General features: G+C 46.5%; 57 protein-coding genes (1 of these 57 cut by a window edge). 25 read left to right on the forward strand and 32 right to left on the reverse strand.

Translation table 11 applies throughout. The features are described 5' to 3' along the window. Positions 1–119 precede the first annotated feature (119 nt). Together OU814_RS25725 and OU814_RS25730 are read right to left on the reverse strand one after the other, a co-directional pair. A complete protein-coding gene (locus tag OU814_RS25725) occupies positions 120–755 on the reverse strand; it encodes a lysophospholipid acyltransferase family protein (protein WP_268242553.1) in 636 nt (211 codons plus the stop codon). Positions 756–758: 3 nt separating this feature from the next. Continuing rightward, positions 759–2,183 carry a DUF3370 domain-containing protein gene (locus OU814_RS25730; RefSeq protein WP_017289156.1) on the reverse strand — a complete coding sequence of 475 codons (1,425 nt, stop codon included), beginning with the start codon at positions 2,181–2,183 and terminating at the stop codon, positions 759–761. A 125-nt stretch (positions 2,184–2,308) separates the two neighbouring features. Between OU814_RS25730 and OU814_RS25735 the strand changes: the two genes are divergently transcribed. The 3 genes from OU814_RS25735 (at position 2,309) to sir (ending at position 5,603) form a co-directional block, all read left to right on the forward strand. Further along, complete coding sequence (locus OU814_RS25735; protein WP_268242554.1) at positions 2,309–3,142, forward strand: MORN repeat-containing protein; 834 nt, start codon at positions 2,309–2,311, stop codon at positions 3,140–3,142. A gap of 83 nt (positions 3,143–3,225) precedes the next feature. Further along, positions 3,226–3,723 carry a low molecular weight protein-tyrosine-phosphatase gene (locus OU814_RS25740; RefSeq protein WP_268242555.1) on the forward strand — a complete coding sequence of 166 codons (498 nt, stop codon included), beginning with the start codon at positions 3,226–3,228 and terminating at the stop codon, positions 3,721–3,723. 128 nt (positions 3,724–3,851) lie between these two features. After that, entirely contained in the window at positions 3,852–5,603 is a 1,752-nt protein-coding gene (sir, locus tag OU814_RS25745) for a sulfite reductase, ferredoxin dependent (RefSeq protein WP_268242556.1), read from the forward strand. A gap of 69 nt (positions 5,604–5,672) precedes the next feature. Here the strand turns inward: sir and OU814_RS25750 are convergent, their stop codons facing one another. After that, entirely contained in the window at positions 5,673–6,326 is a 654-nt protein-coding gene (locus tag OU814_RS25750; protein WP_197693252.1) for a DNA-3-methyladenine glycosylase family protein, read from the reverse strand. Further along, entirely contained in the window at positions 6,274–7,200 is a 927-nt protein-coding gene (locus tag OU814_RS25755) for a phosphodiester glycosidase family protein (protein WP_268242557.1), read from the reverse strand. Before OU814_RS25755 ends, OU814_RS25750 begins: the two co-directional genes overlap by 53 nt. A 313-nt stretch (positions 7,201–7,513) precedes the next feature. On the opposite strand from OU814_RS25755, the gene OU814_RS25760 reads away from it, so the two are divergent. Beyond that, positions 7,514–8,209 (forward strand): response regulator, encoded by a 696-nt coding sequence (locus tag OU814_RS25760; protein ID WP_017289150.1) that lies wholly within the window; start codon positions 7,514–7,516, stop codon positions 8,207–8,209. A gap of 44 nt (positions 8,210–8,253) precedes the next feature. Here OU814_RS25760 and OU814_RS25765 read toward each other — a convergent pair whose 3' ends face one another. Next, on the reverse strand, positions 8,254–9,159 hold the full coding sequence (locus OU814_RS25765; protein WP_017289149.1) for a YihY/virulence factor BrkB family protein: 906 nt from the start codon (positions 9,157–9,159) through the stop codon (positions 8,254–8,256). Positions 9,160–9,368: 209 nt separating this feature from the next. Here OU814_RS25765 and OU814_RS25770 point away from each other — a divergent pair, with 209 nt between their 5' ends. After that, positions 9,369–9,638 (forward strand): GlsB/YeaQ/YmgE family stress response membrane protein, encoded by a 270-nt coding sequence (locus tag OU814_RS25770; RefSeq protein WP_017289148.1) that lies wholly within the window; start codon positions 9,369–9,371, stop codon positions 9,636–9,638. A 57-nt stretch (positions 9,639–9,695) separates the two neighbouring features. After that, positions 9,696–10,100, forward strand: coding sequence for a hypothetical protein (locus OU814_RS25775; protein WP_017289147.1), 405 nt, complete (start codon positions 9,696–9,698; stop codon positions 10,098–10,100). A gap of 171 nt (positions 10,101–10,271) precedes the next feature. On the opposite strand, the gene OU814_RS25780 is transcribed toward OU814_RS25775, so the two are convergent. The 3 genes from OU814_RS25780 to OU814_RS25790 all read right to left on the reverse strand — a co-directional run bounded on the left by OU814_RS25780 (position 10,272) and on the right by OU814_RS25790 (position 14,111). Next, positions 10,272–11,456, reverse strand: coding sequence for a putative N-acetylmannosamine-6-phosphate 2-epimerase (locus OU814_RS25780; protein WP_190653319.1), 1,185 nt, complete (start codon positions 11,454–11,456; stop codon positions 10,272–10,274). Between the two features lie 238 nt (positions 11,457–11,694). Then, positions 11,695–12,840 carry a GNAT family N-acetyltransferase gene (locus tag OU814_RS25785; protein WP_268242558.1) on the reverse strand — a complete coding sequence of 382 codons (1,146 nt, stop codon included), beginning with the start codon at positions 12,838–12,840 and terminating at the stop codon, positions 11,695–11,697. Between the two features lie 89 nt (positions 12,841–12,929). Then, positions 12,930–14,111 (reverse strand): DNA double-strand break repair nuclease NurA, encoded by a 1,182-nt coding sequence (locus OU814_RS25790; RefSeq protein ID WP_268242559.1) that lies wholly within the window; start codon positions 14,109–14,111, stop codon positions 12,930–12,932. 132 nt (positions 14,112–14,243) lie between these two features. On the opposite strand from OU814_RS25790, the gene OU814_RS25795 reads away from it, so the two are divergent. After that, complete coding sequence (locus tag OU814_RS25795; RefSeq protein ID WP_268242560.1) at positions 14,244–14,876, forward strand: Vat family streptogramin A O-acetyltransferase; 633 nt, start codon at positions 14,244–14,246, stop codon at positions 14,874–14,876. Positions 14,877–14,911: 35 nt separating this feature from the next. Next, the gene (locus OU814_RS25800) at positions 14,912–15,292 is read left to right on the forward strand and encodes a hypothetical protein (RefSeq protein WP_190653316.1); all 381 of its coding nucleotides are present in this window, start codon (positions 14,912–14,914) and stop codon (positions 15,290–15,292) included. Here OU814_RS25800 and xseB read toward each other — a convergent pair. Further along, positions 15,289–15,546, reverse strand: a complete 258-nt coding sequence (gene xseB, locus OU814_RS25805; protein ID WP_017289141.1) for an exodeoxyribonuclease VII small subunit — start codon at positions 15,544–15,546, stop codon at positions 15,289–15,291. The genes OU814_RS25800 and xseB overlap by 4 nt on opposite strands. 28 nt (positions 15,547–15,574) lie before the next feature. Continuing rightward, positions 15,575–16,834, reverse strand: a complete 1,260-nt coding sequence (gene xseA / locus OU814_RS25810; protein ID WP_268242561.1) for an exodeoxyribonuclease VII large subunit — start codon at positions 16,832–16,834, stop codon at positions 15,575–15,577. A gap of 164 nt (positions 16,835–16,998) precedes the next feature. On the opposite strand from xseA, the gene recA reads away from it, so the two are divergent. Beyond that, the gene (recA, locus tag OU814_RS25815; RefSeq protein ID WP_017289139.1) at positions 16,999–18,087 is read left to right on the forward strand and encodes a recombinase RecA; all 1,089 of its coding nucleotides are present in this window, start codon (positions 16,999–17,001) and stop codon (positions 18,085–18,087) included. Between the two features lie 130 nt (positions 18,088–18,217). Here recA and OU814_RS25820 read toward each other — a convergent pair whose 3' ends face one another. After that, positions 18,218–19,603 carry an NAD(P)/FAD-dependent oxidoreductase gene (locus OU814_RS25820; RefSeq protein ID WP_268242562.1) on the reverse strand — a complete coding sequence of 462 codons (1,386 nt, stop codon included), beginning with the start codon at positions 19,601–19,603 and terminating at the stop codon, positions 18,218–18,220. 272 nt (positions 19,604–19,875) lie between these two features. Between OU814_RS25820 and thiL the strand changes: the two genes are divergently transcribed. Then, a complete protein-coding gene (gene thiL / locus OU814_RS25825) occupies positions 19,876–20,838 on the forward strand; it encodes a thiamine-phosphate kinase (RefSeq protein ID WP_268242563.1) in 963 nt (320 codons plus the stop codon). A gap of 84 nt (positions 20,839–20,922) precedes the next feature. On the opposite strand, the gene OU814_RS25830 is transcribed toward thiL, so the two are convergent. The 4 genes from OU814_RS25830 to OU814_RS25845 form a co-directional block, all read right to left on the reverse strand. Beyond that, positions 20,923–22,932 (reverse strand): hybrid sensor histidine kinase/response regulator, encoded by a 2,010-nt coding sequence (locus OU814_RS25830; RefSeq protein ID WP_026148760.1) that lies wholly within the window; start codon positions 22,930–22,932, stop codon positions 20,923–20,925. Continuing rightward, positions 22,893–23,315: a response regulator gene (locus OU814_RS25835; RefSeq protein WP_017289135.1), complete on the reverse strand. Its 423-nt coding sequence runs from the start codon at positions 23,313–23,315 to the stop codon at positions 22,893–22,895. The genes OU814_RS25830 and OU814_RS25835 overlap by 40 nt, the downstream gene beginning before the upstream one ends. Next, entirely contained in the window at positions 23,278–25,566 is a 2,289-nt protein-coding gene (locus tag OU814_RS25840) for a sensor histidine kinase (protein ID WP_017289134.1), read from the reverse strand. The genes OU814_RS25835 and OU814_RS25840 overlap by 38 nt, the downstream gene beginning before the upstream one ends. 170 nt (positions 25,567–25,736) lie before the next feature. Further along, complete coding sequence (locus OU814_RS25845) at positions 25,737–26,162, reverse strand: response regulator (RefSeq protein WP_197693253.1); 426 nt, start codon at positions 26,160–26,162, stop codon at positions 25,737–25,739. A gap of 179 nt (positions 26,163–26,341) precedes the next feature. Here OU814_RS25845 and OU814_RS25850 point away from each other — a divergent pair, with 179 nt between their 5' ends. Together OU814_RS25850 and OU814_RS25855 are read left to right on the forward strand one after the other, a co-directional pair. Further along, positions 26,342–26,869 carry a hypothetical protein gene (locus tag OU814_RS25850; protein ID WP_268242564.1) on the forward strand — a complete coding sequence of 176 codons (528 nt, stop codon included), beginning with the start codon at positions 26,342–26,344 and terminating at the stop codon, positions 26,867–26,869. Between the two features lie 62 nt (positions 26,870–26,931). Further along, a complete protein-coding gene (locus tag OU814_RS25855; RefSeq protein WP_190653310.1) occupies positions 26,932–27,591 on the forward strand; it encodes a YbaY family lipoprotein in 660 nt (219 codons plus the stop codon). A 5-nt stretch (positions 27,592–27,596) separates the two neighbouring features. Here OU814_RS25855 and OU814_RS25860 read toward each other — a convergent pair whose 3' ends face one another. Continuing rightward, on the reverse strand, positions 27,597–28,520 hold the full coding sequence (locus OU814_RS25860; protein ID WP_051077807.1) for an SMP-30/gluconolactonase/LRE family protein: 924 nt from the start codon (positions 28,518–28,520) through the stop codon (positions 27,597–27,599). A 339-nt stretch (positions 28,521–28,859) separates the two neighbouring features. Here OU814_RS25860 and OU814_RS25865 point away from each other — a divergent pair, with 339 nt between their 5' ends. From OU814_RS25865 to OU814_RS25885, 5 genes are read left to right on the forward strand one after another with little or no spacing between them, the layout of a single operon-like run. After that, positions 28,860–29,303 carry a PqqD family protein gene (locus OU814_RS25865; RefSeq protein ID WP_268242565.1) on the forward strand — a complete coding sequence of 148 codons (444 nt, stop codon included), beginning with the start codon at positions 28,860–28,862 and terminating at the stop codon, positions 29,301–29,303. A gap of 5 nt (positions 29,304–29,308) precedes the next feature. Next, positions 29,309–30,361, forward strand: a complete 1,053-nt coding sequence (locus OU814_RS25870) for a nucleotidyltransferase family protein (RefSeq protein WP_268242566.1) — start codon at positions 29,309–29,311, stop codon at positions 30,359–30,361. Between the two features lie 9 nt (positions 30,362–30,370). Next, positions 30,371–31,474, forward strand: coding sequence for a serine kinase (locus tag OU814_RS25875; protein ID WP_268242567.1), 1,104 nt, complete (start codon positions 30,371–30,373; stop codon positions 31,472–31,474). A gap of 13 nt (positions 31,475–31,487) precedes the next feature. Continuing rightward, positions 31,488–31,934, forward strand: a complete 447-nt coding sequence (locus OU814_RS25880) for a hypothetical protein (protein WP_268242568.1) — start codon at positions 31,488–31,490, stop codon at positions 31,932–31,934. Next, positions 31,931–32,626: a glycosyltransferase family 2 protein gene (locus OU814_RS25885; protein ID WP_268242569.1), complete on the forward strand. Its 696-nt coding sequence runs from the start codon at positions 31,931–31,933 to the stop codon at positions 32,624–32,626. The genes OU814_RS25880 and OU814_RS25885 overlap by 4 nt, the downstream gene beginning before the upstream one ends. A gap of 16 nt (positions 32,627–32,642) precedes the next feature. On the opposite strand, the gene OU814_RS25890 is transcribed toward OU814_RS25885, so the two are convergent. The 6 genes from OU814_RS25890 to lepB all read right to left on the reverse strand — a co-directional run bounded on the left by OU814_RS25890 (position 32,643) and on the right by lepB (position 39,057). Continuing rightward, positions 32,643–33,110: an NAD-dependent epimerase/dehydratase family protein gene (locus OU814_RS25890; protein ID WP_268242570.1), complete on the reverse strand. Its 468-nt coding sequence runs from the start codon at positions 33,108–33,110 to the stop codon at positions 32,643–32,645. A 2-nt stretch (positions 33,111–33,112) separates the two neighbouring features. Continuing rightward, entirely contained in the window at positions 33,113–33,829 is a 717-nt protein-coding gene (locus OU814_RS25895; protein ID WP_268242571.1) for a glycosyltransferase family 2 protein, read from the reverse strand. 16 nt (positions 33,830–33,845) lie between these two features. Beyond that, entirely contained in the window at positions 33,846–35,255 is a 1,410-nt protein-coding gene (locus OU814_RS25900) for a tetratricopeptide repeat protein (RefSeq protein ID WP_268242572.1), read from the reverse strand. Between the two features lie 5 nt (positions 35,256–35,260). Next, positions 35,261–36,511 (reverse strand): nucleotidyltransferase domain-containing protein, encoded by a 1,251-nt coding sequence (locus OU814_RS25905; protein ID WP_268242573.1) that lies wholly within the window; start codon positions 36,509–36,511, stop codon positions 35,261–35,263. Further along, positions 36,508–38,286, reverse strand: coding sequence for an ABC transporter ATP-binding protein (locus tag OU814_RS25910; RefSeq protein ID WP_268242574.1), 1,779 nt, complete (start codon positions 38,284–38,286; stop codon positions 36,508–36,510). The genes OU814_RS25905 and OU814_RS25910 overlap by 4 nt, the downstream gene beginning before the upstream one ends. A gap of 144 nt (positions 38,287–38,430) precedes the next feature. After that, complete coding sequence (gene lepB, locus OU814_RS25915) at positions 38,431–39,057, reverse strand: signal peptidase I (RefSeq protein ID WP_268242575.1); 627 nt, start codon at positions 39,055–39,057, stop codon at positions 38,431–38,433. Positions 39,058–39,161: 104 nt separating this feature from the next. On the opposite strand from lepB, the gene OU814_RS25920 reads away from it, so the two are divergent. Further along, a complete protein-coding gene (locus tag OU814_RS25920) occupies positions 39,162–39,755 on the forward strand; it encodes a peptidoglycan-binding domain-containing protein (protein ID WP_026148756.1) in 594 nt (197 codons plus the stop codon). Between the two features lie 112 nt (positions 39,756–39,867). Here OU814_RS25920 and mscL read toward each other — a convergent pair whose 3' ends face one another. The 3 genes from mscL to rimI all read right to left on the reverse strand — a co-directional run bounded on the left by mscL (position 39,868) and on the right by rimI (position 43,760). After that, positions 39,868–40,278, reverse strand: coding sequence for a large conductance mechanosensitive channel protein MscL (gene mscL, locus OU814_RS25925; protein WP_268242576.1), 411 nt, complete (start codon positions 40,276–40,278; stop codon positions 39,868–39,870). Between the two features lie 195 nt (positions 40,279–40,473). Further along, on the reverse strand, positions 40,474–42,942 hold the full coding sequence (locus tag OU814_RS25930; protein WP_017289117.1) for an ATP-dependent Clp protease ATP-binding subunit: 2,469 nt from the start codon (positions 42,940–42,942) through the stop codon (positions 40,474–40,476). Positions 42,943–43,109: 167 nt separating this feature from the next. Continuing rightward, positions 43,110–43,760, reverse strand: a complete 651-nt coding sequence (gene rimI / locus OU814_RS25935; RefSeq protein WP_268242577.1) for a ribosomal protein S18-alanine N-acetyltransferase — start codon at positions 43,758–43,760, stop codon at positions 43,110–43,112. Positions 43,761–44,134: 374 nt separating this feature from the next. On the opposite strand from rimI, the gene OU814_RS25940 reads away from it, so the two are divergent. Then, the gene (locus OU814_RS25940; RefSeq protein ID WP_268242578.1) at positions 44,135–44,881 is read left to right on the forward strand and encodes a DUF6683 family protein; all 747 of its coding nucleotides are present in this window, start codon (positions 44,135–44,137) and stop codon (positions 44,879–44,881) included. On the opposite strand, the gene OU814_RS25945 is transcribed toward OU814_RS25940, so the two are convergent. Beyond that, a complete protein-coding gene (locus OU814_RS25945) occupies positions 44,867–45,082 on the reverse strand; it encodes a hypothetical protein (RefSeq protein WP_268242579.1) in 216 nt (71 codons plus the stop codon). The two genes, OU814_RS25940 and OU814_RS25945, sit on opposite strands and share 15 nt — an antisense overlap. A gap of 213 nt (positions 45,083–45,295) precedes the next feature. Between OU814_RS25945 and OU814_RS25950 the strand changes: the two genes are divergently transcribed. Next, the gene (locus OU814_RS25950; RefSeq protein WP_268242580.1) at positions 45,296–45,739 is read left to right on the forward strand and encodes a GNAT family N-acetyltransferase; all 444 of its coding nucleotides are present in this window, start codon (positions 45,296–45,298) and stop codon (positions 45,737–45,739) included. A 105-nt stretch (positions 45,740–45,844) separates the two neighbouring features. Here the strand turns inward: OU814_RS25950 and OU814_RS25955 are convergent, their stop codons facing one another. Next, positions 45,845–46,063, reverse strand: coding sequence for a DUF2281 domain-containing protein (locus tag OU814_RS25955; protein ID WP_242044781.1), 219 nt, complete (start codon positions 46,061–46,063; stop codon positions 45,845–45,847). A gap of 240 nt (positions 46,064–46,303) precedes the next feature. Between OU814_RS25955 and lysA the strand changes: the two genes are divergently transcribed. The 5 genes from lysA (at position 46,304) to OU814_RS25980 (ending at position 51,120) form a co-directional block, all read left to right on the forward strand. Then, positions 46,304–47,683: a diaminopimelate decarboxylase gene (gene lysA / locus OU814_RS25960; protein WP_268242581.1), complete on the forward strand. Its 1,380-nt coding sequence runs from the start codon at positions 46,304–46,306 to the stop codon at positions 47,681–47,683. A gap of 78 nt (positions 47,684–47,761) precedes the next feature. After that, the gene (gene cdaA / locus OU814_RS25965) at positions 47,762–48,733 is read left to right on the forward strand and encodes a diadenylate cyclase CdaA (protein WP_268242582.1); all 972 of its coding nucleotides are present in this window, start codon (positions 47,762–47,764) and stop codon (positions 48,731–48,733) included. Positions 48,734–48,790: 57 nt separating this feature from the next. Continuing rightward, positions 48,791–49,552: an isoprenyl transferase gene (locus OU814_RS25970; protein ID WP_268242583.1), complete on the forward strand. Its 762-nt coding sequence runs from the start codon at positions 48,791–48,793 to the stop codon at positions 49,550–49,552. Between the two features lie 26 nt (positions 49,553–49,578). After that, the gene (locus tag OU814_RS25975; RefSeq protein ID WP_268242584.1) at positions 49,579–50,319 is read left to right on the forward strand and encodes a Uma2 family endonuclease; all 741 of its coding nucleotides are present in this window, start codon (positions 49,579–49,581) and stop codon (positions 50,317–50,319) included. Between the two features lie 156 nt (positions 50,320–50,475). Further along, the gene (locus tag OU814_RS25980; RefSeq protein ID WP_026148755.1) at positions 50,476–51,120 is read left to right on the forward strand and encodes a hypothetical protein; all 645 of its coding nucleotides are present in this window, start codon (positions 50,476–50,478) and stop codon (positions 51,118–51,120) included. 121 nt (positions 51,121–51,241) lie between these two features. On the opposite strand, the gene OU814_RS25985 is transcribed toward OU814_RS25980, so the two are convergent. The 5 genes from OU814_RS25985 to OU814_RS26005 all read right to left on the reverse strand — a co-directional run. Beyond that, positions 51,242–52,528, reverse strand: coding sequence for a glutamyl-tRNA reductase (locus OU814_RS25985; RefSeq protein WP_268242585.1), 1,287 nt, complete (start codon positions 52,526–52,528; stop codon positions 51,242–51,244). Between the two features lie 117 nt (positions 52,529–52,645). After that, positions 52,646–53,683: a class II fructose-bisphosphatase gene (gene glpX / locus OU814_RS25990; protein ID WP_017289104.1), complete on the reverse strand. Its 1,038-nt coding sequence runs from the start codon at positions 53,681–53,683 to the stop codon at positions 52,646–52,648. A 223-nt stretch (positions 53,684–53,906) separates the two neighbouring features. Next, on the reverse strand, positions 53,907–55,772 hold the full coding sequence (locus tag OU814_RS25995) for a CheR family methyltransferase (RefSeq protein WP_268242586.1): 1,866 nt from the start codon (positions 55,770–55,772) through the stop codon (positions 53,907–53,909). 283 nt (positions 55,773–56,055) lie between these two features. Further along, positions 56,056–57,066 (reverse strand): chemotaxis protein CheB, encoded by a 1,011-nt coding sequence (locus OU814_RS26000; protein WP_268242587.1) that lies wholly within the window; start codon positions 57,064–57,066, stop codon positions 56,056–56,058. Positions 57,067–57,298: 232 nt separating this feature from the next. Then, a protein-coding gene (locus tag OU814_RS26005) for a PAS domain-containing sensor histidine kinase (RefSeq protein ID WP_268242588.1) crosses the window boundary here: on the reverse strand, positions 57,299–57,493 show its end. It continues 1,137 nt past the right edge of the window; the window shows 195 of its 1,332 coding nt (coding positions 1,138–1,332); its start codon lies beyond the right edge, outside the window — the gene reads right to left on this strand; it ends in the stop codon at positions 57,299–57,301.

Below are 57,493 nucleotides of genomic sequence, written 5' to 3' on the forward strand. Positions count from 1 at the left end.
CTGCGGTTCGGAGCCTCGCTTCAGCGCGCTTCCCTCACCGCTTTATTAATGTATCAAGCCTAATTGGGTTTGTCAACAAAGTCTTGCAAGTTTTTTGAGAGATTGGGAAAAATAGGGGATTAGCCTGAATTTGATAGACTTTCTAGAATTTTTGAGTAAAGGGTTTGGGTGAAAATTCGAGCAGTTTGTTTGTCGTTCTCTTGGCGATAGTCGTTTATGTAGAGAGGCGGATTGATTCGGATCGAAGCTTTTGCACCTGCTGAGGCGGTTGGGGAATAAAAAAGAGCGATCGGTAAAATTGGTACCCTTATTTCTCCGCTTGCCTCTGCTTGAAGGACTAATCGCGCTAATCCAGTCTTAAACTCGCGCAGGGGCTGGTCTCGCACAATTCCGCCTTCTGGGAAAATGACAAGTTTGTGTTTGGCTTGAAGAAGTTCGATCGCACATCGCAAACTGGAAACGCTAGGACGAGCAAGATTGACTGGGAAAGCTCCGAGGCGTTCGATCGCCCAGCCTTGGATTCCTGTAAATTGATTCGCGTTTGTCATGAATCGCAGGGGTTCTTGACTCAAGAGCGATAGAACTAAAGGATCCCATCGGCTGAAATGCTTAGAGGCAAGAATACAAGGTCCTTGCTGAGGAAGATTCTCTCGCCCTTGAATTTCGATCGAACTAAAGTACAGTCTGAGAAAAGTCCGATGAATTGGGAAGAGTGACCAGTAAAGCCAGGGTTTGACAGTAGCGGTGGTGGACACAATTTATCGATTTAGGGTGCGAACAGTGAGCAATTGGGGGGGCGTTGCATCGGGAGGATAGAGAAAATCGACTTCGACAGAGCGACGTTCCCCAGGCGAGAGCGTCAAAGTCAGAAGCGGATCACCTTTTTGACCTCGGCGTTGAACGAGATGGATAAATCGGGTTTGAGGGGTTGAGCGATCGTCTAAATAACGCAGCCGAATTGTACCGCGAAAGAAAATTTGAGGCGCAGGAGCCGTGAGGAAGACAACTTCATTCCTACTTCTATCTTGTTTGAGCGGAGTTTCGATCGAGACTTGAATCGTTTGAGCTTGACGCGTAGAATTTCGCAGGGGAAGGGTCAAACTGTAATGAATTCCGTAATTTCCATTTGCAAGGTAGGCAGTATCGGGATAGCGCACCAGCATCGGAGCACTTTGAATCTGACCTGTTCCAAATGTGCCTCGTTCCAGCGTACTTAAACCATAAGAAAAGGCGCGACCGGGTTTGGGGATATTGAGAGAGTTCGAACGAGAATCATCTGTTATGTTGGTGCGCCATTCTGAACCTTTGGCAACACCAGCGACCCGACCATAGGTAATGTTAGTTGTTTTGGCGTTAGGAGGAGTGGGAGGAATATCTCTAGGTCCTGCGACTCCAGCATTCACTAGAAGATTTAGCCATTCTTCGATCGTCGGAACTCGCTCAGTTCGATTGGCGTTTAATGGCGCGAACATTGCTAGGGTGGCAACATAGACTGGTGCATTACTATTGAGACGCATTAACGTAGAGCGTCCGTTTGAAGTTGGAGTGACTGTACCTGCTGGAATTGGGAGATTCATCAGCATTTGTGCCTGTTTCGGTGGGATCATCATTCCCGTTGGAATACTGCCATTCCTGCGCCCACGAAGAATATCATTTACAACTCGGCTGCCCGGCCCGGCAAAGACTGTGCCTAGCGGATCTTCAACAGAGGCAGGGAGATCAACAAACAGAGCATCGGGGCGAGTGAGATAGCTGGCAGCTTGAGAGATATCAATTTGAACTGGGCGATCGTTGGGATTGTAGACCACGATGCCTTGGAAGAGCGATCGTGTTTGACTGGGATTGCTGGCTCTAGAAATATGATGGGCGAAGATATCAAATCTGCCGTTGAATGCGTAATTTAGATGAGCCGAGGGAACCCGCATTCCTGCAGATGGAAAAGTTGAAAGGAGAATCCCTTCTGTGAGAACAACTTCAGGACTATTGCTATTGAAAACCGGAACATCATCAAGTTTGCCAGGCAGGGGACGAATCTCTTGAGATTCAATGAATTCTTGATTGGGAATTCCCTCCTGAAATGGGAGAATTTCTTGGTTAGTCGGTTGTGGGGCAATCATCGGGGCGGGAGTGGGAACCCGTGGGGGAAGTTGGGCGAAGGAGGAGAAAAGCAGGCTCGAAAACATGGACTTGCTACCGACGAACTTAGAAACGTCAAAAATGCTACCCCTATATAGCCCCATTTCCGACAATCTTTGCCTTAATAAAGCATAGAAATTATCGCAGCCTTACAAAAGAACCTCCCAAAAGTATGGTGAAGCTTACCTCTAAAACGCGATCGCAGTCACAATCACAATCTCTAAAACTGTCATTAGGATTTTTTGTATTCGTGACTAGCGCTGATTTTGTCAGTACAGAAGTTTTTGCCCAACCGATCTTGCCGTTCAGTGCAGCCAAGAGTTTGGCACTTCCAAAAAACAGCGATTATTGTGAAGGGCGGCTCAAAGATGGTTGGCTCCAGGGCACGCATGTTTGCCAATTTCCCAGCGGAAATCGATTTCAGGGAAATTTTCAGCGGCACGATCGAGAAGGACAGGGGGTGTTTACCTATGCAGATGGCACGCGCTGTGAGGGAAATTTTCAGAACAATCTGCTGAATGGTCGTGGGATGTGCCAATTTGCGAGCGGAAATCGCTATGAAGGCGAGTTTCGACAGAACATTCGAGAGGGACAGGGGGTGTTTACCTATGCAGATGGCACGCGCTGTGAGGGAAATTTTCGCTCGAATTCGCTGAATGGGTTTGGACGGTGTACGTTCTCCAGTGGAAATCGCTACGAAGGAGCATTTCGTGACAATGTGCGGCAAGGGCGTGGCGTTTTTATTTATGCAAATGGCACACGCTGCGAGGGGGAATTTCGGCAGAATGCGATGACTGGATTTGGAGTCTGTTTGTACCCAAATGGCGATCGCTATGAAGGCGAGTTTCAGAATAATCAGCGCAATGGACGTGGGGTTTATATTTTCTCAACTGGAGCGCGATCGCAAGGAGTTTGGCGAAATGGAAATTTACCACAGGTCAGACCATCTCAGCCTAGACCACAACCCCGACCCCAAGCGCGACCAAACCGCCGCCCAACTCGATAAATATTGATTTTGCGGCGATCAATGTTCCAACATTTGGCGAAAGTAAGCGAAAATTTGAGAGGTTTTCACTTGAGGCAATCCCAATGGCATATCGCTTACTATTTGTGTGCTTAGGCAATATTTGTCGATCGCCCTCTGCCGAAAACATCATGAATCATCTGATCCGCCAAGCTGGATTAGAGTGTGAAATTACCTGTGATTCGGCAGGAACATCGAGTTATCACATTGGCAGCCCACCTGATCGCAGAATGAATGCTGCGGCGAAACTCAGAGGCATCGAACTTGTTGGACGTGCAAGACAATTTGAACGCGCGGATTTTGAAGAATTCAATTTGATTCTGGCAATGGACATCGATAATTTTGAAGCGATTCAGTCGATCGATCCTGCTGGAACCTATCAAGACAAAGTTCGCTTGATGTGCGACTTCTGTACCGAGCATTCCTTAAGAGAAGTCCCTGATCCTTATTATGGTGGGACGGAAGGATTTAACTTTGTGATTGACCTGCTTTTAGATGCGTGTCAGGGATTGTTAGATTTTGTGATTCAAGAACAGAACTTAACACCTACGTCTGCACGGTAGATGAAGCGATCGTGATAGACTGAGAGCATTCAACACAATTCCGACCGAAATACCGGGAATAAATGCTTACGGCAGCTTGATTTGATTCAAGTGCCGAATTATTGTCTTTAGCCGATCCACCAATTGCAATGGTCATTTCTTCTACACCTCCCTCCGTCCGCAAACCCTCCAAAGTTGAAGGCATCAAAGAGCGTAGTAACTTCTTACGCGAACCCGTCGCTTCAGAATTGTTGCTGGACACGAACGCTTTTTCCGAAGACGGCATTCAACTGCTGAAATTTCACGGGTCTTATCAGCAAGATAATCGTGATAATCGCGTCAGAGGACAAGAAAAAGATTACTCGATGATGCTGAGAACTCGCTCTCCTGGCGGGTTTGTTCCCCCTGAGTTGTATTTGACCATCGATCGGTTATCAGATGAATATGGCAATCACACGATTCGGGTCACGACTCGCCAAGCGTTTCAACTACACGGCGTTTTGAAGAAGAATCTGAAAGCAACGATTAGCGCGATCGTCAAAAGTATGGGATCAACGCTGAGTGCTTGTGGTGACGTGAATCGAAACGTCATGTCTCCGCCTGCACCGTTTAAAAATCGCCCAGAGTATGAATATGCTCGGACGTATGCGAATAACATCGCTGATTTTCTCACGCCGCAATCAGGTGCGTATTACGAAGTTTGGTTAGATGGGGAAAAGGCGATTACGGGTGAAGAAGATCCGGAAGTCGTCGCAGCGCGGAAGCGGAACATTAACGGCTCCAATATTGAAAATTCGCCTGAGCCGATTTATGGAACGTACTATCTGCCTCGGAAGTTCAAAATTGCAGTGACAGTTCCCGGTGACAATTCTGTTGATTTGTTCTCGCAGGACATTTCTTTGGTTGTTTTGACGAATGATCAAGGTGAGTTAGAAGGCTTTAATGTCTATGCGGGAGGCGGGCTTGGGCGGACTCATGGCAAAGAAGAAACTTTTCCTCGCATCGCTGATCCCATTGGATATGTTGCCAAAGCAGATGTTTACGATTTGGTAAAAGCGATCGTTGCGACTCAGCGGGATTATGGCGATCGCTCTGATCGGCGTCATTCTCGGATGAAATACCTCGTTGAAGAATGGGGCGTTGAGAAATTCCGTTCTAAAGTTGAAGAATACTTTGGTAAAGCGATCGAGCCGTTCAAGCCTTTACCTGAATTCAAGTTTCTCAACTATCTGGGCTGGAATGAGCAAGGCGATGGAAAACTGTTCTATGGCATCTCGATTCAGAATGGTCGGATCAAAGATGAAAACGGTTTCCGGCTGAAAGCAGCGCTCAAAAAGATTGTGACAAAGTTCAATCTGCCGATGTTACTGACACCGAGCCAGAATGTTCTGTTATATGACATTGAAAAGAGCGATCGCCAAAGAATCAATCGCATTCTGCGCGAACATGGGATCGAACGTCCTGATCAGATTGATCCTTTAGTTCGTGATTCTATGGCATGTCCTGCATTACCGACGTGTGGACTGGCAACCACGGAAGCTGAACGAGCGAGTTTACCAATTTTGACTCGAATTCGGTTATTGCTCGAAAAAGTAGGCTTACCGAATGAGTCATTTATCTTCCGCATGACAGGCTGCCCGAATGGCTGTGCGCGTCCGTATCTCGCAGAATTGGCACTGGTGGGAACGGGTCCAAATATGTACCAAGTTTGGCTAGGTGCGGCTCCCAATCAAACGAGATTGGCAAAGGTCTTCATCGAGAAGATGAATTTGGATGATTTAGAAGCGGTATTCGAGCCTGTGTTTACGTACTTTAAGAAAGAGCGGCAGGCAGGGGAAAGCTTTGGAGATTTCTGCGATCGTGTTGGTCTAGATGCGATTCATCAATTCACCGGAGTATAGCTTCAACGAGTGACTTCAACTCGGAAGACAAAAGGGGCGTTCATTACGCCCTTTTTTACTGACCTGAATCTAGGGCAATTCTAAACTCCGCCAAATATACCAACTCGCGATCGTACAATACGGGTTCCAAGCCTGTCCGACTTGCAAAACTGTCTTTTTATCTGGTAATTCTTCTAGCTGATAAATCCGCCGAATTCCCGCTCGAATCCCCAGATCATCAACAGGCAAGACATTCCAGCGATGCAGTCGAAAAATCAGAAGCATCTGAACAGTCCAACGTCCAATCCCTTTGACTTTAATCAGTGTTTGGATAATCGCTTCGTCTTCTAATTCTTCTAATTCTTCTAGCGTCGGCAATCCGGTTTGAATATTTTGTGCCAGATCCTTGAGATAAACAATTTTTTGGCGTGAAAATCCAACTCCTCGTAGCGTTTCATCTGGCGTTTCTAGAATTGCTTCTGCTGTGATGGCGCGATCGCGGTAAAGCTCAAGAAACCGATGATAAATTGCCGTTGCAGCTTTTGTTGATAGCTGTTGATAAACAATCGATCGCGCAAGTGAGTGCAACAAATCTCCTGATTGCTGAGTCAGTTTGCACTCTCCCACTTGATCAATGACTGTTCCCAGTCTCGGATCAGCAAGCTTTAAAGTTTGAATTGCGATCGCATAATCATTCATGCACGACAATGGCAGACTTAATCGCTCTGGAAACGGCTTTTCCATCTTTATCTACTTTGCCATAGAACGTTTGATCTTTGTAGATCAGCGATGACGATGAACCCCCATCTAAGTTCAAGGCTTGTTCAACACCCAACCGTTGCAAAAATCCAGTCATGGCTTGTACAGACATCCCGGAATTCTGCGGTGCATCTGGCTTTTGGGCTGCCATAACTAAAATGACTGAACCATCTTTTAAGATCCCGATCGCACTTCTCGCATTGCGCTGCGTGACCCCAATCGAATCTCTTCCGACCATCTCATCGACAAAGCCCTCTTGTTTCGCGGTCAATTTGGGTAACAGTTGAGGACCAGCGCCAATGGCATCGATCAACTGACACCCCGACGGTGCAACTGCCGAACGAGCCGCGATCGCATATTGAATCTTCTCGCCGCATTTGTACTGTCGAAACTCCGATCGCTCTAGGATTTGAGGCAAATACGGCTGGAGATCGGGATTCTTCATTAAGCGATCATTGGTGTTGGGATCTGAAACAACTTTGCCGTTTTTCGTAATATAGGAAGTCGTTTTTTCATTTTTCGGGTCAAAGAACCCACCATTTAGGGCTGCGATCGCATTCATCGATTTGCCAAATTGCTCGATCGGTTCCAACTTTGGAGAAAGCGCGATCGACACTTTAAATTGACTTTGAGGTGCGATCGTCACCGTATGAATTTCGCTATTAGGCAAAGAATAAACCTGATATTTAGGTACACCCTGAGTAACGCTTGCCGATGGAGATGCAAAGACGGTTGGTTGCTGGGTGGGAGCCACTTGAGAAGAAACAGAAACCTGAGAAGAAACGAGAGAGTGAACAAACCACAATCCTAAGCTACCGCAGCCAAATATTGCCAGACTTGCAAGCCACAGCCTTTTCACGATCGAACTCCTGATGATGTTGATGACCGAATAACACAAGCAATCTCTCTATTAGAACGCGAATTGGCAAAGACGAGCGAGAAACAGGTCATGACTCGCTCAAGATAGTACAAACATCCAAGAAACTACGGAAATGAATTGCGCCAAGTTTAACGAAGTTCAATCTTTGGATAGAGTTAGTCCGAGATTTTACGGCTCTAAAGCTATGACTGTAGGTAGACCGCTTTGCATATGCTCTCGATCTAGAATTATTTCACTATAAGTAAATCTGCAATTGAACTGAAAAGTTTATACGTCTGTAGGAGCAGCCAAAATGGAGAAGATTCGAGTTGTATTGATTGAAGATCATGATTTGACTCGCTTTGGGATTCGAGCACTTTTGAGAGAGCAAGGTATTGAACTTGTTGGCGAAGCGCGGGATGCTCGATCAGGGTTGAATCTGATTCGCTCAACTCAACCGGACGTTGCGATCGTCGATATTGGTTTGCCGGATATGACCGGGATCGAACTGACGCAGCAATTTAGAACCGATGGAGAAGCTCCAAACACCAAAATCTTGATCATGACGATGCACGATGATGAAGAGATGGTACTCGCTGCATTTGCGGCAGGCGCAGATTCTTATTGCATGAAAGATATTACAGGCTCACGGTTATCTGAAGCGATTCACACAACTGCCTCTGGAAACGCCTGGATCGATCCCGCGATCGCGCGAATTGTCCTAGGTCAAGTCAAGCTGGCTCGACCGACTGAAGCGACCACGACAGTTACCATTAACAAACTTTCTTTTGAAGATAGCGGCATGATTTCTGAATATCCGCTAACGACTCGGGAGCTAGATGTACTGGAACTGATCGTAGATGGGCGAAGTAACGCTGAGATTGCAGAGAAGCTTTACATCACAATTGGAACGGTCAAAACTCACGTTCGCAACATTCTCAATAAACTCTGTGTGAATGATCGGACTCAGATTGCAGTTCGCGCACTGCGAGCAGGATTAGTGAAATAAAGCCTCAGAACTCCAAGCTTTTGCTAAGCTCGGAGTTCTCGTCATTAGGGAGCATCTCGATCGACAACTTCATCTTTGAGCGAAACGGCATGACTCGAAGGCGTAATCGGTCTACCTCGATACTTAGAATATACTTGCGTAAACTCAGCTCCAAACAGCAAAATCTGTGCTGAATAAAATACCCAAATCAATATCACAACCAGCGATCCAGCCGCTCCATAGGTCGAGCTAACACCGCTATTACCCAGGTAAAGACCGAGTAAGAACTTACCTAGATTGAACAATAAAGCTGTCACTGCCGCACCAACCCAAAGGTTCTTCCAAGGCACATGCACATCGGGCAAGAATCGATAGATTGAAGCAAAGAGCAGTGTAATAATCCCAAACGAAATCACAAAATTGAGGATTTGCCCAATCGCGATCGACCCCGGTAGAAATGCTCCAAAGTACGCGCTAATCCCGGCTAGAATTGCAGACAAGACTAACGAAACCAGCAATAAAAATCCAATCACTAAGACCATTGCAAACGAGAGAAACCGCGCTTGTAGAAAGCTTTTTACTGCCCGCCCTGGCTTCGGTTTTACTTCCCAAATTGTATTGAGTGCCGTTTGCAACTGTCCGAACACTCCAGAGGCTCCAAAAATTAGAACTACAATCCCGATAAAGGTTGCAACTCCTCCTCCTGCTCCAGGCTTACTGGCATTTTCGATCATCGATTGAATGAACTCTGCGCCATCTCTGCCCACTAAACCTTGAATCTGCCCAACAATTTCGCCTTGGGCTGCCTCTTGTCCATAAATTGCACCTGCAATTGCGATCGCAATGATCAACAGAGGCGCGATCGAAAACATCGTATAGTAAGCCAACGCCGCCGCTAACAAAGGAACATTATCTTCATTCCACTCTGTCACCGTATCTCGCAGCAAGCGCACAATCGTTTTGAATCGCATAGGAATAGACGTTTAGATATATCTATGTGCCAACTTATAGTAAGACAAAGATTCATTTCATCGCCCACAAGTACGAGTTTTGCGCAAATCCACCTTGAGACTGAGGAAGTTCTGTCAGCGCTCCTAACCTCAGAAAGGTACGACTGAATCTCCAGCCTGTTAAGTTAATCACATGGTTTTCAAAGAGTTAAATTACACGGAAGATAACTATGAATATTCTAGCTTGGATCATTTTGGGACTGTTGGCAGGTGCAATTGCAAAAGCAATTTATCCCGGTCGTCAAGGCGGTGGAATTCTGGGAACTTTGATTCTCGGTATCGTTGGTGCCTTTATTGGTGGAACGATCGCAACGCTGCTTGAAACTGGAACATTTGCTTTCGCTGCAACTAGCTTGAGCTTGACGGGCGTTTTCTTGGCAGTTTTGGGTGCAATTATTGCGCTCTTTATCTACTACAAGTTCGCAGGCCGCGCTTACTAAATCTCACTGACTAAATCTAAGGAGAAATCTGCTACCAAATATAAGGAGAAATTTGCTATGAGTCAGGATAGAACGATCTCAACCGATAGCCACGATCGCGCTCAAAGCGATGCCTATGATCCGCATATTATTCCAGCTGAAACGGCTGCTCGCAAGGAGCGCGAAGGTTCTCAGTTCAAGACCGTTCCAACCGAAGAACGTGAAGCTTCTGCTTCAACGGATGATCAAACAGATTCAAAAAGCATTGAAACAACAGGAGGTTACACTGTTGATCAAGAAGGCTTACTGAACAACTATGCGATCGAACCTGAGATGTACTATGAAGTTCCTGGTGATGCCCGTCAGGCTGAAGAGGAGCAACATCAGCAGCGAGTCGAAGAATATCGCGAAATCAATCAGGATGAAGAAGGTAAGCTGACGATGGAACACGATCAGCGTGGGCGAGGAACAGGGGCGATTTAGTCCAGCAAACGCTTTCTCTATAATTCCTAGCGATCGCGATCCTGTTTGAGTCGTCACTGCTAGAAAGGGTGGAGAGTAGGGAATTAGAGCATCACTCTAAACTCCCTACTCTCCACTCCTTACTTCACAACTGATTTGAAGCTGCTGAAGGCGTAATGATCACGCCTTTTTTCATAGCTCTTTTTTCAATTGAAAAAAGCTATATCCAGAAGGATAATCATCAACTTGAGCAAACATTTCATAGCCAAGCTTTTCATAAAACTCCTTGGCTTGAAAACTAAACGTATCGAGTAGCGCTTCGGTGCAGCCCCTGCGTTTCGCTTCCTGCTCTGCTAAATGCATCAATTGGCTTGCAAACCCTTGTCTCCGAATTGATTCTTCAACCCATAGCGCCTCAATCAATAGCCAATTCCAGCGAGTTAAACTCACTAAGCCTGCTTTGACTTTATCGCGATCGTCTAACAAGAAAATTTCAATTGGCAATCCTCGTAATGCACTTTGATCAAAGTAGCCATTCGCTGATGTCGTTTCAGGATTATATTGCCGTAACTTAGATCGCACATAGTTACGGTAGGAAGGATGCTCCTGAGTAAACAGTGCAAAATGATACGTGTCATTTCGCTCGATTAAAAGCGCTGGAATCTTCTTTCGCAGCGCAGCATCAAACGCTTGCACATGAGCTTCAATCCCCGTAATTGCCGTTCCCACAACAACTGCATATGCACCTAAATCGATCGCTTGTCTTGCAAGTTCCGGCGAATTGACTTTGCCCTCACAAATAACAGGTACATTTGATTTCTCAAGAATCTCAGCTAACAGATCAAAAGCTGGCGGTGAACAGCCTTCTGTCGCTGGCGTAAATCCGTACATGGTCGTGGCAATCATGTCTGCCCCAGCTTGAATCGCTGCGATCGCAGATTCCAAGCTATCAATATCCGCGACCACAAGCTTACCGAGTTCCTGATGAATCCTCTGGATCAAGATTTCAATGGGTTCAGGTCGATCGCGCAAGGTCGCATCGATCGCAATAAAATCGGCTCCAGCTTCTGCTAGTGCTTGAGCCTGTTCAAACCTAGGCGTGATATAAACTTCATATCCTGGAATCTTCTGCTTCCAGAGACCCAAGATTGGAGCCGAAATCCGCTGCCGGACAGCAGTAACTCGTTCTGGCGTATCAATCCGAACGGCAACTGCATTTTGGGCAACCACAGATTCTGCGATCGCAGCAATGATCGTCGGGTGATTTAAGGGTGAATCTGCGGGTGCTTGGCAAGATACGATTAGCCCAGATTCAAGGGGTTTTAGAAGTTGGGCGATATCGCGAGGCATAAATTGAATGACCACCTGTGAAGACATTACATCAATGTGAAGACATTACATCAAGACGTGGATATGGTTTTGTTATTACCCTGATTACAAACTACCTTGCATTGTGGAGGTATAATCGAAAACCGTCAACAAAGATAGACACTAGCGTATTAAACACCAAATTCATCTATCTTTGTGATGAAATCTGCGGTATTTAATCGGCTCTCCATTAAAATCGGCAAGCAGAATTCTAATTTGCGACTCCGGCTTACAGCTTGACTGAGAATTAAAATGCATCAGGCATCCAGGGAAGCGGACTCGAAAAGAGAGAGGTTGCAGTCTCGATCGCAGTTGCAGTTCCGTTCAGTTGGTATGAGCAAGCGAGTTGCTCTGCGGTTAACAATCCTGTATACAGGGGAGAAAGTGCATTAATGCTGAGCTGTAGCTCACCTTTGCCCCCTGGGGCCAAGGTTCCTTTCCCTTTGGCAATACTCAGCGTAAATAAGCCATGATTGCTTGAAAATAGGGAATCGTGAACATTGAGATGGAGTTCAGTTTCGATTGAATTCGGATAGCTCCGCTGTTCTAGTGCTTGTTTAAGGTGCACAATCCGTAGCATCCACCGACTCAAGGATTTGATTTTAGCAGTTTGATCCGGCAGACATAAACTAAGAACATCAATGGGTGAGCTTTTCCATTCAATGCGATCGATTTGCGATCGATGATGAGATAAAAACGCCCAGAACTGCCGCATCGCAGCAGGTGACAGTAAAACCCAATCTTTGACAATCAACCGCCCTTGGTTTTGCTGAAAGGTAATATAGCCTTCTTCTCCGATTTGATAAGCATACGTTGGAGATTTTGCATCAAAGCTATAGAGATTCGACCAAATGACAGAATTGCGATCGAGAAACCCTTGATTTCGTTGGGCTTGCTGATTGTATAGTGTAGCAAACAGAGGAGAATCTAAACTTAACGATCGAACTGGCAAGTCTTGTGAGTGAAGTTGAATGCTCGCCGTATCCACTTCCCAAATACAGAAAGCTCCTGCTTGCTCATATCCTACTTTTCGATACAAAGGTTGAGCCGCAGAAAATAAGACAGAGAGAGGCACTTCTCGATCATGCAGTTCTTGCAACGTCGATTTTAACAGCACGATCGCACTACCCTGTCCTCGCCATTCTGGAGCGATGCCCACGGCTGCGACTCCAACCATCGGCAGGTTCACTCGGTTGTACCATTGCCCTAAATTGAGCAATCCCAATCCTCCGATCACTTCTTGGTCTGCCCATAAAAGCCGAGTATTCTCTACTCCAATTCGACTGAGATAAGTAGGCTCATCTGAAAGTGGCGCATCAAAGCACTGCGACAAAATTCTGCCAAACCGTTTGAGATCGCTGAAATCTTCAGCAGGATGAAAAGTGAATTGCATTCGCTCAACCAAACAGGATGCAACCTTACTTTACCAATTTCAAGTTTCAGGGAAAATCAAACGACACTTGGCTTCAAGAAAAAACACACTCAAGCGATACTGCCCCGCTTTCGAGTTTCTTTGTAGGACGTGCCGACATTGCGCAATCCAGCTTTGATCATCTGCTGTTCGAGAAGTGCAAAGAATCGAGCGCGATCGCCGCCGCGTACAACAGCTTGATTATGCGCCTCTGCCAGCGCCACGGGATATCCATATCCTTTCTGCACCTGACCCAATACTAAACTCAATGCAGATTGCAACATATCCTCATCGGCTGCAACCCAAGCCGGAACTTCCACCCGCGCAATTTCACTACCAACATTCACATAGCAGAAATGAATCGCATGATCGCCATAAAATTCCTGAATTCGAGCCGAACTCTTCCATAAGGGACTACGCTGTCCCGGTTCTAGCCTAATTGCCCACAAAGCTGCATCTTTAAGTGGGTCGAGAACTTGGCAAGGAGCACGATCGACAACTTCACTACAATGCGTCATACAATCCGGTGCTAAGTAAGGACAGCTTTGCAGCCTTAAGAAATTCAAAGCTTCTCCGCTGCGAGAAGCACTGATATAACCAACTAGCGGCACGGAAATCGCTCTTAATTGATCCCATGCGGCTAGGATGGGAGCCAGAATACGATCGCGTGCTTCAGCAGGTAACTGTTCTAAAAACCAGTAAATCAATGAGCCATCTGTAAGCGCGAGTGTTGGAGCTTCCATTTCATCAGTTAGAGCTTGTGCTAACTCTGCTAGAATTTGCGCTTCTAAAGCAGTTCTTTGGTAGCCCATCCACTCCTCGGTGCGAATTCCCCATTGCCTAGAAACATAGAGATCTTCAGGGCGATAAAAGACTTCAGGCAAGCTATCGAGTAAAGGTAACTTGCTTTGCCCATAGTGCAAAATGATCCGTCCCACATTGATCAAATAGCAATAAGCAATTTCATGATGACTGGGTGCGATTTGAGAACCATCGGTGGCAATCACCGTATGAGCCGCCGGAGGTGCGGCAATGTCAATGCGAGTGTCGAGGGATTCGAGCGGCATTGCTGCAGTGAAACTTAAGCGATCGCGCCATAATTCTTGCATTTGCACGAGATCTGCTTGTCGCTCATTTGCTTGCGCCATTAGCAATTGTGCTCGATCGAGGCGTTGTCGAGTTGCCGTTGCTTCGAGGGTCAACTGTTGGCTAATGCCTTGCATTTGTTGAGCGAGTTTTGTCAGATCTAACATCTCAAAAAACAGATCACTTGCACTAGAAGCATAGCGTTTTTTTGAGATGCTGCATCCTACTGATTCAGACCAGCGATCGCTTCTAGAATAGAAACCAAGAACAGTTTGACTCAATTCATAGGAAGATCGCCGATGTACGGAGCCGATCCGAAAGACAAGCACCCGATGAAGGGATTTCCCCAAATCTGCTTCATTCAAAATACCGTTCAGAATCCAAATATCATCATTGGCGATTACACCTACTACGATGATCCAGAAGACTCTGAAAACTTTGAGCGCAATGTTCTCTACCACTTTGACTTTATTGGCGATCGCTTAATCATCGGTAAGTTCTGCGCCATTGCAACAGGAGTCAAGTTCATCATGAATGGCGCAAATCATAAGCTCTCTGGCTTCTCAACTTATCCGTTTAACATCTTTGGCAATGGATGGGAGACAGTCACACCAGTTCCTCAAGAGCTTCCATATAAAGGCGATACGGTGATTGGCAATGATGTTTGGTTGGGTTATGAAGCGATGATTATGCCAGGAGTTCAGATTGGAGATGGCGCGATCGTGGCTGCGAAATCGGTCGTCACGAAAGACGTTCCTGCTTATACGATCGTTGGAGGCAATCCCGCAAAACCAATTCGACAGCGATTCTCAGATGAAGTCGTGCAAGCGCTACTCACGATCGCTTGGTGGAATTGGGATATCCAAAAAATTACCCGCAATCTAGACAAAATCGTTTCAGCCGATTTAGATGCCTTGAGAGCTTGTGAATAAGCTAACATCGGAATTGAGTTTTTCAGGACTAGCCCATGTCGATTATTGTTTCGCCAGCAGATCTTGAGTTTTTCCGCGAACAGCTTTCAGATCACCCGACTGCTTTAGCAGCTTTAGACGTGATTGAAGATTGCGACGGAGATCTTGAAGATGCAGCAATTGCTCTGGCGATCAAATCAGGACAGCTTCCTGAAGAAAATGAGCGCTGGATCGATGGATTGGCAAAGCGCTGGCGGCATATTCTCTGTGAGGCAGATATTAAAGAAAAGTTAGAAGATGGTTTGTCCGGCGAGTTGGTGGATACAATCGTGTCTCAAACTCAGCTACCCATGCGGCTTGCGGTTCCAGTTGCAATTTACGTCCTGAAAACAGGGGTTCAACCGTTTTGCCAGCCGATGGGAGAGAAGATTTTTTAAAACTCAGCTTCGTCAGTCAAGGTTTCGATGAGCAAATCTACCTGACGCTGACGCTCTGCCAGAAATGTTTCACACTGCCGCAAATACTCTACAGCCGTCGAAAACTCTTCAAACACAGCCGCTAATTCCAATTCGCCGGATTCAATTCGCGTCAAAATCTCCTCAACTCGTGCCACGGTCTGCTCATAGTTCCAAGTGTCCGTAGAGAGTTGATTCAATGTTTTAGAAGGGTTGAAGCGAGAAGAATTAGCCATTCGTCATTTGCAAGTGGGCTTTCCTTATTTATAGTTGTTCTGGATTCGGTTGGGCTGATGTATTCAATACACTATTGACGTACACCTCAATTTCTCCTTGTCCTAGCTGAATTGTCAAGTTATCCCCGATCGACACATCCTTCGCCGATCGCACAATTCCTTTCTCAGACCGGACGACAGCATATCCTCGCTGCAAAACCGCTTGTGGATCGAGCGTGGCTAATTTCTCTTGCAACATCTGACAATGCTGCGATGCAGATTGGAATCGTCTTTGCGTCGAATGAATTAATCGCTGCTGCAACCAGGATACGACTTGCATTTCCTGTTTTAATGCCCGATCGAGCTTCAAGCGCGACATACGATCGCGCAATCCCACCAATCGATCCTGAGCGATCATCATGTACCTCGCCATGGCTGAGCTTAATGCCTCAGATCGCTCTAAATGAATCTCATACAAATCCGCCAAACAAGGCACTGCCTGTTCTGCCGCCGCAGTTGGCGTATGTGCAAAAACATCGGCTGCTAAATCCGCCAACGACTCGTCTCTTTGATGTCCGATGCCCGCAATTACTGGAATTGAGCAGTTTGCGATCGCTCTCACCACATTTTCGTCATTAAAACAAGCCATATCTTCGATCGCACCGCCTCCTCGTGATAGAATTAGTACATCCGCTCTGCCATCTCGCTCCACTCGCCTGATCGCATTGACGATCGCGCTGGGAGCCTGATCGCCCTGCACTAATGCAGGGGAAAACAGCACCCGAAGACCTGGATACCGTCGTTTGAGCGTTCTTTGAATGTCTCCCCAAGCGGCGGCTTGCGGTGAAGTCACCACCGCCACAGTTTGAGGATGAGATGGAATTGGGCGTTTGCGATCGACATCAAACAGCCCTTCTGCTTCTAGACGGTCTTTGAGTTGACGCGATCGCAAAGCACGCAGACCTTCCCCACCCGGAAGTGCCTGCCAGACCACCAACTGATAACTGCCCCGGTGCGGCTGTACATGCACCCGACCGAGCACAATCAACTGTTCTCCCGGCGCTGGGATCGTCGTCAACTTATGCAATTGACTACTCCAAACCACACACTGAATCACCGCCTTGGCCGCTGGATCTTGCAGCGTAAAAAACAAACCGCTGCGATATCGAGTTGCACTCGAAACCTCTCCGGTTAACCAAACCTGACGCAGTTGATCATCCTGCTCGATCAGCGATTGAATGTAAGCCGTTAAATCCGCCACAGATAGGGCGGAATCCGGAACCAATAAATTCGGCAGTTTCGAGGTCATACTCGTTACCCTAGAGAGAGCAATTCCAGATCTCCATGCTACAAATTTTGGGAATAAGATGATAGATCAAAGCGCATCGGGTACAATTGCCCCCTTGATCAAGTTTGGATTCATTCCCTCCCGTTTGCCCCACATATTTTTCACACCTACTTTCTGAGGCGCTAATGGCAAGTAAAACAACAACAACAGAAACGACCGATAAGCAAAAAGCCCTAAATCTCGTGCTCACCCAGATCGAGCGCAACTTCGGGAAAGGCAGTATTATGCGCCTAGGCGATGCCACCCGGATGAAAGTAGAAACGATTCCAACGGGAGCCTTGACGCTGGATTTGGCGCTCGGTGGCGGCTTGCCGAAAGGTCGAGTAATCGAGATTTACGGCCCTGAAAGTTCGGGTAAAACGACGCTGGCGCTTCATGCGGTCGCAGAAGTACAAAAATCGGGTGGAATTGCAGCCTATGTGGATGCTGAACACGCGCTTGATCCAAGCTATTCAGCCGCTTTGGGTGTCGATATTGCAAATCTTTTGATCTCTCAGCCAGATACGGGTGAATCGGCATTGGAAATTGTGGATCAGCTTGTCCGATCGACTGCCGTTGATGTGGTCGTCGTGGACTCGGTTGCAGCGTTGGTTCCTCGGGCTGAAATTGAAGGCGAGATGGGTGATTCGCACATGGGTCTGCAAGCCCGTTTGATGAGCCAAGCCTTACGGAAAATCACCGGAAACATCGGCAAATCGGGCTGTACGGTGATTTTTATTAACCAGTTGCGGCAAAAGATTGGCGTGACCTACGGTAGCCCAGAAACGACCACAGGCGGTCAAGCTCTGAAGTATTACGCTTCGGTACGACTGGATATTCGTCGAATTCAAACACTGAAGAAGGGAACCGAAGAGTTTGGAACCCGTGCGAAAGTGAAGGTGGCAAAAAACAAGGTTGCGCCTCCGTTCCGAATTGCAGAATTTGACATCATTTTTGGTAAGGGAATCTCTACGCTTGGATGTTTGGTCGATTTGGCGGAAGAGACCAATGTGATTGTCCGTAAAGGCGCATGGTATAGCTACAAGGGCGAGAATATCAGCCAAGGTCGAGATAATGCCATTAAGTATCTCGAAGAGCGTCCAGAGATTGCCAAAGAAGTTGAAGTGCAGGTGCGTGAGAAGCTAGAGATGGGCGCACAGGTGTCAGCGAATTCAGTGGGTCAAGTGGATGAGCATGAGCTAATGGATGATGACGAAACCTTAGATGAAGAATAGGAATTTGGGCGATCGAGCCTAAAAGAGTGGTTGAAAAGTATCGACAGTTTCTTCGCTCCAGTCTATCTCGCCCCGGAATTCCATTCCGGGGCGGATAGAGGCGACGAATGATCCTTTTATCAAACATCCCCTAAGCATTATTAGAGACAGTTGAAGGTTCAATTGTCTCTTTTTTATTTGTTTCTCTCGCTGCTGTCGATCGCAGTGCTTGTCCTAGCACTTGAATTGCAATCCCTGGTTGAAACAGACTTGAAGCAGGTTTAAGCATGTGCATGACTTCTAAAAACGCTTGATAAATCTCTTTTTTCTGCGTCATCAATTGACCGAGATGATCGAAATACAGATCGAGCAATCGATTCAGTCCTTGGGACTTTAGCCCTTCAGCACTGCTGTAGCGATAATCCTGATTAATCGCAAACGTCCAAGGCTGATTTTGTACCTTCGCGACCTCTTTCTGAATTTTTCGAGCCAGACCTTTTAGTGAACTCGATCGATGTTGTGTGAAACACCGATCCAAAGTCTGAGCGCTGAGTGCTGCAACCGTCATGCCCTGTCCATAAATTGGATTGAACGTACAGGCGGCATGTCCGAGCACGACAAAATTCTCAGGCTGGCGCTGCATTTTCTCATACCGTCGCAATCGATTTTCAGTTTTCCGAAACCCGTAAATGGGCGTTAAGGGTTCTGCATCTTTGATTGCCTCATAGATCTCAGGACTGACCAAAGTTTTTGCAAACTCTAGAAACTCCGCTTCGGTCGTGGGCGGATAATCTCGTTCTGCACCAGCCAATCCGACTGACCAGCGATCGCCTTCGATCGGGAACAGTGCGCCTCCTCTCGTTGCACCTTGAGGCGCACAGGTAATAAAGATACCTTTCCAATCAGCTTGAAAGTCCGTAGGCAGGCGGTAGATGCGACTCGAATACCCAATGAAGGCATTGACAAACAGTTCTAATGGAGGTTCATATCCTAAAGCTTTTAGCCATTGCGGCGTTTTGGAAGTTTGTCCACTCGCATCTACAATCCAATCGGCAGATAGAGATTGATCTTGAATTTTAACGCCGGCGATGCCTTGTCCATCTTCAGCTGCAATCAGCCCTGTGACCTGAGACTCCGGTAGAAATTGCACATTCTCGACTTGCTCTAATCGTTGCCGAATTGTCCAATCCAGTAAGTCTCGGCTCATTGAGATTTGGACTAAGTTCGATTCGTACCGGGGGAGCCACCCAAACGCACCAAACAATGCCACATCGCCTGAAGGATTTAAGGACACTGCGCCAGCTTGAATCAACTGATCGCGTAATCCTGGAAACAATGCTTCGAGAATTAACTGTCCGCGCATTAACAGAACGTGTAAGTGCCGAGATTGAGGCATACCATTTCGGGGCTGAGGTGCATCGGGAAACCGATCTCGTTCCACGATCGTCACTTGCTCGAAGTGATTTGCTAAAACTCTGCCTGCTAACAATCCTGCCATTCCACTGCCAATCACGATCGCATGTTGAAATCTGCTCATTTTAGAACTCCAGCCTTATTTTTAGCGATCTGCGTATATGTCGTTTTTCACCGGGATAGAATTAATTCTAAAAGTACAGAGGAGCGATCGTGTCAGATCACATTGGTTTTCTAGAAAATTGGCAGGATGCTTTAGTGTTTTGGTCTTTCGTTGCGGTGACAGTGTTTGTAACTTGGCGGATTCTCGTGAGTAAGCCGAGAGATTAGGACTGACAAAGGCGTTTGCGATCGTGAGTTCTTTTGATATCATCATCGCGGGATTAATTCGACACTATGACGCTTACCGTTCAAGATATTGGCGAACAAGGATTATTAAAACGAGTTCAAGCTTTTTGTCCTCGTGCGATCGTAGGAGATGATGCTGCGGTTCTGCCGACTGAACCTGGAAAATCGATTGTGATTACTTCCGATGTTTTGGTCGATGGCGTGCATTTTAGCGATCGTACAACTCCGCCCGAAGCCGCAGGTTGGAGAGCGATCGCGGCAAATCTCTCTGATTTGGCTGCTATGGGAGCTACACCGCTCGGCATCACGGTTGGATTAGGTCTCCCAAAAACAACCCCCGTAGAATGGGTAGAAAAGCTTTATCAAGGCATGGCGGATTGTCTAAATCAATACGGGGGAGCCTTGGTCGGTGGAGATTTATGCCGATCGCCTGTGATTACTGTCGCGATTACTGCATTTGGTCAGGTTGATCCGAATCGTGTGATTCAGCGATCGACCGCTCAGCCCGGAGATGCCATCTTTGTGACTGGATTTCATGGTTCATCTCGTGCAGGATTAGAAATGCTCCTGAATTCTGACCCTGCACCAAAGAGAGCCTCATTAATTCGCGCCCATCAATATCCAATTCCGCGATTTGATATTCCTCAACTGACGAGCCGCGTGTCTGGAATGGATAGTAGCGATGGCTTAGCAGATGCAGTCCTACAAATCTGTCGGATGAGTGGAGTCGGAGCGAAGCTCGATCGTGCTTTAATCCCAATTGATCCAGCTTTGAAACAGTGGGTGACTGCTGAAAAAGCAATAGAATGGGCATTGTATGGCGGCGAGGATTTTCAGCTTGTTTTATGTTTGCCGTTTGAAGAAGCGAAGCTTTGGGTCGAGCAAGTCAGCGGCTCAGCGATCGTGGGTCAAATTACTTCTGATTTAGCAGTGCGATTGATTGATAGTTCCGGGGAATTTAGCGATCGCACTTTGAGCTTAGACCAAGGATTTCAACATTTCCAAAAGTAAGCGATTAACAAGAGTAGGGAGCTAGCAAAGAAACAACTCCCCACTCCCTACTCCCACCTAATTCAGCACTACTCTAGCTTCGGACTACACCAAAAACGACAATTGCTGTTGTTGTTGAGCGAGTACTTTCAGCAGATCTTGAGTCGTAAATGGTTTTTGTAAGAATCCTTGAAAGCCACGTCTTTCAGCTTGAGTCACAATTTCAGTGGATGCAAGTCCGCTCATCGCGATCGCATAAATTTCTCCGTTCACTCGCCGTAGTAAAGGTAACGTTGCCCATCCATCTAATGTCGGCATCATCAGATCCATGATCACAGTTTGAATCTCTGAATGTTCGGTCAACAGTGAGATCGCTTCTGTCCCCCCTTTTGCGACAACAACCTGATACTCATGAGCCAATAGCATCGCTTGTAAAGTATCACAGACTGCCTGCTCATCATCCACGACTAGTACCCAAGCTTGCTGACCTGATAGAGACTGTAGTGTCTCCTCTGAAGGACATTCTTTTGAGCAATCCGCAGGCAGATAAATTTTGAACTGACTCCCTTGATTAAACTGACTTTGAACATCAACAAATCCATGATGGCTTCTAACAATGCCTAGTAAAGCAGAAAGTCCTAAACCTGTACCTTTTCCGATCTCTTTCGTCGTGAAGAATGGATCAAAGATCCGATTGAGATTTTCTGGCGAAATGCCCGTTCCGGTATCTGTGACAGTGATGACCACATAAGAACCCACGTGAGCATCAAGATGTAACCGCGCGATCGCATGATCAATTTCAATGTTCTCAGCCTGCAGCGTTAGAGTTCCACCTTCAGGCATGGCATCCCGCGCATTCACACAGAGATTCATTAGAATCTGATGGATCTGGGTTGCATCACCTGTAATCGTGCAAAGGTCAGAAGCAATATTGGTATGAATGTCGATCGATTTAGGTAAAGTCTGCTGAATGATTTGCTGCACCTCACGCAGAACATGACTCAATTGCAAACTGACGCGATGTCCTTCGACTCCTCTTGCAAACGAGAGAATTTGCTTCACCAAGTCCGCGCCGCGCCGCGCGCTCGTTTCAGCCGTCTTTAAGAGGTAGCGATTGCGATCGTCGAGATTGGGAAGCTTCAGCGGCAGAATCTGAGTGACTGCCAAAATGGGCGTGAGAATATTGTTGAGATCATGCGCCACTCCACCTGCTAGAGTACCTAAACTTTCGAGTCTTTGTGCTCTGAGAAATTGGGCTTCGAGCTGCTTTTTCTCGGTAATGTCCATTTGAATGCCAAGCATTCGCAGCGGTTGAGCCACAAGGCTACTTTGTACCGCAATCCAGCGCAGACTTCCGTCAGGGTGCAGAATTCGGAATTCAGTATCGAGAGCTTGCTGATCTTCAATCTCAATCTTAGTTCGATCGTCAGGATGAAGTAGCTCAATCCAATGCTCATAGCTCCCAGCAAAACTTCCCGGAGCTAGACCATAAAGTGCTTCAGCCTCGGCTGTCCAATTAATCTCGTTCGTTTGTAGATTCCATTCAAAGGTTCCAGTTTTCGCAGCTTTTTGAGCGAGTTCTAATCGGGCTTGGATTTTTTGACATCGTTCAATCTCTTGCTTGAGTTCTGCGGTACGTTCTTGAACGCGTTGCTCTAAGATTTCATTTGCCTCCCGCAATGCTTCTGCGGCTTGTTTTCGCTCGATCGCATATCGCATCGAGCGAATCAATGTATCCGGATTGAGTTGACGCTTCATCAAATAGTCTTGAGCGCCATGTCGAACTGCATTGATTGCTAGATCATCATCATTGGTATTCGTCAGAACAACAATCGCAACACTGGGAAACTGAGAGGTTAAATTACTCACAGAATCGAGTCCAGTGCTATCAGGTAAAGTCAAATCAAGTAAAACAATATCAAAATGAGTCGATTTTAACTGTGCGATCGCATCTGACATGCGCTGTACTGGGACAAGCTCAAATCGAGTCAGAATCGTGCTTTTGAGAATTTCTTGGAGCAGGCGCACTTCTGGAGCACTATCCTCTACAAGCAGCACCTGCACAGAAGGCTTCTCTAACCAGTTCTGATAGGTAATGTCGCAGTCTCTAACCAAAATTCCTCAATCCCCTGAATAATCTTAAATAGTTGGGGTAAATTTCGAGATTTAGCAATGTAGCAATTGACATGCAAATCGTAGCTTTTATGAATGTCTTCTTCATTGCGCGAAGTGGTCAGAACAACCACGGGAATATGCTTGAGCAAAGGATCAGCTTTGATCTCTGCTAGCACTTCCCGCCCATCTTTTTTTGGTAAGTTCAGATCCAACAGAATCAAATCCGGGTAAGGATCTTGAGCCTGAAGGATCTGCATCGCTTCCATGCCATCGCGAGCAACAATCACATCACATTCTGTCGCTGTGCTTTTCAGCGCTTCTTGGATGAGCCGAATGTCGCCTCGATTATCTTCGATGAGAAAGATGCGTTTTCTTTCCGGCATCTCGTCCTCCGACGGGAATGGTGAAGTAGAAGGTTGCGCCTTGATTGACATTGGATTCGACCCAAATCCGACCTCGATGGCATTCGACAATCTTCTTACAGATTGCGAGTCCCATTCCAGAGCCAGGATATTCATCGCGGGTGTGCAAGCGTTGGAAGATCACAAAGATGCGATCGCTAAATTGCGGATCGATGCCAATGCCATTGTCGCGCACTGAGAACAGCCAAGTATCTTCTTGCCGTTGCGCGCCGATATGAACCTTCGGTGGTTCTGTGCCTCTAAATTTAATCGCATTCCCAATGAGATTCTGGAAGAGCTGCATCAACTGAGTTCCATCTGCCACAATTTGAGGCATCGGATCATACGTTACAGTCGCTTCCGTCTCGGCAATGCGTCCTCTGAGGTTACTGAGTGCATGAGTCAGCGCCGCTTCAGAATGAGTCAGTTGCCATTCAATGCCTTTGAGATCAACCTTCGAGTAAACCAAGACATCATCAATCAACGTCTGCATTAAGCTCACACCTTCGACAGCAAAATCGATGAACTCAGTGGCATCTTGATCCAGCGCATCGTGGTAACGCATTTCGAGAAGCTGCACATAGTTCGCGACTTGATTGAGTGGCTCTTGCAAGTCATGCGAAGCAACATAGGCGAACTTCTTCAATTCAGCATTCGATCGCTCTAAATCCTGAGCTAGGAGTGCGAGTTCTTCAGCTTGCTTGAGGACAATGTTGACGATCGCTTTTCGCAATTCCAATGTAGCTTGAATCTCGACAGGCTTCCATGACAAGGAATTGAGCCGAACTGTCTCTTTCCAAAGCTCAAAGGATTTGCGGGGGCATAAACGACGATCGTCTCCGGATTCTTTAAGCTCATACGCATGATTTGGATCGCCTCCCCAGTTCACAGTTTGAATCACTTCTGGACGGAACCAGAGGACATAGCTCCGCTTAGAAATTGGAATCGCGAGTAATCCACTCGCCACATGCTTAAATCGCTCCGCATCAGAGTAAATCAGCGGCAGAGATTGAGTGTAAAACACCTCGTCATCATTGTTCTTCGCAAGCCATTGAACCAGATAATTCAGTTCTTCTTCAGAGGGGGTTTGCCCTAAAGTCGTCCAGCGTCCACCAAAACAAATTGCTGCACCTGTTGCATCTGCGAGATCGAGTAAATTCGGCTCGGATTGTGTCAGACCCTCAATAAAGTTACTTGCTTCAGACATCGCTTCAACCAAGGCAGATTGTACCTGTGCAAGGCGCATTCGATAGGTATAGTCTGCCGTTTCTTCGCGAGTCGAGATTTCTGCAAAGATCACACGCCCTAAAAATTCGCAGGCTTTCCGCAATTCATACGGCACAGGTTTGGGAGTGCGATGATGACAAGCAATCAAGCCCCAAAGCTTTTGGTCTTTCATCAAGGAGATGGTCAACGATGCTCCAACTCCCATATTGTGCAGATATTCAGTGTGGCACGCGTAAGGACTGCGAAGAATGGACAGGGTTAAATCGGTTGGCTGGTAGGTCAGTGGATTATTTGCCGGATAGAGGGCAACAGGTTCGGCGTGAGCATCTGGAATCACGCGAATCCAGTTAGACAAGAACATTTTCCGAGCGGGTTGCGGGATATCGGATTCAGGGAAATGTAGCCCAAAGTAGGATTCAAGTTCTGCAATTTTTTCTTCTGCAACCACTTCGCCATGTCCATCATGGTCAAAGCGATAAAGCATCACTCGATCGAATCCGGTGACTTTGCGAACTTCGCGGACAATAATTTGACAAAAATCCTGAAGATTAGACGTTGCTTCGAGCTGGCTAATCGAAGCTTTTGCAAGATGATAAAAGCTCAGAAATGGAATGTTTTCCTCTGTCAAAGCAGGTTCTAACTCTAGAACTAAAAAGCCGTCTGCGCTGCGATGGAATACGGCATCAAATACAGCATAGTCATCGCCATTTCGTTTGATCCAAATTCTCGTTGGATTAATAAAGTCAAGATTGTCTGCGGATAATCCAGCTCGGATTCGTTCAACTTGGAAAGAGTCGAGAATTTCATCGATCGCTTTTCCGAGCAATGATTCAGCATCCATTTTTAACAGAGAAGTCGTATTGCGGCTTGCCTGCAAAATAATTAACTCTGGCTCCTTTAACACGAGCAGGATGCCATGAGGTTGAACCTGGGTAAGGCGATGAATGGAAGGTTGCTTCAAGCTGATTAAACTGCTTGATTGAGTATCTAAATTTAAGTCAGTCATAATCTTTTCCTGCCTCTGTGAATTGCCACATCTACCCCTACGTTCCACGTCCGAGCATAGCGCAGGAATTTCAGCAAGATCGTTAATTAAAATCGCCAGTTTTTTTAATTAGATTTCTGAGCTTATAAAATTTAGGACTCTGCAATCAAAGCACAAACAATCCTGAGCGCTCACTCTCCTGGTAAGGTTACAATTCCTAACCAAAAATCTTTAATTCGCTGAATAATTTCAGTCAATCGATCGCGTTCCGAAGATTCGATCACATAGCTATTGCCTTGCAAAACATAGCTTTGAAAGATGTCTTCTTTCTTCTCAGAAAAGGTCAGCACGATCACGGGTATTCTTCTAAACTGCGGATCGGATTTGAGTTCTTTCAAGACTTCATGACCTGTTTTTCCAGGCAAGTCCAAATCCAGCAAAATTAAGTCAGGGCGAGGAGCATTTTCGTAAATGCCTCGGCGATACAAGAAATCGATCGCGCTTGCACCATCGGCGATCGCTTCGACTCGACAAGGAACTTCATCCTGTTGAAAGACATTTTGAATCAGGATCGCCTGCTCTGGGTTTTCTTCTAGCACTAAAATCAAGCGTTCCAACAGATCTTCCTCCAAGGCTGTGTGATCACTTTTAGTATGAAAAGTGCGATCGACGAAAAACTCTCTTGATTTTGTTAATCTTTCAGTCTCGACCTGATTTGTCGAAATCACTCGAAAAAATTGAGGAATGATGGCTTTAGGCTTGAAGCAGAAATTAAGCCCCTTCAGAAATTTTGATTATGCTGACTCATTCTCGATCGCTGTTTACAATTCTTCTTCTGACCACGACGTTCGTTGCAGTTCCGCTCGCTTCAGTTTCTCTCACGGCTCCAGTGCAATCACCGCCAAAAGAGATGTCTATTGCTCGCATGGGTCTTGCAGGCATCAAACTGGGTATGAAAGCGTCTCAGGTTGAACGCAAACTCGGCAAGCCACCCCAAATGGCATCTCAAGCTTCAACCTGTTGTGGAACCTTGCTCTACTGGAAATATCCAGAACTGGAAGTGCATTTTGAAGTCCCAATGGGCGTTCGTCAAGAACCGAATGCTACAGTTTATTCGATTACAACGCGTAGTTCAAAGTTCGCAACATTAGAAGGAGTGCGCGTCGGCGATCGCCGAAACAAAGTCTTACGAATTTACGGAACGCCCAGTGCCGACGAAGACAATGCAGTGTTTTATGCCAACGATCAGTACGCTTCGTCCTTAGTGTTTCGATTTGAAAACGATCGCGTAGTGGAGATCAGCGCCGCCTCACAGTTAAATTAACTTTGCTTGGAACTATTGTGATGAAGAGTATTCATCAATCAATATCGTTCACCTTTAGGACAATGAAATTTTTTAACCAGGGTATAGGACTTGCAACATTTTTGTTCCTCACAACAGCGATCGCGGCTCAAGCACAACAGCCTGCACAAGCTCGGATCTATGAGTTTCAGTGTCGCGAGGGCAAGCAGTTTCGAGCAAGATTTATTGGCAATCGTGCGATCGTGACTTTCGAGAATCAATCTCTGAACCTGCGCCAAGTTCGCACAGGTTCTGGAATTCGATATCAAGCTGGCAAGTACACCTTTTCTGGCAAAGGAGATCAAGCTGAACTGACGCACAACAATCGACCATTTTATCAAGCTTGCACCGGAACAATGATCTCTCCAGCCTCTACAACCGTCTCTGGCAACGTCACTTATCGAGAGCGGATTGCTTTGCCGCCTGATGCGATCGTGCAAGTCACTTTAGAATCGGTTGACGCACCAATCGAAGTTCTTGCAGAACAAACTATCGAAACGAAAGGCAAACAAGTCCCGATCCCGTTTTCGCTCAATTACAATACTTCTAGCATTCGTGAAGACATATCTTATGTCATTCGTGCCCGGATTTTAGTCGATCAGCAGCTTCGTTTTGCTGGAGATGTCGCTTACCCAACTACACCGCATCAGAAGCCTGAAAAAGTTGAAGTAATTGTCCGTTCAGTAACGCCCACTCCAAGATAGGTAACTTAAGGAACTGGAATCCCTGGAATATTCACACGAATCCGATATACAGAGCTACAAGCCGTAACATAGAGACTGCACCAATCAGCATCACCCCAGGCACAGTTAGAAGGCTGCTCTGGAAATACGATCGTGCCCAGATGAGTTCCATCCGGTTCAAACACCCAAACTCCCCCAGGTCCAGTCGCATAGAGATGCCCGGCTTGATCAACCTTCATGCCATCTGGATTCCCAGATACTCCCGGAGTACTCATCGCGCAAAAAACTCGATCGCCTGTTAGAGAACCATCCGCTTGCACATCAAATGCACGAATATGACAGCGTTCCGACGAATCATCAATATACAGCGTCCTTTCATCTGGAGATAATGCTAAACCATTCGGTGCAATGAAATCTTGAACAACCAGTTTCAGCATTCCATCAATTGATAGATAGTAAACTCCTTGAACAGGTTGTTCTTGCTGCTCAGGTTGAATTCCATAAGGTGGATCAGTAAAGTAGATTGAGCCATCTTGTTTCACAATCACATCATTAGGACTGTTGAGTTTCTGGTTACCAAAGCGATCGCATAACACAGTAATCGTTCCATCTAGCTCTGTCCGCGTCAAACGACGGCTTCCTTCCTCACAAGTGATCAATCGTCTTTGTCGATCGCGCGTCAAGCCATTCGCGTTACCACTAGGCTCCCGAAAAACCGTTAATTGTCCATCTGCAAATTTGTAGATCCGATTAGCAGGAATATCGCTAAATAGTAAACATTGTGAATCTGCAGACCACAGCGGACCTTCTGTAAATTTCAACCCGGATGCAATGCAAGTAACACGAAAATTCTTAGGAAACAGGGTTTTGAACGATTGTGTTGTTGCCTGTAAGCAATTTCCTGGCAAGTATTTTGCGATCTGCTGTTTGATCTTTAATTTTATTGTCATCACTTTAACTGCATGAGGTTTGTACACAGCATTATCAACGATTCGATTCCTAAATTAAAAACTCGTCATAGTTAAAAAAAGAACAAAGCATGTTCCGAGTACTATTTAAAGAAATGTCTTAGAAATGTGCATCAAGAGATTGCATCAGTCTCTGAATATCACAAGATGCCAACAATAAAAGTATCTATACTGCTGATTATGTCTAGCTTTCATAATCGACAATCCACTAGCAGCGCTTGATGAAGTTTCGATGAAGCCTTGCAAAGATTTCCCTGACGCTCGATTGTGACGCTGTAAAAACTGCAACAAGTCACCTGTGTAATTCATATCAGCCTCAAAATGAACATAAGCTTTCAGGTCAATACACCGCAAGTCGTTTGTGAAACGATTGATGGAGAAGTCGTCATTGTTAATTTAGAGAAAGGATACTACTACAGCTTGCTTAAGACAGGCGCAGAAGTTTGGAGTGGTCTTGAGCAAGGCAGAGATCGTCTTCACCTCATTGATCAACTCACGCAAACCTATGCAGCAAGCTACGAGGATATTGCAACAGCCGTCGATGAGTTTCTAGACCATCTAATCCGTGAAGAACTGATCTTGAAAGTCGAAGGCACGACGCTTGATTCGCCAAATCCCACCACAACGATTGCACCTTCTGCCTCCAAACCTCAATTTGAAAAACCGATATTGGAAAAGTTCACCGACATGGAAGACTTACTCCTACTTGATCCAATTCATGAAGTCGATGTAGAAGTAGGCTGGCCTAACGCCAAGTCTGCCTAACGCTCATGAACAATTCACCAGAGAAGCACAAAAAACACATCTTCCAGTTTGGATTCTATCGTCTCACTTTCACACAAGAGCTTCTGTTAAAAGCAGCCCTTTTGAAGGGTCAATCTGCACTCACCGCTTGGGAGCAGTGGAAATCTCGCGTCGATATTGAAACCTTAGACTCAACATCCTTTACACTCCTGCCGCAACTATACCAAACTCTATTGGCGCACGGTGTCGAAGACCCTCACATGGCAAGGCTGAAAGGGATTTATCGGCGCACTTGGTATGCTAATCAACTTCAGATCCGATCGCTTCATACCATTTTGGCAGCCTTGGCAGAAGCTGGAATTGATGCGATCGTTCTCGGAGATGCTGCCCTCAATTTTCACGGCAGCAATTTACCTGTCTCCAGTTTCCATTTGCTGCTCCGCCAAGAGCAGCTAGACCCTACCTTCAAGACGCTTACAGCTCTTGATTGGGAAGCCCCTGCACCGACTCCGGGACAGTTGTCAATCCAATTCAAGGCGCAACAGCAGAGCCTCTATATTCAGACGCGTCTATTTTGGGCATTCCCTCAAGATGAGACAGATGAGCAGGTTTGGCGGCGAGCCATCTCGCTTCCTAACGCTGGATTCTTACTCGATCCAACCGATCAGCTTTTAGAAATCTGTGCAAGAACATTCTTGAAGGCAAGAGGACAAACCATTCAGGGTCTCGCAGATGCATTTTTACTGATCCAGAGATTTGGCGACGATCTGGACTGGCAACGATTGATCACTCAAGCACAACGCTATCGTATGATCTTGCCCCTGCGAAACACGCTGACGCTGTTGCACCAAATCCTTGAGTTAGATGTACCGAACTGGGTACTGCCTACGCTGGTGCAGATGCCGCTCCTATCTGAGGAATTGTCCACCTATCAAGTCTTAGCAGGAGAGTGGCAACCGTGGCTGAGAGCGCAAAGCTTACCTGTGATGCGACCTTTAGAACAGTATTTATTTCAGCTTCGGCATCGCCCATTTCCAGGTAGACAAATTCTGAAAACGCTTCTTGTTCCCCGATACTAAGTCACTCTTATGCAACTTACTCCAGCTCCACCCGCTTTGAGATTAGAAGAACAGGAACAGCTCGTCTATTTTCAGATGGTTCATGCAGGATTTGAGCGAGCCGCTCAAGCTGTTGGAATCGTGAAGTTCTTCTATCTAATTGGAGGATATACGATTTGTCTACAGTTTGCAGGAGACGGATTAGTTCCCTATCTCACACCTGCACTTGCTCACTTAGTGACTTCACCTGTAGCAGATCCAGATCTCACGATTTGTATTTGGGATAGTGCTTCTACCTCAACGCAATTGCCATTACTGATTGGCAGTCTCATCGAACTGCTTGAGATCAATTGGACGAGCCACTTAGGACCGCGCAAAGAAGTCAAAGGATACGATGGCGATCGCATTCGCTCCAACTTTCACATCGGACCGAACATTCTGAGCGTGCTCGATCGCAAGCAAAATCTTGCCTGTTACTGGATTAAAGATGCCGAAAATATTCCCTACTGGGAAAAGGGTTCACCTCTGCAAATGATTCTAAATTGGTGGACAACCGATCGTCACAAACAATATGTTCATGCTGGAGCAGTTGGCACTCTAGATGGAGGTGTCTTGCTTGCAGGGAAAGGGGGGTCTGGCAAATCTTCTACTGCGCTCGCTTGCATCGATAGTCCACTCGTTTACGCCAGCGATGATTATTGTCTGCTTTCGATGGAGCCGACTCCCTATGTTTATAGTCTCTACAACACTGCCAAACTGAAGGGACAAGAAGATTTAGAGCGATTTCCTCGGTTGGCCCCTTGGGTCAATAATCGCGATCGCCTAGATTCAGAAAAAGCAATGCTCTTTCTGAATCATCACTGCCCTGAAAAAGTCGTCACAGGCTTTCCGATTAAAGCGGTATTAGTTCCACAAGTAACTGGAAAATCAGACACGCATTTGCGCCCGACAACAGCAGCAATGGCATTAAAAGCACTTGCGCCCAGCACAATGTTCCAATTAGCAGGTAGTGGAAAAACGGCATTCCAGATGATGTCTAGCTTAGTCAAGCAAGTTCCTTGCTATGCTCTGGAACTCGGTACGGACGTAGCCCAGATTCCCGCTGTGATTGCGAATTTACTGACATCACTTTAAATGAGGCAGTGAGATGAGAGCTTTGCAGCGAAAAATGATTGATGGGCTGACCCGATTTACACCCGCTCTACTTCCACCCCAGCGACAATACTATAACGAAACGAATAACGATCGTTGGATTGCTGAATATGTGTTTCCAGGCAAGCGAAACGGTTATTTCTTAGAAATCGGAGCCGCGAATGGTAAAGCAGCCAGTAGCTGTTATGTGTTGGAACAAGAGTTCGGATGGACAGGGATTTGTGTTGAACCGAATGACTATTTTTTTGAACAGCTTGTTGACAATCGCCCCAATAGCACTTGTGAGAAAGTTTGCCTCTCAAATCGAGTTGGCAACGTCATCTTCATAGAAGGCAGCGAAGATACGGTAAGCCCCTATCTGAGTGGGATTAAATCTAATCTGGAACAGGTCAAGCAGGTTGCATCAAGACAGTTACTAGACCCTAAGCAATACCAATCATGAGCACTTCTCCTTTAGTAAGCGTGATCATCCCCACCTGTAACTACGGAAAATTCATCGCAGCAACGTTGGATAGCGTACGCGCTCAAAGTTACCATCCGCTCGAAACGATCGTGGTCGATGACGGTTCAACGGATCACACTGCTGATGTAGTACGTGCTTATCCAGAAGTGCGTTACTTTTATCAATCGAATCAGGGAGTATCAGTAGCTCGTAATCGCGCGATCGCAGAGGCTCAAGGAGAATTCATTGCGTTCTTAGATGCAGATGATGTCTGGCAGCCCAATAAGCTCAGTATTCAGATTGCCTATATGTTAGAGAATCCGGATGTTGGCATCACCGCAACGAAAATCAAAAATTTTATCGAACCAGGAACTCAGCTCCCATCCTGGTTTCAACCCGAAATTGGGCTTGAAGATCACAAGAGTCCCATTCCTAGTACGCTGGTCGTTCGCAGAACTGTGTTTAGTCAAATTGGGAATTTCTCGCCTGATTATCGTGCCAGTGAAGATCTCGAATGGTTATGTCGAGCCAGAGATGCTCAAATCCCTATCATCACACTTCCTGAAACACTGATTCTCAGGCGGCTTCATGGCGCGAATTTGTCCTGGCAAGCATGGCGTGAAAGCGTTCATCGTGCCATCAAAATCCTGAGAGCATCGCTTGCCCGTAAAACACAGCGACTCGTTGATTAAGTCAATTTAAGAGCGGTCAGCAAGCGTTCAGCGTCATCTTGAGGGTCATATACAACGAGTCAGGGCGAACCAGTTGATCAGACGTAATCTGAGGTTCTTGCTTCACTTCTCGCCAGCCAGAAACATGATTCGTGCTGGCATAGATGATTTGCTTGACTCCAGCTTGGCGAGCTGCTGCAAAGACGTTGTATGTTCCACCAATACCGCTCGTATAAACGTCTTGCCAAGGCTGATCGATACGAGGATTTGCTGCAAGATGAATCACAGCATCGACTCCTTGCATTGCCTTAAGCACTGCTCTAAAGTTTTCGATGTTGACCACTCGCATATCTTGCACCTGGGGAATACGTTTACGATCGAGACAACGAAAGTGATAGGTTTCCCCTAGATGTTGCTGCAAGGACATCCCAATCGTTCCGGCTGCTCCCGTCAATAGAACAGTTTTCTGATCCGACTTGGGGCGAGGTTGAAAGAAGTTGCGCATGTTTAGATTTCCTGAGTCGTTTGAGGGAGATTAGACTGCCGCCGTCGATCCAGCATCGTTTTGAGAATATGGAGACGTTGATTCGCGTGCTGACGTTCTGTAATGCCACTGTTCGTCTCGTGCAGCCGCCTATGATAAACAATGTCGGGCAACATGAGCTGTCTCAACTGTTGTTCGACCGCGCGGGCATACCAACTTATATCGATTCCTGTTTTTAACTCGGTTTCAAACTCACCGACTCGCAGGAACGCCGATCGCTTAATCAGCATCGCGCTGGAAATATAAGCAGCACTCGGCTGCTCCGGACAGCGAATGCGTTGCCGAAACGTTTCGTCTAGCTCTGGACTATAAAACTGTTGAACATAGCCAAACACAGCCTCCAAATTTGGATCAGATGTAAAAGCTGCCATTTGTTGAGATAACTTGTCTGGCATCCAAATATCATCGGAATCAAGAAAGGCTAGAAATTCGCCTTGAGCTAAGCCAATTCCGGTATTTCTAGCGGCGCTGATTCCACCATTGGGCTGATAGTGGTAAACAAGATTTGGGAGATATCGTTGAGCAATCTCTGCACTACGATCGCTCGATCCATCATCAACCACAACTAACTCGATCGCTGGATAAGTCTGAGCGAGAACACTATCAATCGCCTCAGCCAGATAGCGATCGCGATTGTAAACCGGAATAATCACACTAACCAGCGGAAAATTAACAGTCATCAGAATTGTCCTTTCATTAAATCATTCGATAAACTTCACTGTTACAAAAGCTATTCAGGAAGTAATCTGCTGAGAGTTTCTGTCTGGTTTCGCAATGCTTCAGGTAAAGGTGCGTCTCAAGAATTAAGGACGTATCCAACGCTTTTTCTGCGGCTTCTTCTAGAGTGTTGAAGTACATGGGATACTTATCACCCAAGTATTCTTTCACGGACGGGAGTGGATTGACGAGCAGGGGAGTTGCACGAGCGATGCATTCAATAACGGCATTGTTCGCGCTGGCATCATACAAATCGATAAAGGCGATATTGGCAGCTAACAGATCATCGTACTCATCATTAGGGAGATGTCGAAGAACAGTCGTATTTTCTGAGTATGCTTCATCAACATCGATCTTATGAATTCTCGCTTCTTGCTGCATCAGCTTAGTAATGAGATCTTCGGCTACATCAAACAAAAAACCTAGCCTGACTTTCTCATAGCCCAGTGAATTATCTTTATCCAGTGGGAGTCGATAAATCGAGTTCAATTTGCGGAGCCACCATCCAATCTGCACCACTTTTTTACGTGGATTTTGTAAGAATTGATGAAAATCAAACTGTTTTTCAGGAATTTCAGTTGGATGAACTAACACAGAAACAGGCTTGCCTGTCTGCTCTCTTAGCCATTCTGCATGATAGTTCGAGAGGGCAAACAACCCAATGCAATGAGGTAGACTATCTTGCCAGATTTGCTTTTGAAATAGCCTTTGGAGTGAATTGTGATAGTGAAACCAAATGGGAATAGCAGGAGGATTGTGGAAGAACCCAACCCAAGGTTTTTGATAAGGCGTAATTCCTTTTTCTTCTGAGGTTGCGAGATACTGAAACACACCATCAGCTTTCATTTTTGCCAAAATTTGGCGCGATCGCGATCGCGCATTGTGCTGAAATAGAAACTGATTTTCTATACACCCATCAAACAAAACACCATGAGGATTGTGCAACGGACTCAGTGCCTGAACTGCAAAGTTCCAGCCGCTACGATGAAACCCAAAAATTCGTTGTTTTCCAAGATTAATTTTGCCAGTGGTAATTCTTCTAGGTATATGTTCTGTCTTGATCACGCTTGAGTTTCCTGCTGAAACAATTTCCGCTTGACTAGAAGAACTCTTACGTTCTGATAAGCCCAAACAGTGATAGTAAAACGATAGATCGGTTGCTTCAAAATCTAAGCTCAGCGCTTGCTCGTAGTACTGCAATGCTTCTTCCATCCGACGTTGTTTGAGCATCAAATTAGCGACCTGCTGATAGGCAGGCGCATAGTTCGGATGTAGTCGGATTGTTTCTTGATAGCGCGTCAAGGCTTCGTCCAGATTACCTCGAGCGTGCCAAGCGTTCGCTAACTGGAATTGAGTTAGGGCACTCTCTACATTAGATGACTGTTTCATGGGAACTATACCTTGCTTTGTAAAGTGAGTAGTTTACGAGCAAATCTGTACTGGATTAAAAGTCGAATTGGGCGAAGCACATAGTAAAGGAAAAACAGCCAGTTTGGTAAAGGCAATAGCTCACGATCGCGCTCATTGATTGATGTAGCGATTTCCCAGATTGGAAGCAGTGTCATGAAAAAATAAAATCCTGTGATGAAGATTCCATCCCGCGCTTGATCTAGCGTTTTGAGTTGATCGGTATATTCCCACCAAGAAGTTTGCAACACGCCTGTAGGAGCGCGATCGCTCTCAAAAACTTGCTGATGGCTTGAATCGTTTCCGGCAAGTTTCTCGCGCACAAATTCGGGTAGCGGAACACCCAGAAGTTGAGCAGTCACCTCAACCCCGATGAGAAAAAGCCGTTGGCTTCGTAAATCAGCCGATAGTTCTAGCGCAGTATTCCAGTTCAACTTAGGATACGCTTGAATGATCTGAGCAACATCACAAATCTGCTTAAATGAACGCTTCCAAGGTTCCTTCGCAACATTTAGACATTGAACGACCAATGCTGTCTCCGGCGAAAACGTTTGAATCGACTGTCCCATTAGATCGATCGTGTCTAGATTTTCCCAGAGGCGCTCAATGCGATCGCACTTCCAAGTTCGTCTCGGCGGAATTCCCCAATGTAAGTCAATGCTTCGCTCTGGATTACTATGCAGCAAAGAGTGTTGAAACTTCTGATTAAACAAGGCTGCATCAGGCGTGCGGTTCACTAAAGAAATCTGAAGATATCGCTGAAATTGTAGAAGTTCGCCTGTTGAAACTGGAGAATGATAGCCTGCTGCTACTAAGACTGCTTTTGCTTGCCAAAAATCTTGCCGCTTAACAAGAATATCTAAATCATTGAATTGACGAAAGGCAATATTGCCGTATGCAGAAGCCGCAAGTGCCGATCCCTTAAATGCGATCGCATCAATTCCAGCCGCTTCAAGCTGCGCAAGCACCTTCAAGAGTTCCTGAGTTTGCGAGACATTATGCAATCCATTCATCCGATAACAGACTTGCAAATTCATCAGGATGGATCGCGGGACTTGAACATCCATCGATTTAAGAGCGTGATATAGCAGCGGCATAACGCCATGATCGATCGCAGTTTTTAACAGTACCGACCAATCGATCGCCCCTCCCAACGCATCTTTCACGTCGCACTCGGCTGTTGTGCCGAAATAGAACCGGATACAGGCTAGTAAAGCAGTATTTTCAGGAGTTGTCATTGATAGTGTTTGGCTTGAATTTCAAACAAGTGAGCATAGGTTCCTCGTCGCGCCATTAATTGGTTATGCGTCCCACTTTCTGTGATTCTTCCTTGATCCATCACATAAATTCGATCCGCCATCTTGACCGTTGAGAGACGATGAGTAATTAACAACGCTGAGCGATCGCGCATCAGATCCCGAAATTTCTGAAAGACTTCAGCCTCAGCTTTGGCATCCATAGCGCTGGTTGGTTCATCGAGCACAACCAACTGAGCTTCACGTAAAAAAGCCCGAGCTAATGCAATCTTTTGCCATTGTCCTCCGCTGAGTTCTTCGCCCCCTTTAAACCACTTTCCGAGCAGGGTGTTATAGCCTTGTGGCAAGGTTTGAATCACCGCATCGGCACCCGATTGATGAGCAGATTGAACAATGCGATCAGAGGTAATCGGTAGTTCAATATTGCCAAGCCAGATATTATCTTGGGCGCTGAATTGATAGCGCGTGTAGTCTTGGAAAATCACACTGATCTGACGATGCAAATCGTCAGGCGAGAAGTGCCGAATATCAATGCCATCGATCGTAATCCGCCCTTCTGTGACATCGTAGAGTCGAGTCAAAAGTTTGACCAATGTTGTTTTACCCGAGCCATTTTCACCAACGAGTGCAATCACTTCTCCTGGTTGAATAGAAAGATTGATTTGCTTCAGTGCAAAACGGGCAGAATTCTGGTATCGAAAACTGACATTTTCAAACACAATTCCGCGGCGAAACGGATTCGGCACAGTTGTCGGGTGAAGAGGTTTCGCGATCGTGGGTTGAATCGCCAAAAACTCGTACAGGTCAGCAAGAAATAGATGATTTTCATGCAGGCTTGCTAGATTGCCAATGAGATCTTTCAGCGCACCCTGCCCGCGTTGCAGAGCTTGGCTATAAAGGACGAGATCGCCGAGCTGAAATTTCCCCTGCAACGTTTGTTCAATCATGAATCCATACGCTGCAAGAACTGCAAGGCTCGTGATCCCTTGCATGAGCAATCGAGCACTGGCTTGTCGGGTAATCAACGCAAGCTTTTCTCGCAGCAATTGCTGTCTTAACTCCTGCACCCATTCAATCAGTAAGTTGCCAATATTGAAGAGCCGAATTTCTTTCGCTGGGCTATCGCCTAACAGTAAATGCCCAAAATAATTAGCTTTACGTTCAAGTTCAGTTTGATGTCGCTGCCACTTGTAAAGCGCTTTAGACTGTTGAACCCGCAGAAGCATCATGGGCATCGAGGCAACGACTAAAATACTAATCAACCCCCAATGCATCGTGATGAGTAACCCGGCAACCACAATGAGAGAAAGGGCACTTTGCCCAATTGAGGTCAAATTGTTCAACATTCGAGTAGGACGGTGAGGCGCCTCCCACTTCGCACGCTCTAGAATGTCTTGATACTGAGGATTTTCATAAGACTCTAAATCAATCTCGATCGCTTTTCTGTAGAGTACAACTTGCATGTAATCCGTCACTCGCTGAGATAAAGTCGTCGAAACTAACTCAGCGATAACGGCAGCAAAATTAGTCAGCAGCATGACTATTCCTGTACCCATCAACAGAAATAGAATGTGATTAAAATTTTGAGACTGACTCGTTCCCTTGAGACTACTGGCAATGCTGTCAACAATCAGCTTAATCAAGTAAAGCTGGATCAGCGGTAACAGCGTTTGAACAATCGCCACAAAGCTATGAATCGTTGTCCAGAATGGCGAACTTTGCCACACTAACGTAACTGCGCGGTTAATTTTCAACATGTAGAAACCCAACAGGAGAATGATCTCCGAATGATTTCCTATTCAAGTGATTTAGGAAACAAGTAGAGCAAGTTCGGTTTCTACTGATTCGTGTACTCTGTTTTTACGACAGGCTTTTTTGAAAAACTTCACGCAAAATTCACATTATGATCTGGTATCAATACTGATTCGTCCAATGCGATCGAATGGATAAAACCGGATCCAAGCGCGACCCAAGATAAAATCTTTGGGCAAAAAGCCCCAAACATGCGAATCATTACTATTGTTTCGGTTGTCTCCCATCACAAAGTAGCTATCTGCTGGAACAGCTGCAGGTCGCATCGTATACTTTGGCGGTTCAGCAATATACGGTTCTTGTAAGGCCTGACCATTGACAAATACTTTTCCAGACTTAATCTCGACCGTTTGCCCAGGCTTGCCAATGATCCGCTTGATGAAGGCTTGATCTTTAGAATATCCAAGTTCTTGTAACTGAGGGGGTGGATCAAAGACAATGATGTCGCCAAATTCTGGTGGATGCGATCGATACGACAATTTCTCAACCACTAAGCGATCGCCCACTTGCAACGTCGGAACCATTGAATCAGATGGAATAAATCTCGGTTCTGCCACATACGATCTCACGAGCAAAGCCAAAATCAAGGCAATAAATAGAATTTGGAAGTTCTCCCACCAGATTTTCCATTTGGGCGGAGAATCTGAAGCAGGAAGATTTTGAGGTTCGGCTTTGGTTTCGGGAGTCATGGCACGTTTAACTTGGTCTTTGGACATTTTATCTCTCTTCCACTTCTTTACCGATTTTGACCAGGCTTTCTTGTAGCAAAATAGAAACTGAATTGTCTGTAAAAACGTGCAAAATTCAGGAGCATCGTTCTATGCCAATCACTTCACTTCAAGACCTACGAGAAAATCTCGATGGACTGGGATACTATCTAGGTCCTAGAGGACTTGATGGGTTAGGAAATAGCGTGAATGCTTGCGATCGTGACATTCTCGGTGCGATTAACTGTGACACGACTTCGCTACGAGTCTTATCGAATTTAGACGACTACACCCGTGCTGCGATTCTGCAATACCAATTGGATAGCAACATGGCAGCAACCGGAAACGATGGTGCAGATTTGAGAAGTTCGATCGAGAAGACGGTGAGAATTCTACAAAACAATCTCAAAATCGTTTTGAAAGTCGATATTGAGCTGAGCGGCAACTACCGCCGCACGACTTATAGTGCTGTTAAAACTTATCAAAGAACTCGCAAACTTCCTGTTACAGGAATTGCGACACTTACAGTTCGGAGACGCTTAAATGATGATGCAAAAGGTGTCGTATCTCCAACTCCGACTCCCACTTCCGAACTGAATGAACTTCGCAAACTGAAAAGCGATTTAATCACTTTGAAACAGAGTCTCCAAGCCCGACAAATTAATGATCAAGAGTTTATTCGCGAAGTGTTTGCAAGACTTCCTTAAGTCCGAGAAGTTGGAGGTCTTAAAATTCTTAACTTTTCATTCAGGTTTAACTTTAAAAAGAACGATCGCGATTCTCAAAAGTGAACTGCGATCGTTCAATCGTGAAATTCAATTAGTTCATTTTAGAAGCCAAACGATCGATCGCATTGGTCAAACGTTCTTGAGAAACTAACAGTGGATCGGGTGCCGCAGTTTCTTCGATCGCTTCTTGTCGGGAAAAACGTCGCTTTGCTTTCTCAAACGCGCGAATCATCAAGAAAATCGAAAGAGCAATCACTAGGAAATTGATAACCGATGCAAGAAAAACTCCATACTTGATGCCTTCATACGAAAGATTCTGCAAGCTATCGACTCGGGCAGCTTTCAGAGCAGGATTCAAAATTAACGGAGTAATAATATCCTCTACAAACGAAGTCACAATTTTGCCAAAAGCAGTACCAATAATGACTGCAACTGCAAGGTCAATAACATTTCCTTGCATGAGAAACTTCTGAAAATCAGCCCAAAAACTACTTCTTGCCATAAGTCAATTTATCCTCAACTTTCACACTAGAAATGACTCAATCTGCTAACTGAATCATTTTCTACTTTCGCGTATTATAAGACGAGAGTTATTGCAGTTTTTCAAGGATCTGATATTTCTTATAGTTAGCATCAAAAAAATAAAGCGGTAGAAAGAGTTGTCTTTCTACCGCTTTTACTATTCAAGAATTAGAACTTATTCGGCTGCTGGCAGCAATTCTCGCTCTTGACCGTGAAGTACCTTCACTTGTCCATTCTCATCTACGTCAACCGTCGCAATATCGCCATCTTTCACCCGTGCAGACAGAATCTCTTCTGCTAACGAGTCCTCAAGCAATCGCATAATGGCTCGACGGAGCGGACGTGCACCATAGCTCGGATTGTAGCCTTCATCAACGAGGCGATCTTTGAACCGCTCCGTGACTTGCAGCGTAATTCCTTGCTCTTTCAAACGCTTGAACACGTCGTTGAGCATGATGTCCGCGATCTCTTTGACTTCTGCCTTGTTCAACTGACGGAAGACGATAATTTCATCTAGTCGGTTCAAGAACTCAGGACGGAAGTATTGCTTCAGTTCTTCGTTCACCAAGGAGCGAATCCGGTTGTATTGCGATTCCGATTCGTTCTCGGTAGAGAACTCGAAACCAAGTCCACCGCCACCCTTCTCGATCACCTTAGAACCAATGTTCGAGGTCATGATCAAGAGTGTGTTCTTGAAGTCTACAGTGCGTCCCTTGGCATCGGTCAAACGACCATCTTCCAAGATTTGCAGCAGCATGTTGAACACGTCGGGGTGCGCTTTCTCGATTTCGTCGAAGAGCACAACGGTGTAAGGTCTACGACGAACCGCTTCAGTCAATTGACCACCTTCGTTGTAACCGACATATCCAGGAGGCGAACCGATCAGTTTAGAAACGGTGTGACGCTCCATGAACTCTGACATGTCGAGACGAATCATCGCTTCTTCAGATCCGAAGAAGTAAGCTGCTAAGGCTTTCGTCAATTCGGTTTTACCTACCCCAGTCGGTCCAGAGAAGATAAAGGACGCGATCGGGCGATTGGGATTCTTTAAGCCCACCCGTGCGCGGCGAATTGCACGCGATACTGCTTTCACCGCTTCATCTTGACCAATCAAGCGAGTGTGCAGCGTATCTTCCATGTGCAGCAGCTTCTCAGACTCAGATTCGGTGAGTTTGTTCACCGGAACGCCTGTCCAGGAGGCAACGATTTGCGCGATGTCATCTTCGCCGACGACCGGAGAAGCATTTTCATCGGTCGCTTCGGTTTTGCGGGTTTGAGCGATCGCTCTGATTTCCGCTTTGATCTCCATCTCGCGATCGCGCAGTTCACCTGCCCGGTCGAAATTCTGAGATCTGACTGCATCATCTTTGTCTTTCAGGACTTGACGCAGTTCGCGATCGAGTTCTTTTGCTGCGGGCGGCAATTGAGAATTAATCAACCGCACGCGTGACCCTGCTTCGTCGATCAAGTCGATCGCTTTATCCGGCAAGAATCGATCTGAGATATAGCGATCGGATAGCTTCGCGGCTGCTTCTAGCGCTTCATCTGAAATTTTCAGCTTGTGGTGCTGCTCATAACGTTCGCGTAAGCCTCGGAGGATCTCGATCGTTTCATCGACCGAAGGTTCACCCACCATGACAGGCTGGAAGCGGCGTTCGAGCGCTGCATCGCGTTCAATGTGCTTCCGATACTCATCGAGCGTCGTTGCACCAATACATTGCAGTTCACCTCGGGCAAGGGCTGGCTTCAGAATGTTGGCAGCGTCGATCGCGCCTTCTGCCGCGCCTGCACCGATTAAGGTATGAACTTCGTCAATGACCAGGATGACATTTCCGGCAGAGCGGATTTCATCCATGATTTTTTTCAAGCGTTCCTCGAATTCGCCTCGGTACTTGGTTCCTGCCACGAGTAGACCGATATCGAGGGTGACGACGCGCTTATCTTCTAAGATGTCAGGAACGTCATCATTGGCAATCCGTTGAGCGAGTCCTTCAGCGATCGCGGTTTTACCCACCCCAGGCTCACCAATTAACACGGGGTTGTTCTTCGTCCGACGACCCAGGATTTGAATGACTCGTTCGATTTCTTTTTGGCGACCGACCACGGGATCGAGTTTGCCTTCGGCTGCCATCTGCGTCAGATTCGAGCCGAATTCGTCTAAGGTCGGGGTTTTGGTGCGACCTTGGCTACCACCCGAAGTGACTTCGGCGGTTTCGCCTAACATCCGAATAACTTGAGTACGAACTTTCGAGAGGTCAACGCCTAGATTCTCTAACACCCTGGCGGCAACGCCTTCACCTTCTCGAATTAATCCTAAGAGCAGGTGTTCGGTTCCAATATAATTGTGACCGAGTTGGCGAGCCTCCTCAAGCGAGAGTTCCAAAACGCGCTTTGCCCGTGGGGTAAACGGAATTTCCACTGCCACAAAGCCGGAACCGCGACCAATGATCTTCTCAACTTCAATCCGAGCGTCCTTGAGGTTCACTCCCATCGATTTGAGAACTTTGGCAGCGACACCCGTTCCTTCTCCAATCAGACCCAGGAGGATCTGCTCTGTACCCACAAAGTTATGACCCAAGCGGCGTGCTTCCTCTTGGGCTAACATAATCACCTTAATGGCTTTTTCTGTGAAGCGTTCAAACATGGCGTATTTCCATTCACCTGCTGCGTAGGTCTGATTCTAGCATAGCCGAACTCTCCGGTTACGGAGTTCCGAAACAGGCAAATGGGAGGATTACCGAACGAAATCCTGCCGTTAGAATGAATTGAAATTGTGTGATTTACTACCAAAGGCAGATTGTTATCGAATCTTTAGGGAGAAGTCAAGCTGATTTTTTTCAGGTTCAGCAAAGCTTCAGGATCGCTGAGTGTCCATTGTTGCTGGTGGAGTCGATCGCGAATTTGTTGCCACTTTTCCTTTAGAGAATCCTCGAATTCTGCTGTTTGTAGTTGACCACGCCAGAGAATTAAGGCATTTTCGCCCGTATCAGTGTAGTAATTCTTACGCTGACCTGCAACTTTAAACTGGAACTTTTCGTATAAAGAGATTGCAGCCTCATTAGAAATTCTAACTTCTAACGTAGCGTGTTTCATTTGGCGTTGACGCGCCCGCTCGAGCAATGCCAGTAAGATCAATTGTCCAAATCCCTGATGTTGATAATCGGGATGAATCGCGAGAATGGTAATGTGCGCTTCGTCTACGATCGCCCAGAAACATCCATAGCCAATTAAATGATCCCCAGATAAGAGCGCGATTAATTCACTATTTGGGCTGTCTACTTCTCGCTGATATCCTTCGATCGTCCAGAGTCCATTGAAGCAAATTTGATCCAGTTCGAGGACTTTGGGGAGGAGCGGGTGGTCGATTGTCTGTAGCGTAATGGAATTCACAGGGATAGGATGAACAGAACGAATCTGATTGTATCGAAGTGCGATCGATATGAGAAAATTTTGATCACTCACGATGTGGGCTTGAGAGATGCTTGAGGCAAGACTTTCAACTCGCGAATGGAGATTTTAAGGGTAGCATTGCCAGAAGCATGAGAGCTTTTGAAATCAGGTGAAGCACGGGTTGAAATTAGCAGCAATTAGACAAGTTGATGAGATCGCGTCAACGCTGATTGGTAAATGAGAAGATGCGATAACTCATCATTGTTTACTGTATAAATTACTCCTAGACACTCGTTCTAGAAAAGTTTAGACTGGATCTTTCCTCAGCTAAGGAAATTATGTGAAGGCAAAAGTTTTAAGCCTTCTATGCGATCGTTTTGGCGCAGGGTGCTGTAATGCTCAAGTTCTCAACTGTGTAAACTTCAAGACCCATAACAGAAGAACCGATGAACCCATCCATTCGTGCCATCCTCATGACCTTCTTCATCACTGCTAGCTTTGGTAGCCCGGCTTCGGCTCAGTTTGGCGCACCTAGCAGTCTCAGCTTCAGCAACATGAATGCCTACCTCAGCATCCAGAAAAATGCTGCAATGGTTCGTGAAACTCAGACACGACTTGATGGCATCAATCGGCGCAATAACAGTAACCAAAGTGCTCAAACCACTGCCCGTGCTCAAGCTCAAACCGCCCCACAAACAAGCTTTAGCTCCAGTCCGCAACGCCTGCTGGTGACGCAGTTTTCTCAGAGCTTGAGCAACGACCCCACTATAGTAAGTCAGTTGAACGAAACCTTTATCGGGGGCTTCACTGCCTTCGAGCAAGAAGCCCAACGTCTGGGTCGCCCTAACAATGTCGCGATGGCATTCACCTACTTGGTAGGGGTTTGCTACATGGTGCATTACGGCGAGGAACCTAGTGAAACTGCGCTGATGAATCTCCAAGCTAACGTCGATGCTGCCTTCGGGTCTTCGGCAACTTTCAAAGCACTGAACAGCCAAGAGCGTCAAAAGCTCTATGAAACCTTTGTTCTGATGGCGACTCTGCCTCTAGCGGGCTATACAGTAGCAACCGAGGAAAAAGACCAAGAATTGCTCGAAACCTACCGTTCGATCGCTGGAGTTTCTCTCGAAACTGCTTTGGGAGTGCGCCCAGATCGGTTGCGATTTACGGCGACAGGGTTAGAACTGCGCTAAAGAACAAATCTGATACAAAACGGTCACGCTATATCCGATCGAGCGATCCCCAGATAAGAGTGCGATTAATTCACGATTGAGGCTGTCTACTTCTCGGTGATACCCTGCGATTGCCCAAAGTCCATTGAAACAAACTTGATCCAGTTCGAGGACTTTGGGGAGGAGCGGGTGGTCGATCGTTTGAAGCGTGATGGAATTCACAGAGATAGCGCATAGACGGACGGATCTGATTGTATCGAAGTCAAGTCGATCGAGATGAAAGAACCTATGAATCTCTGAGGCTGTATCCAGAATCAATCAAGCTGTTACCGTTTGAGCTAGCATCAATCCAATCTGAAATCGCAACGATTTGAATGAAATCGCATGAAAATTCGGAATGTGCAGCCCAGTGACTATCAATCCATTATTTGTGTTGTGAATGAATGGTGGGGCGGCAGACAGATGAGAGATATGCTCCCTAAGCTCTTTTTTGTTCACTTTTGTGAGACAAGTTTCATCGCAGAAATTGATCAAAAAATTATTGGTTTTTTAATTGGCTTCTTATCGCAGAGTCACTCGGAAGAAGCATATATTCACTTTGTTGGAATTCACCCGGATTTTAGAAAGCAAGGTGTAGGAAGTGCTTTGTATCAACAGTTCTTTCAAGTGGTGCAAAGGTTTGAGCGGGTTCGAGTTAGGTGTGTAACTTCCCCGGTTAATCAAGACTCGATCGCTTATCATCTACGCTTGGGATTTGAAGCTGAACCTAGTCATGCTGAGAGAAATGGAGTGCCTTTCCATCCAGATTACGATGGCTCAGGAGAAGATAGGGTTTTATTTATCAAGCAACTATCAGAAATTAATAGGCTGGTAATCTGACACAAAATCTAGATCGTTATCTTGAATGTGGCTAGAACTTAGCGGGTCGCCGTTTTGCATTTGTCAAATCCGAGAACGGAAACGGCACGATCACCACATCGCCCTTTACAAATCTTGCCAAGCTTCGCCCTCCTCCGGTCTAAGCCAGTCCTTCGCGAGAACTGTCTCACTCATCTCACTGATTTCAAGTTTGTTCCGCAAATGTTTTGATTTCAGAAATTGAACAAAATCTAGAACTTCTTCGAGCAAGAAATCAGGGATCTCGTCAATTTCATGCAGCAATTGTTCTTTCGCTTGCATAGAGGTAATTGCAGTAGGCTTCATTTCACTCTACACAGAAGCGTGTGAGTTAATACGATCGACCCAATCGCACCTCGAAATTTCAGACTGAGAAGCGATCGACGAATTACAGCGACTTAATTTGGAGTGCAATCAATCTGGAATAGAGACGATCGATCAATCTGCAATCAGAAATTACTCTTAAATCCAAAGCCCTCAATTGTAAACTGGTAGATACTGCAAAAAAAGCTAGCTACAACACCTGCCAGCATTGAGGACTCACGCATGGTATCGACTCCGATTGCAACGACCGCTTCTGGTCGTCAATATCTCCCAAATTCCGGTTCCGATCGCTCTCCCAATCAATTTCTCATGCCCCTGACCGCGAAGGTCAACGATCGCGATCATCTCGAAGTCGGCGGCTGTGACTTGACTGAACTGGTCAAACATTTCGGCTCTCCGCTCTACGTTTTAGATGAAACAGGTTTGCGAATGGCTTGCCAACAATATCGCGATGCGTTTCGCCGCTACTATCCCGCAGAGACGCAGGTGTTGTACGCCTCAAAAGCTTGGAACTGTTTGGCAGTCTGCTCGATCGTCTCTCAGGAAGGACTGGGGATCGATGTGGCAACCGGAGGCGAACTTTATACGGCACTACAAGTTGGAGCCGATCCAAGCAAGATTTATCTGCACGGAAATAACAAGTCGATCGCTGAATTAGAATATGCCGTGAAATCCGGTTGCACGATCGTTGTTGACAATCAGCTTGAACTACAACGATTGGCGCAGATGAATGCTGAGCGTCCGATCCGAGTCATGCTGAGAATTACACCCGGATTAGATTGCCATACGCATGAATACATTCGCACCGGACACTTAGACAGCAAATTTGGCTTTGATCCCAATCAAGTCGAAGACATTTTCCAGTTCATCAGTCAGAATTCAAATCTTGAATTAACTGGCTTGCACGCTCATATCGGTTCGCAGATTTTTGAACTGCAAGCGCATCGCGATTTGCCCAGCGTCATGCTGCAATGGGTGAAGAAAGCTGCTCAATACGGTTTGAATGTTCCCGAAGTGAATATTGGTGGCGGTTTAGGGATTTGCTACAACGAAAGCGATGATCCACCTAGCATTGATGAATGGGTGAAGATTGTTGCAGAATCGATGGTCAAAGCCTGTGAAGCAGAAAATATGCCGCTGCCGAAATTGCTCTGTGAACCAGGTCGATCGCTGATTGGGTCTTCTTGCATCACAGCTTACACAGTCGGTGGACGCAAAACTGTGCCGGGAATTCGCACTTATATTAGTGTCGATGGCGGCATGTCAGATAATCCGAGACCGATCACCTATCAGTCCATCTGTCGTGCAGTGGTTGCGAATCGGATGTCTGCTGAGCCAAAAGAGACAGTCACGATCGCTGGAAAACACTGTGAATCCGGAGATGTCTTAATCAAAGATATTTCGCTGCCTCAAACACAACCGGGAGATATTCTCGTCGTGATGGCAACGGGAGCCTACAATTACAGCATGGCATCGAACTACAATCGGTTGACTCGTCCGGCAGCAGTTCTCGTGTATGAAGGAGAAGCGAGCATTATCCTCGAACGAGAAACTTATGCCGACTTGATTCGCAACGATCGCGTCCCGGATAGATTGAAATAAAGCAGGATGAAGGATAAAGGGTGAGGATGAGCAGAGATGGAAATTCAATTGCAAGTCTCCCCTCTAAGCTTGTATACAATGACCCAAGCCCTTAGTCTCTTACTCTTTATTCCTTCTGCTTTGACCTCCCTACTCAAGTTCGTTTTTGAAAATCTCCGATTTCTCGTTGATGTCGGGTTAGTCTTGGCGCTGACCTACGTGATGCTCGTGATCATCGGACGAGAAAGACGTACCCTCTGGATGGTGCGGGGGTTTATTATTTTGATGCTCGCGGCGGCGGTGAGCCGTCGCATGGATTTAGCCTTGCTGAGTTTTGTCCTCAATAATCTGGTGGTTGGGGCAGCCGTAGCAATGGCGTTTATTCTTCAATCTGAGTTCCGCCGATTTCTTGAGCAATTGGGACGAGGAGAAATCGCGCAACTTTTTCAGCCGTCCAATCGAAATTTACCCAGTTCAGATAGTGTGACCGATGAGATTGTCGAAGCGGTGAAAGGACTGTCTCAAAACCGCACTGGAGCTTTAATTATTATCGAGACCGGAACTGCGATCGACGAACGAGATTTCTCAGTTCCGGGTGTTAAACTGAATGCCGAAATCTCTAAAGAACTTCTACAAACGATCTTTCAAACTACGACACTTTTACACGATGGAGCTGTTTTAATTCGAGGGTCTCGCGTGATTGCCGCCGGGGTAATTTTGCCGCTATCGGAAAAGACAGCATCTCGGCAACTTGGGACTCGGCACCGGGCTGCCATGGGCATTACTGAGAAATTAGAAAATTGTATTTGTGTCGTCGTTTCTGAAGAAACCGGGTCGATTTCGCTGGCTGAACGCGGAATGTTAAATCGTCCCTTAACCAGCAGTAAACTAAAGGAGCTTCTAGAAGAACGGTTTTCACAGTCGGGCGATCGCGAACCTGTCACGCGCGATCTGAAAAGTCTCGGTCGTCAATTCCGAACAAAGGCAGTATTCTTATTCTCGCGTTTATTTAACGAAGGTAGTTTAAAAGACCGCCGGATTCGGAATGAACGTAAGCGAGGCGACTCTTAATTCTGCTAAAACCAAGTTGACTTTAACCCCTTTTATCGGCGTTCCCCCGAAACCACAATGACTGCCAAGCACAAAATTTTACAAGATTTACCTGCTGATCTAGACCGCAATCGCTTGCCCCGCCACGTCGCGGTGATTATGGATGGAAATGGACGGTGGGCAAAACGGCAGGGTAGACCTCGAATTATGGGGCATCGACGTGGTGTAGATGTGCTGAAAGATTTACTTCGCTGCTGTCGCGATTGGGGAATTGAAGCCTTAACGGCTTATGCATTCTCAACTGAGAATTGGGGACGCCCACTCGAAGAAGTGGAATTCTTGATGACTTTATTTGAGCGAGTCTTGCGGCAAGAGCTGCGTGAAATGAAGGAAGAAAATGTCCGGATTCAATTTGTTGGGAATTTGGATGCGCTGCCCACGAGTTTGCAGGCGGAGATCGAACGGGCGGTTTTAGAAACGAAAGATAATCCGGGAATTCGGTTTACGGTCGCAACGAATTACGGGGGACGGCAGGAGATTATTAAGGCATGTCGCTTGATCGCCACTCAAATCCAACAAGGTTTGATTCAGCCAGATGATATTGATGAGAGCTTATTTGAGCGGCATTTGTATACTGCGGGAATTTGCGATCCGGATCTGATGATTCGGACTAGTGGCGAAATGCGGCTCAGTAATTTCTTGCTCTGGCAAGCCGCTTATGCAGAGTTGTATGTAACCGATACTTTATGGCCTGACTTCGATCGAGCTGAATTTCATCAAGCTCTAATCTCTTATCAGCAACGTGAAAGACGATTCGGCAAGGTTGGGAAGAAACTTTAGGATCAAGGTAGCGCTGAAGCATCCTAATGTTTAAGTACAACCCTTCTCATAAATATCTCTCGTCTGAAGAGTTGCCAGATTCAAGAGATGAGCCTGTTAGTGAACTTCAAGCGACAATTCCCAGATTGCTGAAAGAATCTTTGGGTGATTTGTGGTCTGATCGGTTTGATTGGTTCTTTGGCATTCGTATGGGAATTTATTACGATCCAGAAGAACCTGCGATCGTGCCGGACGGATTTCTCAGTTTGGGAGTTGAGCGGTTTATCGATGAAGATTTGCGGCTCAGTTATCCCTTGTGGGAAGAAGGTGTCGTTCCAATTTTTGTTTTAGAAGTCGTTTCGCAGAATTACCGAGGTGAATACAGCACTAAAAAACTCATGTATCAGGAAATGGGGGTGCTGTATTACGTCGTATATTCCAGCCGCCGCCGTCGCAAGCCACCGCTTGAAGTTTATAAATTAGTCAATGGCGAATATATGTTGCTTTCGACCCAATCTCCTTGTTGGATGCCGGAAATCGGTTTAGGGATTGGGCGAGAGCGTGCAACTTATCTGGGCATTGAGCGGGAATGGGTCTTTTGGTACAACGAGCAAGGCGATCGTTATCTTCTCCCGGATGAGCGGACAGAATTAGCACAACGCCAAGCTGAAGCTGCACAACGCCAAGCTGAAATTGCACAACGCCAAGCTGAAGCTGCACAACAACAACTTGAACAATTACGAGAACAGCTACGCAGTCGTGGAATTGATCCGGATACGCTTGGATAGTTGAGCGATCGTGATTTTTTCGCGATCGCGCTCTTGATCCGGCTACGCTCTAAACTGCGGACAAACTACCCAACTGGGCACTGTGGATCACAGATCGTGACTGACACAATGAATTCAAAAGCACCGATGCTTTAATTCATGATTCAGGAGAACGTAATGCCCTCTTCCGTATTTTCAGTCGATCGCGGTTCGATGACGAAAATTCCGTCTCATTTGAAAGACCGTCTCTCATCTGAAGCCGTGAAACGACTGGCTGCCCCCAAAGTCGAAGTTTGGTTTACTGGATTTCAATGTTTAGAAGAATCGAATGAATGGTCGGATAGTGATGAGCCTTATATGTTTCTAGGCGTTTCTTCTTCTGATCAAGCGCAAACACCTTATGAAACAGGTGTAATTGAAGTGGACGAAGGCGATGTCATTCGATCTGCAATCCGCCTGTATTCAGGATCTGCAAGAGACTTGATTTTAGCAGCAGTCATTCGAGAAAACGATGAAGGTGATCCTCATGCTTTCTCTGCAACATTTAAATCAATTTTGGATGCAGGGAATAGTGCGCTCAACAGTCAAACTGGGGTGTCTGTGCCAGAAACGGTAGAAATGTTTATTGCGAATAAGTTAAGTGAGCTAGTCGGCGCAGGGGATGATGATGTCGGCAGACGAGCGGAGCTTTTTACAAAAGAGCGCTTGATTCAGCTTGCAAATCAAGGGGAAGGGGGTGATCCAATCGCTGATTTCACTTGGGAAATGGGCAGCCCATCTGAGGGACGCTACCGACTCTACTTCTTTGTACGTCGCATCTAGTTTCTGCGCTGGACGGGTTTCTCGACTTAAAGCAAGTGATACCAAATCAATCTGTCGCAATGAAAAAAACAATTTGGTATCACTTTCCCAAAATGCGATCGTATATGATCGCTCCCAGAGTCTAAACTCTTGCCTGCGGACTCTCTAAATTGAACAGCAGTTCCAAAGTCTCCATCGCTTGTCGCCGCGCCTCAATATCCTGCTGCGCTCGCAATTGAACCATCGGATCGTGCAAAATTTTATTCACAATCCCTTTGGTCAAGGCTTCAATCACCTCGCGATGTCGATCGCCAAATTCTGTCCCTAGTCTCGATAAGGCTTTCTCTAGTTCCTGTGCCCGAATCGCTTCAACTTTGTCTCGCAAACAGCTAATCGTCGAAACGGTTTCGAGCGATCGCCACCATGCTTGAAACGTTTCTACTTCTTCTTCGAGCAGTGCTTCTGCTTCCATCGCCATCTGCCGACGACTTTCCTGATTTTGGGCGACCACCGCTTTCAAATCATCGACGTTAAATGCTCGTACCATCGGCAATTCATTGACATCTGCGGCAACGTTTCGCGGAACCGCAATATCAATCACCATTAAAGGCTGGTTTGCGTCCAAAACAGGTTCGAGATTGGCACGATCGAGAATCGGCTCGGTCGAAGACGTACTGGTAAACACAATGTCAGATTGTGCGATCGCATCCATCATGTCTTCGATCGGCAGCAATCTCAAATGAGCATCCGGGAACATATTCGCAAGTTCGCGGGCGCGATTCATCGATCGATTCAAAATCACAATGTTATTCGCGCCTTTCGACAGTAGGTGCTGCACCAACAATCGAGACATCTTCCCTGCCCCGATAATCGTGACGCGCTGATCTGCTAGCGAATCGACTTTCATTTGCGCCAATTCAACGGCTGCGGAGCTAATTGAAACTGCTCCAGTTCCAATGCTCGTCTCAGTCCGAACTCGTTTTCCAGCGCTAATTCCTTGCTTAAAGAGTTGATTTAGAATTCGACCAATGCCTTGATGTTGCTGACCAAGTTTGTGGCATTGTTTCACCTGTGCCAAAATCTGCCCTTCACCCAAAACCAGACTATCGAGACCCGCCGATACTCGCATCAAGTGCATGACTGCATCCTGATGTAACAGCGTGAACAGATAAGGACGCAAGCGAGCACTGGGCAATTTACTATGTTCTGATAAAAATTGATTGACTTCTCGAATACCTTGCTCAGTCTCAGAAGTGACTAAATAAAGTTCCAAGCGATTACAAGTACTGAGAACTGCGACTTCTTCAATGTGGGGATAGCTACACAGTTGTGCGATCGCTTTATCGCAAACAGGTTCCGGGATACTTAGCTTCTCACGAACCTCAACTGGAGCAGTTTTGTGAGTTAGCCCAACAACAGCAATGTTCATATTAAAAAGCGCTCTGATAAATCGGAAGGGTGAAGGGAAGAGTGGGGAGTGGGGAGTGGGGAGTGGGGAGCAAGAATGCTTTTACCCCCTACTCCCTACTCCCCACTCCCTACCTTCTTAGTGCAACTGAACAATCTTCGGCTGGTCAAACATGTGAATCGTGTCCACAAACCGTGCCGTCTTCGATTGGCTAGAGATAACCAGGGTTTGGGTTCTCGCGCCGCCTTTGAAGAACCGAACACCGTTCATGATGTTGCCGGGAGTGATACCTGTTCCAGCAAACAACACGGTTTCACCGGATGCAAGTTCTTCAGCGGTGTAAACCTTATCAGGGTCAGTGATGCCCATTTCTTTGAGGCGAGCAATATTTGCTTCTTTGCTCTCTCCGATCAATCCGGTTTTGACGACTTCTGGATCGTAGATCAATTGTCCCTGGAAGTGTGCGCCGAGACAACGCAGAGCCGCAGCCGAAATTACACCTTCAGGAGCCGCACCAATTCCCATCAGGGCGTGAATATTGGTTCCAGCGAAACCGCAGTTAATTGCTGCGCCTACGTCACCATCGCTGATGAGTTGAACGCGCGCGCCTGCGTCACGGATTTCTTTGATCAAGTCATTGTGACGATCGCGTTTCATGACGACGACCACCAGTTCATCGATCGAGCGATCGAGGCATTCAGACAAGATTTTCAGGTTTTCGGTGGCTGACTTGTTGATGTCAACTTTACCTTTTGCAGCAGGAGGAGCCGCAAGCTTCTTCATATAGAAGTCGGGAGCTGCAAACAATCCGCCTTTCTCGGAGATTGCTAGAACTGCCATCGAACCTGGCTGACCATATGCACAAAGGTTTGTGCCTTCGCAGGGGTCAACAGCGATATCGATTTCGATCAACTCTTCGATGTTGCAAAAATCTGCTGCATCAGGACGAGAACAAATTCCGACTTCTTCTCCGATGTAGAGCATCGGCGCATCGTCACGTTCCCCTTCTCCAATCACGATCCGACCACGCATGTAAATTTTGTTCATGCGTTCGCGCATCGCTTCTACTGCAACTCGATCGGCTTCATTTTTGTCGCCTTTCCCCATGAGGCGTGCCGAGGCAATTGCCGCCTGTTCTACGACTTCAATAATCTCTAAACCAAGCGTGTTTTCCACGAAATAAGTCCTCCAACTGCTGATTAGTCGCCGTTTTCATGGGCAATCTCAGTTATCAATCCTACCAAATGGCGGTCTTTCAAAGTGCGATCGGGGATCTATTAAGTTTTGCTGCGATAAACTGAGAGATTTTAGAGCAATGGATTCGCGCTCTAAGATGCTTGTGAGGTTATTTCTCTGATGGAGCTAATCCTCTGGATACTGACGCATCGAACCCTCATCCTCAGGAGCCAACCCCCTCATTTTTCCATTCTTCCATCAGCAAAATTACGCCCTGAGTTGTGCCTTCACTTCTGACCAATGGAGTGCAAGTGACATGACATTGAATGCTGCGTCCCCGACGATTAACCGATGTCAGCATCAGATCGATTGTGCCCTCAGACAATCCCAACAGACAGTCCCGAATCGGTTGGCATAGCGCTTCGACAGGCAGCCCAATATCGAGATTGAGAAAATTCTGCCCGATCGCTTCTTCAGGGCGCATGCCCCAGAGATCCTCGGCTTTGTGATTCCAGATCTGAACACGCAAGTCTCGATCGACGACGACCACTCCACCTTTCAAGCTTTTGAGGATTGATTCTAGAAAGGCATGGCTTTGATTTAGTTCTTCGCTGCGACGTTGAAGTTCTTTGTTGACGGTTTGGAGTTCTTCATTGGTTGATTGAAGCTCCTCGTTCATCGTTTCGAGTTCTTCGTTGGTCGATTGCAGTTCTTCGTTGGTTGTTTCTAATTCTTCATTGCTCGATTGCAGTTCTTCATTTGTCGTTTCTAATTCCTCATTGGTCGATTGCAGTTCTTCGTACGCTGTCTCCAATTCTTGATTCGAGTGTTCGAGTTCTTCCTGCAACCGTTTGTATCGCGTCACATCAGTAAAGCTGACACTGACACCAAGAATATTGTCCGACGGATCAATTAAAGGCGTGATTTGCACGTCTAGATAGATCAGTTCACGGGCGGTTTGCCATTCGACATTGCAAAGAGTCACCGATCGACGATCGATATAAACTTGCTCGATACACGATCGGAGTTCGACCGGGCGGTAGGAAATTTCTAAGTCCTGGATCGGGCGATCGATATCTCGAAGACTAATGCCAAACAGCGATCGAGCACGTTCATTGACCAAGGCAAGAAAACCAGCCGCATCGATCACTAGCCTCGCAAGGGGCGCAGTTTCAAATACTGAGTCACGGAGTCGCGCATAGCTCGGTAAGAAGTTGAACGCTTCATCTTGAGTCGGTTGACTGGTTGCTACAGGTCGATGTGCAAAAGTTGCTCTGGGCACTTTTGAGAAGATGCGATGTTTCAACTGAACTGGGGCAAACGTGCTCGTATGAGACAGCAGCATTTCAGCTTTACCCAAAAACAGAAAGCCACTCTCTCGCAGAGAAAAGTGAAATCGAGTCAGAATCTTCGCCTGAGTTTCGGCATTGAGATACATCAACGTATTCCGACAGATGAGCAAATCAATTCTGGAAATGGGCGCGTCATGAATCAGATCATGTCGTCCAAAAATCACAGATTGCCGTAAGTCTTTGCGAAAGACATAGAGAGCATCGGACTGCTCAAAGAAGTGCTCGATCTGTTCAGGAGTCAATTCAGTCAGTTCACTATTAGAATAGCTAGCCTGACGTGCTTGATTGAGCGCGTCTTCATCAACATCTGTAGCGTAAATTTTGACGCGATCGCGAAACGGTTTAATGCCTAAAACTTCTGCCAGCAAAATTGCGATCGTGTAGGCTTCCTGACCCGAGGCACAGCCCGCTGTCCAAATACGAATCGGGTCAGTTGGATCTTTCTGAGCCAGAATTTGCGGAACAATCTCGCTGCGAATGCAATCCCAAGCAGGTCGATCGCGGAAAAAGCAAGTGACATTGATCAGCAGTGTATTAAATAATTGCTCGAACTCTTCAGGATGAACTTCGAGATAATCTAAATAGTTACTATATCCTTCGACTCCGACTGTCTGCATTGCTTTGTGAATGCGACGCACTAAGCTGGGGCGCTTGTAGCCTGTAAAGTCAAAGCCACGGCTCTGTTTGATGTAGTCCAGCAGTGCTTCGAGTTCAATATTAGTTTGATGGTCTTCCACTTGATTTGTCCTTGTACGCCTGCGGCGTTTTTGTGGGTCATAACGTTAACGTTGCTAGACTTGCATTTGAAGGTTTTTTTGAGATCGATTCTGTCCGCACTGGAATTTGAATCCGGATTGAACGGTGCGCGAACCCCTTTGAATAAAGATTAAAGTTCTCAATCCGGCTGTCACTCTCGCTCAAGGGACTTCGCGCTGTAGAGATTGTGAATTCTATTCACGGGCAGGAGGACATCAGAAACGAAATGCTCAAGCATGGTCTTGAGGGCAAGATCTGCTGAGCCTAATCGATTTCCTCTGGGTGAGGCTGCAACTCAATCTGCTGAGACAAGACCTGTTTCAACACTGCCGCATGATTTTCCGCTTCTGCTGCTCGTTCCAGAAATTGTGCTTCTGACATGGAGTAATTCGATCGCTTCGCTTGTGCTGCCATGCGCCGTGCCAGTGCCGCTTTTTCTTCTAAGGCACGATGGGCTGTCCAAAGCGCTCGTTCTAAACTGTTGTCTTTTTCCGAGAGCAAGCTATCGATCGAATAAGCATGACCCACATGACAGCGATATCGCATCAAATTTTGATCATGCAACTCCCACAGCACACCACCACAGTCAGGACAGGTAAAGGTAGATGCTAATCCTGTTCGCTCTCCTCGCTCGCTCGCAGCTTTTTCCTGTGCTACCCACTCCCTTTCATGCGAAATTTCGTCAGTCATCGGCTTTTGCTCATGGATAGGTGTGAGGGAAAGCTCGATTAATCGCTTTGCAATGTCTCTGACCCTCAAAATTTCGTCTACTTCTACCGCATTGATTGCGCTGAGCGGCATTCCAGCAAATAAGGCTTCATTTGGATCTTGTACGATCGCAATGCCGCCACGAGCTTTAATGGTCAACAGTCCAGCCGTCCCATCGTCTAGCGTTCCAGTTAAGATGACTCCAATTGCCTGCCGACCGTAAGCATACGCGATCGAGCGAAACAATGTATCGATCGCAGGGCGATGTCCATTTTCCCGCGCACCGTGATCAAGATGAATGTGACCCTGCCGAACGAATAAATGATGGTCAGGAGGTGCAATGTAAATTTGTCCGGGTGCGATCGCGTCTCCTTCTGCTGGATGCTGTGCAGGAAGCGTCTTGAGGCGATTGAGAATTTGGGGAAGAACACTAGTTGCACGAGGAGGGAAATGGATCGCCACAAAGATCGCTGCATCTAAATCGCTCGGGAGTTGACTCACTAAGTTCGACAGCGTTTCGACTCCACCTGCCGAAGCCCCGATCGCAATAATATTAGGTTTAGTCATAGCTCCTTCTGATCAGTGATCAAGAGAGATGCGATCGCGGATTGTTTAGAAATTCAATGCTGTCCCGCACTAGCTTCAAAGTCCGGTGTTAACTCTGCAAATTCCCCTATAAGGACTGCTGAGCTTAGCCAATTGCTCAGATATACAATCGCTTCAGAGATGTATGACAACTAGGTGGGGTCTTCAACTTCGTTCAGGGCAATGAAATCGTGGAGGCAATGAAAACGCGGGTTTAGAGCGGTGCAATGCGGCGAGGAAGCTCGACCCGAATCGTTGTGCCCTGATCGACTTTGCTGTGGATTGAGATTGATCCGTCCATTAATTCTACCAGAGCATGAACGATCGCGAGTCCCAAGCCTGTGCCGCCGACTTGTCGAGTGCGCGATTGATTCACTTGCCAAAATTCTTGAAAAATATTCTCTTGATC

Origin of the sequence: Leptolyngbya sp. GGD, from assembly GCF_026735145.1 — a bacterium.
GTDB classification, from domain to species: Bacteria; Cyanobacteriota; Cyanobacteriia; order Leptolyngbyales; family Leptolyngbyaceae; genus Leptolyngbya; species Leptolyngbya boryana.

What these genes read in the sequence shown, in the direction of transcription:
- OU814_RS25785 (WP_268242558.1), bottom strand. Translation starts at nt 12,840, where the DNA reads ATGCAATTCACTTTTCATCCTGCTGAAGATTTCAGCGATCTCAAACGG.
- OU814_RS25930 (WP_017289117.1), bottom strand. Translation starts at nt 42,942, where the DNA reads ATGTTTGAACGCTTCACAGAAAAAGCCATTAAGGTGATTATGTTAGCC.
- OU814_RS25730 (WP_017289156.1), bottom strand. Translation starts at nt 2,183, where the DNA reads ATGTTTTCGAGCCTGCTTTTCTCCTCCTTCGCCCAACTTCCCCCACGG.
- lepB (WP_268242575.1), bottom strand. Translation starts at nt 39,057, where the DNA reads ATGTCCAAAGACCAAGTTAAACGTGCCATGACTCCCGAAACCAAAGCC.
- OU814_RS25835 (WP_017289135.1), bottom strand. Translation starts at nt 23,315, where the DNA reads ATGCCGGAAAGAAAACGCATCTTTCTCATCGAAGATAATCGAGGCGAC.
- OU814_RS25760 (WP_017289150.1), top strand. Translation starts at nt 7,514, where the DNA reads ATGGAGAAGATTCGAGTTGTATTGATTGAAGATCATGATTTGACTCGC.
- OU814_RS25885 (WP_268242569.1), top strand. Translation starts at nt 31,931, where the DNA reads ATGAGCACTTCTCCTTTAGTAAGCGTGATCATCCCCACCTGTAACTAC.
- OU814_RS25800 (WP_190653316.1), top strand. Translation starts at nt 14,912, where the DNA reads ATGTCGATTATTGTTTCGCCAGCAGATCTTGAGTTTTTCCGCGAACAG.
- OU814_RS25895 (WP_268242571.1), bottom strand. Translation starts at nt 33,829, where the DNA reads ATGACTGTTAATTTTCCGCTGGTTAGTGTGATTATTCCGGTTTACAAT.
- OU814_RS25980 (WP_026148755.1), top strand. Translation starts at nt 50,476, where the DNA reads ATGCCCTCTTCCGTATTTTCAGTCGATCGCGGTTCGATGACGAAAATT.
- OU814_RS25850 (WP_268242564.1), top strand. Translation starts at nt 26,342, where the DNA reads ATGCTGACTCATTCTCGATCGCTGTTTACAATTCTTCTTCTGACCACG.
- OU814_RS25985 (WP_268242585.1), bottom strand. Translation starts at nt 52,528, where the DNA reads ATGAACATTGCTGTTGTTGGGCTAACTCACAAAACTGCTCCAGTTGAG.
- OU814_RS25940 (WP_268242578.1), top strand. Translation starts at nt 44,135, where the DNA reads ATGAACCCATCCATTCGTGCCATCCTCATGACCTTCTTCATCACTGCT.
- OU814_RS25865 (WP_268242565.1), top strand. Translation starts at nt 28,860, where the DNA reads ATGAACATAAGCTTTCAGGTCAATACACCGCAAGTCGTTTGTGAAACG.
- OU814_RS25820 (WP_268242562.1), bottom strand. Translation starts at nt 19,603, where the DNA reads ATGAGCAGATTTCAACATGCGATCGTGATTGGCAGTGGAATGGCAGGA.
- OU814_RS25920 (WP_026148756.1), top strand. Translation starts at nt 39,162, where the DNA reads ATGCCAATCACTTCACTTCAAGACCTACGAGAAAATCTCGATGGACTG.
- thiL (WP_268242563.1), top strand. Translation starts at nt 19,876, where the DNA reads ATGACGCTTACCGTTCAAGATATTGGCGAACAAGGATTATTAAAACGA.
- recA (WP_017289139.1), top strand. Translation starts at nt 16,999, where the DNA reads ATGGCAAGTAAAACAACAACAACAGAAACGACCGATAAGCAAAAAGCC.
- xseB (WP_017289141.1), bottom strand. Translation starts at nt 15,546, where the DNA reads ATGGCTAATTCTTCTCGCTTCAACCCTTCTAAAACATTGAATCAACTC.
- OU814_RS25775 (WP_017289147.1), top strand. Translation starts at nt 9,696, where the DNA reads ATGAGTCAGGATAGAACGATCTCAACCGATAGCCACGATCGCGCTCAA.
- OU814_RS25740 (WP_268242555.1), top strand. Translation starts at nt 3,226, where the DNA reads ATGGCATATCGCTTACTATTTGTGTGCTTAGGCAATATTTGTCGATCG.
- lysA (WP_268242581.1), top strand. Translation starts at nt 46,304, where the DNA reads ATGGTATCGACTCCGATTGCAACGACCGCTTCTGGTCGTCAATATCTC.
- OU814_RS25795 (WP_268242560.1), top strand. Translation starts at nt 14,244, where the DNA reads ATGTACGGAGCCGATCCGAAAGACAAGCACCCGATGAAGGGATTTCCC.
- OU814_RS25765 (WP_017289149.1), bottom strand. Translation starts at nt 9,159, where the DNA reads ATGCGATTCAAAACGATTGTGCGCTTGCTGCGAGATACGGTGACAGAG.
- OU814_RS25770 (WP_017289148.1), top strand. Translation starts at nt 9,369, where the DNA reads ATGAATATTCTAGCTTGGATCATTTTGGGACTGTTGGCAGGTGCAATT.
- OU814_RS25735 (WP_268242554.1), top strand. Translation starts at nt 2,309, where the DNA reads ATGGTGAAGCTTACCTCTAAAACGCGATCGCAGTCACAATCACAATCT.
- OU814_RS25840 (WP_017289134.1), bottom strand. Translation starts at nt 25,566, where the DNA reads ATGACTGACTTAAATTTAGATACTCAATCAAGCAGTTTAATCAGCTTG.
- OU814_RS25780 (WP_190653319.1), bottom strand. Translation starts at nt 11,456, where the DNA reads ATGTCTTCACAGGTGGTCATTCAATTTATGCCTCGCGATATCGCCCAA.
- OU814_RS25790 (WP_268242559.1), bottom strand. Translation starts at nt 14,111, where the DNA reads ATGTTAGATCTGACAAAACTCGCTCAACAAATGCAAGGCATTAGCCAA.
- OU814_RS26000 (WP_268242587.1), bottom strand. Translation starts at nt 57,066, where the DNA reads ATGACTAAACCTAATATTATTGCGATCGGGGCTTCGGCAGGTGGAGTC.
- OU814_RS25855 (WP_190653310.1), top strand. Translation starts at nt 26,932, where the DNA reads ATGAAATTTTTTAACCAGGGTATAGGACTTGCAACATTTTTGTTCCTC.
- OU814_RS25955 (WP_242044781.1), bottom strand. Translation starts at nt 46,063, where the DNA reads ATGAAGCCTACTGCAATTACCTCTATGCAAGCGAAAGAACAATTGCTG.
- OU814_RS25975 (WP_268242584.1), top strand. Translation starts at nt 49,579, where the DNA reads ATGTTTAAGTACAACCCTTCTCATAAATATCTCTCGTCTGAAGAGTTG.
- sir (WP_268242556.1), top strand. Translation starts at nt 3,852, where the DNA reads ATGGTCATTTCTTCTACACCTCCCTCCGTCCGCAAACCCTCCAAAGTT.
- OU814_RS25860 (WP_051077807.1), bottom strand. Translation starts at nt 28,520, where the DNA reads ATGACAATAAAATTAAAGATCAAACAGCAGATCGCAAAATACTTGCCA.
- mscL (WP_268242576.1), bottom strand. Translation starts at nt 40,278, where the DNA reads ATGGCAAGAAGTAGTTTTTGGGCTGATTTTCAGAAGTTTCTCATGCAA.
- xseA (WP_268242561.1), bottom strand. Translation starts at nt 16,834, where the DNA reads ATGACCTCGAAACTGCCGAATTTATTGGTTCCGGATTCCGCCCTATCT.
- OU814_RS25870 (WP_268242566.1), top strand. Translation starts at nt 29,309, where the DNA reads ATGAACAATTCACCAGAGAAGCACAAAAAACACATCTTCCAGTTTGGA.
- OU814_RS25750 (WP_197693252.1), bottom strand. Translation starts at nt 6,326, where the DNA reads ATGGAAAAGCCGTTTCCAGAGCGATTAAGTCTGCCATTGTCGTGCATG.
- OU814_RS25875 (WP_268242567.1), top strand. Translation starts at nt 30,371, where the DNA reads ATGCAACTTACTCCAGCTCCACCCGCTTTGAGATTAGAAGAACAGGAA.
- OU814_RS25910 (WP_268242574.1), bottom strand. Translation starts at nt 38,286, where the DNA reads ATGTTGAAAATTAACCGCGCAGTTACGTTAGTGTGGCAAAGTTCGCCA.
- OU814_RS25890 (WP_268242570.1), bottom strand. Translation starts at nt 33,110, where the DNA reads ATGCGCAACTTCTTTCAACCTCGCCCCAAGTCGGATCAGAAAACTGTT.
- OU814_RS25905 (WP_268242573.1), bottom strand. Translation starts at nt 36,511, where the DNA reads ATGACAACTCCTGAAAATACTGCTTTACTAGCCTGTATCCGGTTCTAT.
- OU814_RS25970 (WP_268242583.1), top strand. Translation starts at nt 48,791, where the DNA reads ATGACTGCCAAGCACAAAATTTTACAAGATTTACCTGCTGATCTAGAC.
- OU814_RS25880 (WP_268242568.1), top strand. Translation starts at nt 31,488, where the DNA reads ATGAGAGCTTTGCAGCGAAAAATGATTGATGGGCTGACCCGATTTACA.
- OU814_RS25900 (WP_268242572.1), bottom strand. Translation starts at nt 35,255, where the DNA reads ATGAAACAGTCATCTAATGTAGAGAGTGCCCTAACTCAATTCCAGTTA.
- cdaA (WP_268242582.1), top strand. Translation starts at nt 47,762, where the DNA reads ATGACCCAAGCCCTTAGTCTCTTACTCTTTATTCCTTCTGCTTTGACC.